Origin of the sequence: Pseudomonas sp. Leaf59 (assembly GCF_920984685.1) — a bacterium.
GTDB lineage: Bacteria > Pseudomonadota > Gammaproteobacteria > Pseudomonadales > Pseudomonadaceae > Aquipseudomonas.
The window spans coordinates 1-56,200 of sequence record NZ_CAKLBR010000009.1; the positions used below are offsets into that span (position 1 = coordinate 1).

At 61.4% G+C, this 56,200-nt stretch carries 51 protein-coding genes and 1 tRNA gene (1 of these 52 cut by a window edge); 21 read left to right on the forward strand and 31 right to left on the reverse strand.

The window, feature by feature from the left end:
- Nucleotides 1-118 precede the first annotated feature (118 nt).
- From LUB09_RS11780 to LUB09_RS11790, 3 genes are all read right to left on the reverse strand, one after another.
- Entirely contained in the window at nt 119-2,233 is a 2,115-nt protein-coding gene (locus LUB09_RS11780; RefSeq protein WP_231422641.1) for a type I restriction endonuclease subunit R, read from the reverse strand.
- A gap of 211 nt (nt 2,234-2,444) precedes the next feature.
- Entirely contained in the window at nt 2,445-2,762 is a 318-nt protein-coding gene (locus tag LUB09_RS11785; protein ID WP_231422642.1) for an HVO_A0114 family putative DNA-binding protein, read from the reverse strand.
- Nucleotides 2,763-2,864: 102 nt separating this feature from the next.
- Nucleotides 2,865-3,113 (reverse strand): helix-turn-helix domain-containing protein, encoded by a 249-nt coding sequence (locus tag LUB09_RS11790; protein ID WP_231422643.1) that lies wholly within the window; start codon nt 3,111-3,113, stop codon nt 2,865-2,867.
- Nucleotides 3,114-3,571: 458 nt separating this feature from the next.
- Between LUB09_RS11790 and LUB09_RS11795 the strand changes: the two genes are divergently transcribed.
- Nucleotides 3,572-3,796 (forward strand): hypothetical protein, encoded by a 225-nt coding sequence (locus LUB09_RS11795; protein ID WP_231422644.1) that lies wholly within the window; start codon nt 3,572-3,574, stop codon nt 3,794-3,796.
- Nucleotides 3,797-4,396: 600 nt separating this feature from the next.
- On the opposite strand, the gene LUB09_RS11800 is transcribed toward LUB09_RS11795, so the two are convergent.
- From LUB09_RS11800 to LUB09_RS11810, 3 genes are all read right to left on the reverse strand, one after another.
- Nucleotides 4,397-4,699: a hypothetical protein gene (locus LUB09_RS11800; protein ID WP_231422645.1), complete on the reverse strand. Its 303-nt coding sequence runs from the start codon at nt 4,697-4,699 to the stop codon at nt 4,397-4,399.
- Nucleotides 4,700-4,928: 229 nt separating this feature from the next.
- Nucleotides 4,929-6,011: a site-specific integrase gene (locus LUB09_RS11805; RefSeq protein WP_231422646.1), complete on the reverse strand. Its 1,083-nt coding sequence runs from the start codon at nt 6,009-6,011 to the stop codon at nt 4,929-4,931.
- Between the two features lie 105 nt (nt 6,012-6,116).
- Nucleotides 6,117-6,193 (reverse strand) — tRNA-Arg (locus tag LUB09_RS11810).
- 370 nt (nt 6,194-6,563) lie between these two features.
- On the opposite strand from LUB09_RS11810, the gene gabD reads away from it, so the two are divergent.
- Nucleotides 6,564-8,006: an NADP-dependent succinate-semialdehyde dehydrogenase gene (gabD, locus tag LUB09_RS11815; protein WP_231422647.1), complete on the forward strand. Its 1,443-nt coding sequence runs from the start codon at nt 6,564-6,566 to the stop codon at nt 8,004-8,006.
- A gap of 184 nt (nt 8,007-8,190) precedes the next feature.
- Complete coding sequence (gene gabT / locus LUB09_RS11820; protein ID WP_231422648.1) at nt 8,191-9,468, forward strand: 4-aminobutyrate--2-oxoglutarate transaminase; 1,278 nt, start codon at nt 8,191-8,193, stop codon at nt 9,466-9,468.
- Between the two features lie 137 nt (nt 9,469-9,605).
- Here gabT and LUB09_RS11825 read toward each other — a convergent pair whose 3' ends face one another.
- Nucleotides 9,606-10,607 carry a GGDEF domain-containing protein gene (locus tag LUB09_RS11825; RefSeq protein ID WP_231422649.1) on the reverse strand — a complete coding sequence of 334 codons (1,002 nt, stop codon included), beginning with the start codon at nt 10,605-10,607 and terminating at the stop codon, nt 9,606-9,608.
- A 188-nt stretch (nt 10,608-10,795) separates the two neighbouring features.
- Nucleotides 10,796-11,980 (reverse strand): delta-9 fatty acid desaturase DesA, encoded by a 1,185-nt coding sequence (gene desA / locus LUB09_RS11830; protein ID WP_209987164.1) that lies wholly within the window; start codon nt 11,978-11,980, stop codon nt 10,796-10,798.
- A gap of 166 nt (nt 11,981-12,146) precedes the next feature.
- Here desA and dibA point away from each other — a divergent pair, with 166 nt between their 5' ends.
- The 6 genes from dibA to LUB09_RS11860 all read left to right on the forward strand — a co-directional run bounded on the left by dibA (nt 12,147) and on the right by LUB09_RS11860 (nt 18,344).
- The gene (gene dibA / locus LUB09_RS11835) at nt 12,147-14,060 is read left to right on the forward strand and encodes a phosphodiesterase DibA (RefSeq protein ID WP_231422650.1); all 1,914 of its coding nucleotides are present in this window, start codon (nt 12,147-12,149) and stop codon (nt 14,058-14,060) included.
- A 247-nt stretch (nt 14,061-14,307) separates the two neighbouring features.
- Entirely contained in the window at nt 14,308-14,490 is a 183-nt protein-coding gene (oscA, locus tag LUB09_RS11840) for a sulfur starvation response protein OscA (protein WP_003170956.1), read from the forward strand.
- Between the two features lie 69 nt (nt 14,491-14,559).
- Nucleotides 14,560-15,570 (forward strand): sulfate ABC transporter substrate-binding protein, encoded by a 1,011-nt coding sequence (locus tag LUB09_RS11845; protein ID WP_231422651.1) that lies wholly within the window; start codon nt 14,560-14,562, stop codon nt 15,568-15,570.
- Nucleotides 15,571-15,655: 85 nt separating this feature from the next.
- Nucleotides 15,656-16,474, forward strand: a complete 819-nt coding sequence (cysT, locus tag LUB09_RS11850) for a sulfate ABC transporter permease subunit CysT (RefSeq protein ID WP_159953615.1) — start codon at nt 15,656-15,658, stop codon at nt 16,472-16,474.
- 13 nt (nt 16,475-16,487) lie between these two features.
- The gene (cysW, locus tag LUB09_RS11855; protein ID WP_209987174.1) at nt 16,488-17,360 is read left to right on the forward strand and encodes a sulfate ABC transporter permease subunit CysW; all 873 of its coding nucleotides are present in this window, start codon (nt 16,488-16,490) and stop codon (nt 17,358-17,360) included.
- A gap of 3 nt (nt 17,361-17,363) precedes the next feature.
- Nucleotides 17,364-18,344, forward strand: coding sequence for a sulfate/molybdate ABC transporter ATP-binding protein (locus tag LUB09_RS11860; RefSeq protein ID WP_209987177.1), 981 nt, complete (start codon nt 17,364-17,366; stop codon nt 18,342-18,344).
- Between the two features lie 125 nt (nt 18,345-18,469).
- Here LUB09_RS11860 and LUB09_RS11865 read toward each other — a convergent pair whose 3' ends face one another.
- Genes LUB09_RS11865 through LUB09_RS11875 form a run of 3 tightly spaced genes read right to left on the reverse strand, consistent with a single transcriptional unit; the run spans nt 18,470 to nt 19,942 of the window.
- Nucleotides 18,470-18,997 carry an Mpo1 family 2-hydroxy fatty acid dioxygenase gene (locus tag LUB09_RS11865; RefSeq protein ID WP_231422652.1) on the reverse strand — a complete coding sequence of 176 codons (528 nt, stop codon included), beginning with the start codon at nt 18,995-18,997 and terminating at the stop codon, nt 18,470-18,472.
- A 33-nt stretch (nt 18,998-19,030) separates the two neighbouring features.
- Nucleotides 19,031-19,441: a hydroxyisourate hydrolase gene (uraH, locus tag LUB09_RS11870; RefSeq protein ID WP_231422653.1), complete on the reverse strand. Its 411-nt coding sequence runs from the start codon at nt 19,439-19,441 to the stop codon at nt 19,031-19,033.
- Between the two features lie 27 nt (nt 19,442-19,468).
- Nucleotides 19,469-19,942 carry a GlcG/HbpS family heme-binding protein gene (locus LUB09_RS11875; RefSeq protein WP_209987186.1) on the reverse strand — a complete coding sequence of 158 codons (474 nt, stop codon included), beginning with the start codon at nt 19,940-19,942 and terminating at the stop codon, nt 19,469-19,471.
- Nucleotides 19,943-20,042: 100 nt separating this feature from the next.
- Here LUB09_RS11875 and LUB09_RS11880 point away from each other — a divergent pair, with 100 nt between their 5' ends.
- Nucleotides 20,043-20,408, forward strand: coding sequence for a response regulator (locus LUB09_RS11880; protein ID WP_209987189.1), 366 nt, complete (start codon nt 20,043-20,045; stop codon nt 20,406-20,408).
- A gap of 162 nt (nt 20,409-20,570) precedes the next feature.
- Here LUB09_RS11880 and LUB09_RS11885 read toward each other — a convergent pair whose 3' ends face one another.
- Nucleotides 20,571-21,575 carry an AraC family transcriptional regulator gene (locus LUB09_RS11885; RefSeq protein ID WP_209987191.1) on the reverse strand — a complete coding sequence of 335 codons (1,005 nt, stop codon included), beginning with the start codon at nt 21,573-21,575 and terminating at the stop codon, nt 20,571-20,573.
- 100 nt (nt 21,576-21,675) lie between these two features.
- On the opposite strand from LUB09_RS11885, the gene LUB09_RS11890 reads away from it, so the two are divergent.
- The gene (locus tag LUB09_RS11890; protein WP_209987194.1) at nt 21,676-22,719 is read left to right on the forward strand and encodes a fatty acid desaturase; all 1,044 of its coding nucleotides are present in this window, start codon (nt 21,676-21,678) and stop codon (nt 22,717-22,719) included.
- 205 nt (nt 22,720-22,924) lie between these two features.
- On the opposite strand, the gene LUB09_RS11895 is transcribed toward LUB09_RS11890, so the two are convergent.
- Nucleotides 22,925-24,112: a CynX/NimT family MFS transporter gene (locus LUB09_RS11895; RefSeq protein WP_209987197.1), complete on the reverse strand. Its 1,188-nt coding sequence runs from the start codon at nt 24,110-24,112 to the stop codon at nt 22,925-22,927.
- 182 nt (nt 24,113-24,294) lie between these two features.
- Between LUB09_RS11895 and LUB09_RS11900 the strand changes: the two genes are divergently transcribed.
- From LUB09_RS11900 to LUB09_RS11915, 4 genes are all read left to right on the forward strand, one after another.
- The gene (locus LUB09_RS11900; RefSeq protein ID WP_231422654.1) at nt 24,295-24,876 is read left to right on the forward strand and encodes an alpha/beta hydrolase; all 582 of its coding nucleotides are present in this window, start codon (nt 24,295-24,297) and stop codon (nt 24,874-24,876) included.
- A gap of 46 nt (nt 24,877-24,922) precedes the next feature.
- Nucleotides 24,923-25,849, forward strand: coding sequence for a sigma 54-interacting transcriptional regulator (locus LUB09_RS11905; RefSeq protein ID WP_231422655.1), 927 nt, complete (start codon nt 24,923-24,925; stop codon nt 25,847-25,849).
- 127 nt (nt 25,850-25,976) lie between these two features.
- Nucleotides 25,977-26,759, forward strand: a complete 783-nt coding sequence (locus LUB09_RS11910) for a MetQ/NlpA family ABC transporter substrate-binding protein (protein WP_209987204.1) — start codon at nt 25,977-25,979, stop codon at nt 26,757-26,759.
- A 147-nt stretch (nt 26,760-26,906) separates the two neighbouring features.
- The gene (locus LUB09_RS11915; RefSeq protein WP_231422723.1) at nt 26,907-27,437 is read left to right on the forward strand and encodes an ABC transporter permease subunit; all 531 of its coding nucleotides are present in this window, start codon (nt 26,907-26,909) and stop codon (nt 27,435-27,437) included.
- Nucleotides 27,438-27,571: 134 nt separating this feature from the next.
- Here the strand turns inward: LUB09_RS11915 and LUB09_RS11920 are convergent, their stop codons facing one another.
- Nucleotides 27,572-28,732 (reverse strand): AAA family ATPase, encoded by a 1,161-nt coding sequence (locus tag LUB09_RS11920; protein ID WP_231422656.1) that lies wholly within the window; start codon nt 28,730-28,732, stop codon nt 27,572-27,574.
- A gap of 121 nt (nt 28,733-28,853) precedes the next feature.
- On the opposite strand from LUB09_RS11920, the gene LUB09_RS11925 reads away from it, so the two are divergent.
- The 3 genes from LUB09_RS11925 to LUB09_RS11935 are packed head-to-tail and all read left to right on the forward strand — an operon-like array spanning nt 28,854 to nt 34,065.
- Nucleotides 28,854-29,936 (forward strand): efflux RND transporter periplasmic adaptor subunit, encoded by a 1,083-nt coding sequence (locus tag LUB09_RS11925; RefSeq protein ID WP_231422657.1) that lies wholly within the window; start codon nt 28,854-28,856, stop codon nt 29,934-29,936.
- Nucleotides 29,933-31,003 (forward strand): efflux RND transporter periplasmic adaptor subunit, encoded by a 1,071-nt coding sequence (locus LUB09_RS11930; protein ID WP_231422658.1) that lies wholly within the window; start codon nt 29,933-29,935, stop codon nt 31,001-31,003. The genes LUB09_RS11925 and LUB09_RS11930 overlap by 4 nt, the downstream gene beginning before the upstream one ends.
- Nucleotides 31,000-34,065 carry an efflux RND transporter permease subunit gene (locus tag LUB09_RS11935; protein ID WP_209987216.1) on the forward strand — a complete coding sequence of 1,022 codons (3,066 nt, stop codon included), beginning with the start codon at nt 31,000-31,002 and terminating at the stop codon, nt 34,063-34,065. Before LUB09_RS11930 ends, LUB09_RS11935 begins: the two co-directional genes overlap by 4 nt.
- A 201-nt stretch (nt 34,066-34,266) precedes the next feature.
- Here LUB09_RS11935 and LUB09_RS11940 read toward each other — a convergent pair whose 3' ends face one another.
- The 12 genes from LUB09_RS11940 to LUB09_RS11995 all read right to left on the reverse strand — a co-directional run bounded on the left by LUB09_RS11940 (nt 34,267) and on the right by LUB09_RS11995 (nt 46,325).
- Nucleotides 34,267-34,893, reverse strand: a complete 627-nt coding sequence (locus LUB09_RS11940) for a class I SAM-dependent methyltransferase (protein ID WP_231422659.1) — start codon at nt 34,891-34,893, stop codon at nt 34,267-34,269.
- A gap of 39 nt (nt 34,894-34,932) precedes the next feature.
- Nucleotides 34,933-35,577 carry a methionine ABC transporter permease gene (locus LUB09_RS11945; protein ID WP_209987223.1) on the reverse strand — a complete coding sequence of 215 codons (645 nt, stop codon included), beginning with the start codon at nt 35,575-35,577 and terminating at the stop codon, nt 34,933-34,935.
- Nucleotides 35,567-36,682 (reverse strand): methionine ABC transporter ATP-binding protein, encoded by a 1,116-nt coding sequence (locus tag LUB09_RS11950; RefSeq protein WP_209987226.1) that lies wholly within the window; start codon nt 36,680-36,682, stop codon nt 35,567-35,569. Before LUB09_RS11950 ends, LUB09_RS11945 begins: the two co-directional genes overlap by 11 nt.
- Nucleotides 36,679-37,494 (reverse strand): MetQ/NlpA family ABC transporter substrate-binding protein, encoded by an 816-nt coding sequence (locus LUB09_RS11955; RefSeq protein ID WP_231422660.1) that lies wholly within the window; start codon nt 37,492-37,494, stop codon nt 36,679-36,681. Before LUB09_RS11955 ends, LUB09_RS11950 begins: the two co-directional genes overlap by 4 nt.
- 145 nt (nt 37,495-37,639) lie before the next feature.
- Complete coding sequence (locus LUB09_RS11960) at nt 37,640-38,989, reverse strand: LLM class flavin-dependent oxidoreductase (protein WP_231422661.1); 1,350 nt, start codon at nt 38,987-38,989, stop codon at nt 37,640-37,642.
- The gene (locus LUB09_RS11965) at nt 38,989-40,182 is read right to left on the reverse strand and encodes an SfnB family sulfur acquisition oxidoreductase (protein ID WP_231422662.1); all 1,194 of its coding nucleotides are present in this window, start codon (nt 40,180-40,182) and stop codon (nt 38,989-38,991) included. Before LUB09_RS11965 ends, LUB09_RS11960 begins: the two co-directional genes overlap by 1 nt.
- Before the next feature lie 2 nt (nt 40,183-40,184).
- The gene (locus LUB09_RS11970; RefSeq protein WP_231422663.1) at nt 40,185-41,426 is read right to left on the reverse strand and encodes an SfnB family sulfur acquisition oxidoreductase; all 1,242 of its coding nucleotides are present in this window, start codon (nt 41,424-41,426) and stop codon (nt 40,185-40,187) included.
- Nucleotides 41,427-41,631: 205 nt separating this feature from the next.
- Nucleotides 41,632-42,390, reverse strand: a complete 759-nt coding sequence (locus LUB09_RS11975) for a hypothetical protein (RefSeq protein ID WP_209987241.1) — start codon at nt 42,388-42,390, stop codon at nt 41,632-41,634.
- A gap of 475 nt (nt 42,391-42,865) precedes the next feature.
- On the reverse strand, nt 42,866-43,612 hold the full coding sequence (gene tcyN, locus LUB09_RS11980) for an L-cystine ABC transporter ATP-binding protein TcyN (protein WP_209987243.1): 747 nt from the start codon (nt 43,610-43,612) through the stop codon (nt 42,866-42,868).
- Nucleotides 43,613-43,615: 3 nt separating this feature from the next.
- Nucleotides 43,616-44,281, reverse strand: coding sequence for a cystine ABC transporter permease (tcyL, locus tag LUB09_RS11985; protein WP_003236050.1), 666 nt, complete (start codon nt 44,279-44,281; stop codon nt 43,616-43,618).
- A complete protein-coding gene (gene tcyJ / locus LUB09_RS11990) occupies nt 44,281-45,075 on the reverse strand; it encodes a cystine ABC transporter substrate-binding protein (protein WP_209987246.1) in 795 nt (264 codons plus the stop codon). The genes tcyL and tcyJ overlap by 1 nt, the downstream gene beginning before the upstream one ends.
- Nucleotides 45,076-45,329: 254 nt before the next feature.
- Complete coding sequence (locus tag LUB09_RS11995) at nt 45,330-46,325, reverse strand: D-cysteine desulfhydrase (protein WP_231422664.1); 996 nt, start codon at nt 46,323-46,325, stop codon at nt 45,330-45,332.
- A 166-nt stretch (nt 46,326-46,491) separates the two neighbouring features.
- On the opposite strand from LUB09_RS11995, the gene epsC reads away from it, so the two are divergent.
- From epsC to mgrA, 3 genes are all read left to right on the forward strand, one after another.
- Nucleotides 46,492-47,418 (forward strand): serine O-acetyltransferase EpsC, encoded by a 927-nt coding sequence (epsC, locus tag LUB09_RS12000; protein WP_057009859.1) that lies wholly within the window; start codon nt 46,492-46,494, stop codon nt 47,416-47,418.
- 347 nt (nt 47,419-47,765) lie between these two features.
- On the forward strand, nt 47,766-49,727 hold the full coding sequence (gene betT / locus LUB09_RS12005) for a choline transporter BetT (RefSeq protein ID WP_209990611.1): 1,962 nt from the start codon (nt 47,766-47,768) through the stop codon (nt 49,725-49,727).
- 109 nt (nt 49,728-49,836) lie between these two features.
- Nucleotides 49,837-50,874 (forward strand): L-glyceraldehyde 3-phosphate reductase, encoded by a 1,038-nt coding sequence (mgrA, locus tag LUB09_RS12010; protein WP_231422665.1) that lies wholly within the window; start codon nt 49,837-49,839, stop codon nt 50,872-50,874.
- A gap of 250 nt (nt 50,875-51,124) precedes the next feature.
- Here the strand turns inward: mgrA and tauC are convergent, their stop codons facing one another.
- The 5 genes from tauC to LUB09_RS12035 all read right to left on the reverse strand — a co-directional run.
- On the reverse strand, nt 51,125-51,961 hold the full coding sequence (tauC, locus tag LUB09_RS12015) for a taurine ABC transporter permease TauC (RefSeq protein WP_231422666.1): 837 nt from the start codon (nt 51,959-51,961) through the stop codon (nt 51,125-51,127).
- The gene (gene tauB / locus LUB09_RS12020) at nt 51,958-52,737 is read right to left on the reverse strand and encodes a taurine ABC transporter ATP-binding subunit (protein ID WP_231422667.1); all 780 of its coding nucleotides are present in this window, start codon (nt 52,735-52,737) and stop codon (nt 51,958-51,960) included. Before tauB ends, tauC begins: the two co-directional genes overlap by 4 nt.
- 13 nt (nt 52,738-52,750) lie before the next feature.
- The gene (gene tauA / locus LUB09_RS12025; RefSeq protein ID WP_231422668.1) at nt 52,751-53,728 is read right to left on the reverse strand and encodes a taurine ABC transporter substrate-binding protein; all 978 of its coding nucleotides are present in this window, start codon (nt 53,726-53,728) and stop codon (nt 52,751-52,753) included.
- 245 nt (nt 53,729-53,973) lie between these two features.
- The gene (gshA, locus tag LUB09_RS12030; protein ID WP_231422669.1) at nt 53,974-55,557 is read right to left on the reverse strand and encodes a glutamate--cysteine ligase; all 1,584 of its coding nucleotides are present in this window, start codon (nt 55,555-55,557) and stop codon (nt 53,974-53,976) included.
- A gap of 291 nt (nt 55,558-55,848) precedes the next feature.
- Nucleotides 55,849-56,200: the final stretch of a Tex family protein gene (locus tag LUB09_RS12035; protein WP_209987276.1), read on the reverse strand. Its footprint extends 1,985 nt past the window's final position; 352 of the gene's 2,337 nt are visible here — the last part of the coding sequence; its start codon lies off the right edge, out of view — the gene reads right to left on this strand; its stop codon occupies nt 55,849-55,851.

The following is a 56,200-nucleotide window of genomic DNA, read 5'->3' on the forward strand; positions in this document are numbered from 1 at the left end:
AACTCGGGCTGGTCTCGATACTGGATACGATAAACCGACTCAACCGCATAGCCTGAACCGCCGTATACGGAACCGTACGTACGGTGGTGTGAGAGGACGGCGGGAGTAATCCCGCCTCCTACTCGATCCTCACAAAGCTAACCGAGAGCGGCAGTTCGCTGATCTGTTCGATGATTTTTTCTTTGACGGATTCGGCTTGCTCCTTGTTCTCATTTAGCACGGCTAGCGAGTACTCCAAAAGGTCGCGTTCGAAACGCATGGCCTTGAAGTCAGCCTCAGAGACTGTACGGAACAGCGGTTTTATTTCGGCGCGTAGGAATTCCAGCTGGTTGTGATTGAGACTGATCCAAAAGGTTTCTTCTTCCAGCTGCGCCAACGCAGCCGCTGCTTCTTTGATGACGACGGATTCCTTGGGTAACTCCGCAATCTGCAGACGAAGCTTGGTGATTTCTCGCGCAGCGATATCGATATAATCACAGTTGGTGGCTTTCTCTATCTTGTCGAGCCGCAGACCAACTAGCCGTATAGGGAGTGGCAGCTGGGGATTGAGTTCTTTGCCCTTGGGGTTGAGCTTGAAGTATTCGAAGTTGTCCCAGCAATCGAGAATTAGGAATGCTTCTTTCTCGGTGCACCAGGGCTTGGGTTTTCTGGTTTCCAATAGCCTCGTTCCACGGCCGACCATTTGCCAGAACTTAGTATAGGAATACACCGGTTTTGCGAAGACGAGGTTGACGACCTCGCGCACGTCGATGCCGGTATCGAGCATGTCGACGCTGATAGCAATACGCGGCATATCGTTGTTGGTGAATTGGTCGAGCAAGCCGCCTTTGCCATATACGCGGGGGTCGTCCGATATAAGCACCTTAGCCAGCTCGCCGTGGTATTGCGGATAGAGCCTGTCGAAAATTTCCTCGAGGCGCCGGGCATGGGCCTTTGTGGCGCAGAAGAAAATGGTCTTACCCGGGAGAACGCCGTTGGCATCCTTGATGGCTTCCTCCATAAACTCACGGACGATCAGGGTGTTGGTGCCCTTATTGATCACCTGCTTTTCGAGCTGTGAGCCCTCAAAGTTAATTTCTTCAATCTCTTTACCTTGCAGGATCAGCTTTTTTTGGTCTTCCAGCGAAATGGTACGCTTGCTGATGCCTTCCATCTGAAACTTGGTCTGAATCTTCATGACTTGGAAGTTGCAGAGATAAGGTGGCACGTTGTTAACGGCCTCCTCGAAGGTGTAGGCAAAGGTCGGCATGCCGTCTTCACAATGGAATAGCTGGAAGGTATTGTGGTCAATGACGTCAGTCGGTGTAGCCGTCAAACCCAGCGTGATGGTTTTGAAGTAGTCGAGCACTTCGCCGTAGGTGTTGTAGATCGAGCGGTGGCTCTCATCGACAACAATGAAGTCGAAGAAGTGCGGTGACAGGTGCTGTGCGCTATCCCGAATAATGTTGAGCATTGTCGGGTAGGTGGCCACATAGATACGGCGGTCTTTAGCGATGAGCTTTTCGCTCGCGTTGGGCCAACGTGGCTCGTTGGGAAGGTGCTCTTTGAAGGCAGCTAACGCTTGCTCGCGCAGTGCGATGCGATCGACTAGAAACAATACCCTCTCGACATGGCCTGCGCGCATCAGCGCATCGACCATGGCAATGCAGGTTCGGGTTTTGCCAGTGCCGGTGGCCATCACCAGTAGGAAGTCGCGGTTTTTCCGTTCGATGCCTTCGAGTACCGAGCGAATTGCACGGATTTGATAATCACGGCCGGCAATCGAGGTGTTGATGAACTCATGTGTCAACTGTTTACGGTTGCGGCGGATATAGGCGAATCGCTCAAGATCGTCCCTAGTGGGATAACCAACGACCTTACGCGGCGGCGCGTTCCCTAGGTCCCAAAAGTAGGTTTCGTAGCCATTGGTGTAGAAGCAAAACGGCAGCTCACAACCCAACTGTTGCTGGATGTTGTAGCAATACTGTTTGGCTTGTTCGCGGCCTATGGCCGCTTCCTTGCTAGTTTTTTTGGCTTCAATCACAGCCAGGGGTTTGCGGTTTTTACCCAGTAAGACGTAGTCACTGAATTGGTGGCCTTCGTATGGGGGGCGCGGTTTGGTCAATCCTTCAGGTAAGACGGTCAGAATGTCGAACTCTTCGAGCACCTGCGTGAGATCCTTGACGTTCCATCCCGACTGGGCGAGCTGCTGGTCGATCATGTCGGCCCGTGTCTGTGCTTCGGATTTCGACATACCTACCATCCCCATGAGAGGTAAAAGGACTTCTGCCCTGTAATGCTTGTGGCTAAATTTTGTTCATTTGCTTGGCGCAGACTTTCGAGTGTTACGGAACTCTTGAACAGCCCTCCCCACTCGGCCGTTTTGCACAGTTCGGAGTGCTCCAGTTTCTTATTTTGCATTTGCCCATCCTGGCTCACAAGTAGACTTCCCTCATCCGCGATCTTCAATCCAGCACGACCAAAAACTCGGTCGCCAAGGCTATCGGCTGGACATCCCGGACGTTGCGTTGCAACGAAACCAAACCGTAATCCGCCATTAAGCGAAGGGTGCGCGACAGATTCGGCACCTTTCGACCGCTGAGTTCAGCTAGCTCAGTGAGAGATTTCGGTTGCTTTTCATGGATCAGTCGCAGCAAGCGCCGGTTGTCGTCCGACAGTACGGCGGCCAAGGAGGCTAAAGAAGGGAACCAGATGCTCGGTGTCTCTTTTAGCTTTGGTAGCGAACCCTCGTGGCGTCTGATACCGACGATACAGCTCTCCATTGCCAATACTTCCTAATAACGACTAATCGTGAATTGTATCAGTGCCTGATAATGATCGTCGATCAGTGGCACTCCTTTGCCGTAGTCATCCGAATGGGGACATTACTCTTCTTTGAGGGCTAGTTCATAAGCCTTGGAAAAGCTTGTGAGATCTGTACCTAGGACAAGGCATAAGTCACGAAGCTGAACGGTATCGAGCCTCCTTACCCCCCGTTCCACATCACTCATGAATGACTGCGGCCTATCCAGAGCAGCAGAGCACTGAGCTTGAGTCAGTCCTGACTCGACACGTATGCGTTTCAGCACTTGAAGAAAAATGGCGTGCTCACGCCGATAAATAGCTTTGGTCATGGCCGTATCCGGGAAGGTGCGGCCTGCAAAGCTATATCTGCTTTTGGGATATCTGATTTTCAGTTATTTTGTGCTGAACGGATGACTAGGGGATAAGCGATGAGAGTGCTGTGGGAGTTTTTTCGAGTGTTGTGGGCCGTGGGGTGTCTGCCTGTTGGCGCCTTGTTGCTGATTGTGGTGATTCTGTGCGGTTTCAGCCTGCCGTTCTTCTTGGGATTCTCCAGTGGAGCTGACCCCGCTGTTCGGTGGCTATTCTGGGCGCTAGCTTTCTATTTCGTGGGAGGGGCATGGTTATTCTGGTAATCGGGCACTTGCTCGTAACGATGTTGCTGTTCTTACGGCGCTTGGATTCTGCCATCAGCACATTAGAGAGCTGAAGCAACAGGGCGGATTCCGGTCTTCCTCTATCGCGCAAAATACAAGAATGATCACACGCCTCCGTAAAGTGGAAGATACTCATGCTCAGTGACCGCGCGCCGCTAACAATTGCCGCCAACGTGTTGGCAAGCTCCTCCATTCAATCTGTTCTCTGCTCTTCGTCTTATCACGCCCGTGGCTGGCAAATACTTGATCGTTGGGCGTTTAGCTGTCCAGAGCAGCTTCGTAAGCTGGAGGCGGACGGAGAGGTCATCTTGTTGGGAAGATTGTTGGAACAACAGGAAATCGAGCATCAAGTGCTGTGAGTCGCCAGGGACTGGCGGTATCACAAACCCTACCTTGTCCTAGTCTTTCCTTTCCGTATTTAGATAAGTTTTGCACTATTCGGTTACAGCTGGGATGAAAGAGGCATTGGCATTGAGGGGGCGCCATGGGTACGAAAAAAGTACGAATTCAAAACGATTACATAAGCAAAAAGAACGTCATCCGTCAGCAGCTGAGGATACGGCGATTGGATGGCGAGAAAGACGGTAGAGCGACAGCTAGGATTTACCGAATTGCCCCTAGCCTTGAGTGACTTTCTGACACAGAGCTAGGAGGTAAGCAGCATGCGTGCACGCTTGACGTTGATACCTGGCTAGGCCTTCATCCTGGAGGCGGTGGATGACCTGCAGCCACTGATCCGCCGTCCATCCAATTTCTGCTCCGGCAATGCGTGGAACTAGTGGGTATACGCCCGTAATGTTGCTGTCAGGAGCTGTTAGCAGGTGCAGCAAAGCAACTTTGTCCTCTGTGGTGCAATTCAGTAAACGTGGGGAGCGCCAAAAATTCTGGTCCCGAATGGTTCGTTGTCTACTCATGCTCACTGCTCCCGGTGCAAAGGAGATGAATCCAGCCAGGACAGGTCATTGTCGCGCTTCCACCTGTGATTTCTTTGTGGGTCTCCCTGTGCGTTTCGGATGTAAAAAAGGTGCGATGACGGTGGCTGAATCTCGACTCTCGGTGTTGCCGGTGCGCATCCAAGTTCTCAGATCACCCAGTCTCCATCTCAATCTTGACAGTCCCGGTACAGGCTCAAGCCCCGGCAGTTTGCGCTGACGGACCGTAAGCACGCTGAAGCCTGTCATCGCCGCAACTTCAACCACGCCAATCAGAACGTCGTCGCCAAGCTTCTGTATTTTCTGGATGGTTTCATAATCTACTGTCATCGCTTTATCGCTCGATTGATCTGGTGAGGCCAGCTTTTGCCAATCAGACGCTCAATCACTAGGACAGCTTTTTAACAGATGAAAGGTTTTCTGAACGACGGGGCCGCAATAAGAGGCGATTGCTGACCCGGCAACAGTGCCTCGTAGACCTATGCTGGGTTCGCGCGGGCGTGTTGCAAGATCAGTGGTCAGCTCCAAGCTGACCACTGAGAATTAGCCATAGGTCTGATCAAGCCAGCTTTGCCGCGAGCTCTTCTGCGGTGATGTTGTAGTAACGCTTCAGCATGTTCACCTCCCGATGGCCCGTCACGCTGGCGAGCTCGATCAAATTCGGCAGCTTGGTCGCAAGCCTACATGTCGCTTCATGCCGCAGATCGTGAAAGCGTAAATTGATCAGGAAGTCTTCCTGAGGCGTTACCTGCGCCGCCCCGCAATCCCCCAGGTATTTCAGCCTCGCTCGCTCCATGCCTCGCACGAAGGCCTTCTTGAGAGCGTCGGTGGTGGTGGGGAAGACTCGACCGCACAGCGAGCGCGGCAAGTCCTTCAGCAGCTGAATAGCCTTTGGTGAAAGCGGGACGGTTCTGGGCAGTCCGTTCTTAGTCGCTGGAAGGTGCGCGGTTCTGCGATCCAGGTTCACATGCTTCCAGCGCAGCTCGAAAATCTCGCCACGGCGCATGGCTGTCTCAATCGCCAGTTGGACCATGGGCCGTATCCAGGGATTGTGTGAGGCATCGGCGTAGGTCCCATCAGCGCGTCGCTCACGGAGCTCTAACGCGCCGAGCATGTATTGCTCTTCAATGGGGTCCAGTCGTCGCGAGCGTTCGTCGTTGTAGCTTGGACGGCTAACCATCCTGACCGGGTTCTCGGCAAGGTGAATTCCCCACTCGCGGCGAGCGACCTCAATCACACACTGAAACAACGCAAGCTCACGCTTCACCGTGTTGCCTTTGCGAATCTTCAGGCGCTCGTCACGGTAGCGAGCAAAATCTGAAGAGGTGAGGGTAGCGACGATACGCGTCGCCAGCGGATGACGCTTGAGCGCTTCCAGGCGTTTGATTTCCGAATAGGCGCCTTTGTGCTTCGGAGCGATCTCGGATATGTAGCGATCAATGAGTTGATGAAAGGCGGTGCGCTCAGCCTCGACGCGAGAGACAAAAATACCCCGGTCGATTTCGCTTTCGATCATGCGTGCCCAGGCTTGGGCGTCTGATTTGGTTTCGAAGGTTTTGCGCTTGGCCGGGTAGCCCTTACGGCGGATTTGCGCTTCCCACTGATACTCGCCGCGATTCCTGATTGTTGCCATTTCGACCATTCCCGCCACTTTTGAGTGTGGCAAATTTGTGGAAAAAACGACTTTCAGGACTAGGACAGGTTTCTGTCAGGAGCGCTATCCCCTTGTAATACAAGGGAAAGAAGATGGTGCACCCGGCGGGATTCGAACCCACGACCCCTGCCTTCGGAGGGCAGTACTCTATCCAGCTGAGCTACGGATGCTTGTGCGGGCGCCATCATACCCATGTCGACCTTGGGCGTCCATGCTGGGTTTGGCCGCTGGATCGTAGGAAACCCTTCCGCCAGGGCTCTGCAGCGGGGGCCGGTGGTCGATGGGGTGGAACGCTGTTCTCACACGCTGATCAGACTCACCGAAAACGCGGGCGCTTTTCGTTCTTTTTTTCGAACAGACTATTGCCCTGTACCCCCATTGCTCCTAGGATTCGTTTGAGATTTCAAACGCTCTGTCTCCCGTGCGCCGTTTCACTCACGTTGCGCGCTGGGGCTGATTTCCCTGACGGCAGCCCACAAGGCGCCTTTCTACAACTCTAATTCGCTCCGCGTGCGCGCGGTGCTGTTAAGGAAAGCCGACATGCAGCTCAAAGATACCCAGTTGTTCCGCCAGCAAGCCTTTATCGATGGGGCTTGGGTCGACGCGGACAACGGTCAAACCATCAAGGTCAATAACCCGGCCACGGGCGAGATTCTCGGCACCGTGCCGAAGATGGGCGCCGCGGAAACCCGCCGTGCCATCGAGGCCGCCGACAAGGCGCTGCCGGCCTGGCGTGCCCTTACCGCCAAGGAGCGCGCGAACAAGCTGCGCCGCTGGTTCGAGCTGCTGATCGAAAATCAGGACGACCTCGCTCGCCTGATGACCTTCGAGCAGGGCAAGCCGCTGGCCGAGGCCAAGGGCGAGATCGTCTACGCCGCGTCCTTTATCGAGTGGTTTGCCGAAGAGGCCAAGCGTATCTATGGCGATGTGATTCCCGGCCACCAGCCCGACAAGCGCCTGATCGTGATCAAGCAGCCTATCGGCGTGACCGCTGCCATTACCCCGTGGAACTTCCCGGCCGCGATGATCACCCGTAAAGCCGGCCCGGCCCTGGCCGCCGGTTGCACCATGGTGATCAAGCCGGCGTCGCAAACGCCGTTCTCGGCCCTGGCTCTGGTTGAGCTGGCGCACCGTGCCGGTATCCCGAACGGTGTGCTGAGTGTGGTCACCGGCAGCGCCGGCGACATCGGCGGTGAGCTGACCAGCAACCCGATCGTGCGTAAATTGTCGTTCACCGGCTCCACCGAAATCGGTCGCCAGCTGATGGCTGAATGCGCCAAGGACATCAAGAAAGTGTCCCTGGAGCTGGGCGGCAACGCACCGTTTATCGTGTTCGATGACGCTGACCTGGATAAGGCCGTCGAAGGCGCGATCATCTCCAAGTACCGCAACAATGGGCAGACCTGTGTCTGCGCCAACCGCCTGTACATTCAGGATTCGGTGTACGACGCGTTCGCCGAAAAACTTAAAGTGGCCGTGGCCAAATTGAAGATCGGCAACGGCCTGCAAGACGGCACCACCACCGGCCCGCTGATCGACGAAAAAGCCGTGGCCAAGGTCAAGGAGCACATCGCTGATGCCCTGAGCAAAGGCGCGAAGCTGTTGGCCGGTGGCAAGGCGATGGAAGGCAATTTCTTCGAGCCAACCATTTTGGTCGATGTGCCGAAGAATGCCGCCGTGGCGAAGGAAGAAACCTTCGGCCCGCTGGCGCCGCTGTTCCGCTTCAAAGACGAAGCCGAAGTGATCGCGATGTCCAACGACACCGAGTTCGGCCTGGCGTCCTACTTCTATGCCCGCGACCTGGGCCGTGTGTTCCGCGTGGCTGAAGCGTTGGAATACGGCATGGTCGGCGTCAACACCGGGTTGATCTCCAACGAAGTGGCGCCGTTCGGCGGCATCAAGGCGTCGGGCCTGGGCCGTGAAGGCTCCAAGTACGGGATCGAGGATTACCTGGAAATCAAATACCTCTGCCTGGGCATCTAAGCCCCGGTTTGGCATTGCAGTAAACGCAAAGGGCACGAGAGCGCTGACCCTTTGCGTGTTTCACACCGTTATTCGCAGTGGCCGGGAACGCTGTGGCAGTCGATCATCGCATGCTGCCGCAGTGGCTTCCCCGCCACGTATTTCCTTGCACAGCGCCACCCGATGAGTGGCGAATGAGGACTTTATGAGCAAGACCAACGCTTCCCTGATGAAACGCCGCGAAGCCGCTGTACCGCGCGGTGTTGGCCAGATTCACCCGATCTTCGCCGAGTCCGCGAAGAATGCCACCGTGACCGACGTTGAAGGTCGCGAGTTCATCGACTTCGCCGGCGGTATCGCCGTGCTGAACACCGGCCACGTGCACCCGAAAATCATCGCCGCCGTGACCGAGCAACTGAACAAGCTGACGCACACCTGCTTCCAGGTATTGGCGTACGAGCCGTACGTGGAGCTGTGTGAAAAAATCAACGCCAAGGTGCCGGGGGATTTCGCCAAGAAAACCCTGTTGGTCACTACCGGTTCCGAAGCCGTTGAGAACGCCGTGAAGATCGCCCGCGCCGCCACCGGCCGTGCCGGCGTGATCGCCTTCACCGGCGCTTACCACGGCCGCACCATGATGACCCTGGGCCTCACCGGCAAAGTCGTGCCGTACTCGGCCGGTATGGGCCTGATGCCCGGCGGCGTGTTCCGCGCGTTGTTCCCGAACGAACTGCACGGTGTGAGCGACGACGACGCCATCGCCAGCATCGAGCGCATCTTCAAGAACGATGCCGAGCCGCGTGATATCGCCGCCATCATCATCGAGCCGGTGCAGGGCGAGGGCGGTTTCTATGTTGCGCCCAAGTCCTTCATGAGGCGCCTGCGCGAACTGTGCGACAAGCACGGCATCCTGCTGATCGCCGACGAAGTGCAAACCGGCGCTGGCCGTACCGGCACCTTCTTCGCCATGGAACAGATGGGCGTTGCCGCCGACCTGACCACCTTCGCCAAGTCCATCGCCGGCGGTTTCCCGCTGGCCGGTGTGTGCGGCAAGGCTGAATACATGGACGCCATCGCTCCGGGCGGCCTGGGCGGCACCTACGCCGGCAGCCCGATTGCCTGCGCGGCTGCGCTGGCGGTAATGGACGTGTTCGAGGAAGAGCACCTGCTGGACCGTTGCAAAGCGGTGGGTGAGCGTTTGGTGACCGGCCTCAAGGCGATTCAGGCCAAGTACCCGGTGATCGGTGAAGTGCGCGCCCTGGGCGCGATGATCGCGCTGGAACTGTTCGAAGACGGCGACAGCCACAAGCCGAACGCTGCAGCGGTCGCCGCCGTGGTGGCCAAGGCGCGGGACAAGGGCTTGATCCTGCTGTCCTGCGGCACCTACGGCAACGTGTTGCGCGTGCTGGTACCGCTGACCTCGCCGGACGAGCAACTGGACAAGGGCCTTGCGATCATCGAAGAGTGTTTCTCCGAGCTCTAAGCATCTGATTACACAGATGAACCCTTGTGGGAGGGGGCTTGCTCCCGATAGCGGTCTATCAGCCAACAAATAGAGGGCTGACACACCGCTATCGGGAGCAGGCCCCCTCCCACATTTATTTTGTGCCTGGCATCACATTAGTCGGCGATCACGCGGTTTTTGCCCAGGCGCTTGGCCTCGTACATGGCGGCGTCGGCGCGGGCGAACAGGCTGTCGAGGGTCGAGTCGCTTGCGCGCAGGCTCGCCAGGCCCTGGCTGACCGTCACGTTGAAAGCGCGGCCGTCATAACTGAAGCTCAGCGCCTGGATCTCTCTGCCCAGGCGCTGCGCCACCTGCAGCGCCATCTCCGGTGCGCAACCGGGCAGCACTGCGGCGAACTCTTCGCCTCCAATGCGTCCGAACAGGTCGCCACGGCGCAATACTCCTCGGCCGCTTTCGGCGATACGCCGCAGCACCTGATCGCCCTCCAGGTGGCCGTACGTGTCGTTGATGTCCTTGAAGTCATCGATGTCCAGCAACAGGAACGCCAGCGGCGCGCCCTGGGCACAAGCGACGTCGAAGGCCTGGTTGGCGCATTCGAAAAAGTGCCGGCGGTTGCTGCTCTGGGTCAGTACGTCGGTAGTGGCCAGGCGGTGCAACTCCAGCTCCAACTGCTTCTTTTCGGTGATGTCCTCGGCGATGCCCACCACGATCAGCGGTTTATCGGGATCGGCCTGCTGATTGATGTAGCACTTGTCGCAGAGCCAGCGAATTTGCCCGTCGGCGGTGATGATGCGGTATTCACGGTCTTCCACGGCGCCAGTGGTCAGCACGCGGGACAGGCTCTGTTCGGCGTAGTCGAGGTCTTCGGGGTGAATGCTGTTGCGCCATTCGCGGTGGTCGGCGAGCAGCAGGCTTGCCGCTCTTCCAAAAACACGCTCGTAGGCCGGGCTCACATAGAGCACGCGACGTGTTTCCCAGTCGACAGCCCACAGCACCGCATTCACGCTCACCAGCAGTGAGCTCAGCAACTTCTCGCGCTCACTCAGACGCTCGACTTCACCCTGCGCATGCATCAGCGCAAGCAGGGTGGCAGCCGCCGCCGGGCGGGGCGGTTCAGCGGTTGGAAGGTCAGGCGAAAGGGGCTTTTCGTGAACCATCGGCACAACTCTCTCTGGGCGCGCCGCAAGGTGGAACAGCGGTCACAACAAGGGGCCACCATGATGGCGAAGTGTTCTTTGAGAGAGGGTAAATGCGTCGAAGTTCCATGAACGGCACGGATTGTCGGTGCCCGGAAAATGACGTCAGAAACAGGATAAGTGGGAGGGCGGACCCTCCCACGGTACCGTCAGACCGTCGCGGGACGCAGCGAGTAGGTTTTCAATTGGTGGGCAAAATCGCGCAGCGACTGGATACCGCTGGCCTCGGCCTCGTGCACCCATTCCTTGATCGCCGCCAGCATGTCATGACCGTTCGAGCTGGTCTTGAGCCAGATCTGTTGCAGCGCCAGACGCTTCTCGTAGATCACTTTCAGGGCCTGGCTGTGTTCCAGCAGGCTCTGGATGCGCAGGTGATGGCGATCGTCCAGCAGGCTGGTTTCACGGGACAGCAGGCGCTTGGCGCGATGGAATTGGTGGCGCACCGAATGGTCGACCCTCGCCAGCTCCTGCTTGACCAGCGGGCCGATCACCAGCTTGCGGTACTGGGCCATGATCTGGAAGCGGTTGTTGAGGATCGCCATGGCGGTGTCCATGTCCAGATGGCCCTTGCCTTCGACGCGATGGGCAATCGGCGCAACCCGCTGCACCTTGGCCAGACGCAGGAAGCTGAACACCTTGATCCAGGCCCAGCCCATGTCGAACTCCCACTTTTTCACCGACAGCTTGGCGGAGTTGGGGTAGGTGTGATGGTTGTTATGCAGCTCTTCGCCGCCAACGATGATGCCCCATGGCACAAGGTTGGTGGCGGCGTCGCGGCATTCGAAGTTGCGATAGCCCACGGCGTGACCCAGACCGTTGATGACGCCGGCGGCCCAGAACGGAATCCACATCATCTGGATCGCCCAGATGGTGATGCCGATGGTGCCGAACAGCAGCAGGTCGATCACGCCCATGATCGCCACGCCCAGCAGCGGGTAGGGCGTGTAGAGCTTGCGTTCGATCCAGTCGTCCGGGCAGTTCTTGCCGTAGATGCGCAGGGTTTCCGGGTTTTCCGCTTCGGCGCGGTACAGCTCGGCGCCCTTGCGCATGACGGTGGACAGGCCCTTGATCACCGGGCTGTGCGGGTCATCGACGGTTTCGCACTTGGCGTGGTGCTTGCGGTGGATGGCGGTCCACTCGCGGGTGTTCTGCGCCGTGGTCAGCCACAGCCAGAGACGGAAGAAGTGTTTCAGGCCGGCATTGAGCTCCAGGGAGCGATGGGCTGAATAGCGATGCAGATAAACCGTGACCCCGACAATGGTCACGTGGGTCATCAACAGGGTGACTGCCACCAGTTGCCAGGCTGACAGATCGAGAAAACCGTTGTACCACATAGGCTGTATGGCCCTCAGATAAAGAAAAGAACAGCTCACGCATTATCACTAAGCCTACACAGAAAACCAGACACCCTTTCAGATAGGAGTGACTGGATGTTTCTTATTCTATAATCCGTAACCTTTGTAGGGCGATGCTGTTTTTTGGGTAAGGATTACTGGGCATATGCTGTTTTCGTACCGAGGTGCCCTGCTGACGGGGCTGGTCTACCTGTTGGTTTCCATCGCGTGGCTGCTGTTCAGCCCCCTTTTATTGATCAACTTTCTCGATGAACCACCGGCATTGCAGTACGGTTTTCCGGTGAGCGGCTCTATATGGGTGGCGCTGAGTGCGCTGCTGATCTGCCTGATCTGCGCCCGCGCTGCCCGTACCAACCGTCTGCTGCGCCCCTTGAAGGAAAACCGCGAGCGTCTGCGCCAGGCTGCCGCTGTGTTCGATTGCACCCGTGAAGGCGTGTTGGTCACCGATAGCGCGGGCCAGATCGTGCATGTCAATCGCGCCTTTATCACCATCACCGGCTACCGCCGCGAGGAGGTGCTGGGGCGGCAACCGAGCCTGTTCAAGTCCGGGCACCATTCGTCGAATTTTTACCGGCAGATGTTCCAGACCCTCGAACTAGAGGGTGAATGGAGCGGCGAAATCTGGAACCGGCGCAAAAGCGGCGAGATTTATCCACAGTGGCAAACCATCCGGGTCATCCATGACGACGACGGCCATGTCAGCCATTACGTCGCGGTGTTTTCCGATATCAGTGCCATCAAGGACTCCGAGCACGAACTGGCGCACCTGGCCCATCACGACCCGCTGACCGACCTGCCCAACCGCCTGCTGTTCAGCGACCGCGCCGAACAGGCGCTGGCGTCGGCGCAGGTGCACAAACGTGGCTGTGCGTTACTGCTGCTGGACCTGGACCACTTCAAGATCATCAACGACAGCCTTGGCCACAACGTCGGTGACCAGTTGCTCAAGCACGTGGGCGAGCGCCTGGCGGGCCTGTTCGGCCCCGGCGTGACCCTGGCGCGCCTGGGCGGGGATGAGTTCGCCGTGCTGGCGGAAAACTGTCCACAGGTGACCCAGGCGGCAGCCCTGGCGCACCGCATGCTCGCGGCGATGAAGGATCCGTTCGTGTTCGATGGCAACCAGCTGTTTATCAGCGCGAGCATTGGCATCAGCCTGTTCCCCGGCGATGCCCTGAGCGCCGAACAACTGCTGCGCAACGCCGATTCGGCGCTGTTCAAGGCCAAGAGCGCGGGTCGCGAAGGCTTCGCGCTGTACACCGAAGAGCTCACCGCCCACGCGCAAAGCCGGGTGGAAATCGCCGGCGAGTTGCGGCGCGCCCTCGACCGCGACGAACTGCGCGTCTACTACCAGCCGGTGCACAACCTGCAGGACGGCCGCCTGATCGGTGTCGAAGCGCTGGTGCGCTGGCAACACCCGGAGCGCGGCCTGGTGCCGCCCGGCGAATTCATCCCCATCGCCGAGCGTACCGGGCTGATTGCCGATATCGACGGGTGGGTGATGCTCCAGGCCTGTCGGCAGATGTGCCGATGGCTGGCCGAGGGCAGGCCGCTGGGGTTCATGGCGGTCAACGTCTCCAGCCGGCTGTTCGCCCGGCGCGAGCTGTACGAACACGTGGCGCGGGTGCTGCACGACACCGGCCTGAACCCGGCTTTCCTGGAGTTAGAGGTCACCGAAAGCGCGGTGATGGACGACCCGGACATGGCCCTGGAACAGCTGCACCGCCTGCGCGAACTGGGCCTGCGCCTGGCCATCGATGACTTCGGAACCGGATATTCTTCCCTGCTGCGCCTCAAGCGCCTGCCGGTGCACAAACTCAAGATCGACAAGGGTTTCGTCGCCGGGTTGCCGGAGGATGACTATGACGTTGCCATCGTACGCGTGGTGATCGCCCTGGCCAAAAGCATGGGCATGCAGGTGCACGCCGAAGGCATCGAGCAGGCGGAGCAGGCCCGCTTCCTGCTGGACCAGGAATGCGACATGGGGCAGGGGTACTGGTTTGGCAAGCCCAAGCCGGCCACAGATATCGAATGGTCAAACTCCCTCGCGATTCGAACTTGAAACCCAGTCGACTGTGGGAGGGGGCTTGCTCCCGATTGCGGTTTACCAGTTGGCACATTGATCAGCTGATCCGCCGCCATCGGGAGCAAGCCCCCTCCCACGATTGCATCTTCGTTCGAATTGAATTTTTAGTTATATAAACATTCTTAAATAGTATTTTTAAGAATATCCGCGCTTATCTACTATCGCTCCCACGCCGCAAGCAGTTCCGCCACTGCCAGGCACTATTCATTTCAGGAGCGAGACCATGAGCGCATCTCTTCGTAGCGTCGACGGCCAGGACGAAGCAGCCATTTTGCGTGAGATCCAGAGCGCGCTGCGCGACCTGCGGTTCGGCGCGGTGGAAATCACTGTGCACAACGCACAGGTGGTACAGATCGAACGTAAAGAGAAATTCCGTTTGCAGAACCCGGGTAACAAACCGAGCTAGGCAGCCACGGCGATTCGCAACACCCGCAACCATAAGAAAAAGCCAACACCCAGAATTCTAGGAGCTTCCATGTCGTCGATTCGCCGTTATGCCCTGGCCGCGCTGGCCAGTGCCGTGTTTGCCGGTTCCGCCGTTGCCAAGGACTACGAGTTGCTCAACGTCTCGTACGACCCTACCCGTGAGCTGTATCAGGACTACAACGCGGAGTTCACCAACTTCTGGAAGCAGTCCCACCCCGGCGACACCGTCAAGATCCAGCAATCCCACGGCGGTTCGGGCAAGCAGGGCCGTGCTGTGATCGACGGCCTGCGCGCCGACGTGGTGACCCTGGCCCTGGCCGGCGACATCGACGAAATTGCAAAATTGGGCAAAACCCTGCCGGAAAACTGGCAGACCCGCCTGCCGGACGCGAGCACGCCGTACACCTCGACCATCGTGTTCCTGGTGCGCAAGGGCAATCCCAAGGGCATCAAGGACTGGGGCGACCTGATCAAGAAAGACGTGTCGGTGATCACGCCGAACCCGAAAACCTCCGGCGGTGCGCGCTGGAACTTCCTCGCCGCCTGGGCCTATGGCCTCAAGGCCGGTGGCAGCGAAGCCAAGGCCCAGGAATACGTGAAGGAACTGTTCAAACACGTGCCGATCCTCGACACCGGGGCGCGTGGCTCGACCATCACCTTCGTCAACAACGGTCAGGGTGACGTGTTGCTGGCCTGGGAAAACGAAGCGTTCCTGGCGCTGAAAGAAGACGGCGGCGCCGACAAGTTCGACATCGTCGTGCCGTCCCTGTCGATCCTCGCCGAACCACCGGTGGCCGTGGTCGACAAGAACGCCGAGAAAAAGGGCAACACCGAGATCGCCACCGAATACCTCAAGCACCTGTACAGCCCGGCTGGTCAGGAGATTGCGGCGAAGAACTTCTACCGCCCACGCGATGAAAAAGTCGCCGCCCAATACGCCAAGCAGTTCCCCAAACTGGACCTGGTGACTATCGACAAAGACTTCGGCGGCTGGAAAACTGCCCAACCGAAATTCTTCAACGACGGTGGCGTGTTCGACCAGATCTACACGGCGCAATAAACATACCGGCCTCCCTGTGGAATGCGGCCTGCTCCCACAAAAACTCATTCCTGCAGTGGTATCTACCCTTTAACCAAGGACTCTCATGTCGCGTCGTATCTCCCCCGTCATACCCGGCTTCGGGCTGACGCTGGGCTACACCGTGGTGTACCTCAGCCTGATTGTGCTCATCCCCCTGGCGGCGATGTTCGTCCACGCCGCTCAACTCACCTGGGATCAGTTCTGGGCCATCATCTCCGCTCCGCGCGTGCTGGCGGCGTTGAAACTGAGCTTCAGCACCGCGCTCTACGCCGCGCTGATCAACGGTGTGATCGGCACGCTGCTGGCTTGGGTGCTGGTGCGTTACACCTTCCCCGGTCGCAAGATCATCGATGCGATGATCGACTTGCCGTTCGCCCTGCCCACCGCCGTGGCCGGTATCGCGCTCACCGCGCTGTACACGCCGACCGGCCTGGTCGGGCAGTTCGCTGCCGACCTGGGCTTCAAGATCGCCTACACGCCCCTGGGCATCACCCTGGCGCTGACCTTCGTCACCCTGCCCTTCGTGGTGCGCACGGTGCAGCCGGTACTCGCCGACATCCCCCGGGAGATCGAAGAAGCCGCCGCCTGCCTGGGCGCCAAGCCGCTGCAGGTGTTCCGCTACATCCTCGTGCCCGCGCTGCTGCCGGCCTGGCTTACCGGCTTTGCGCTGGCGTTTGCCCGAGGCGTGGGTGAGTACGGTTCGGTGATCTTCATCGCCGGCAACATGCCGATGAAGACCGAAATCCTGCCGCTGCTGATCATGGTCAAGCTCGACCAGTACGACTACCGCGGTGCCACCTCCATCGGTGTGCTGATGCTGGTGGTTTCCTTTGTGTTGCTGCTGCTGATCAACTTGCTGCAGCGGCGCATCGAACGTCCATAAGGAGGCGCGGAACATGTCCCAATCGTCTATTTCCGCCGCGTCCTCGGCCAATGCGGCCCGGCGTGGCAGCGCGGTGTCGCGGCGTATCCTGATCGGCCTTGGCTGGCTGGTGTTTGCGCTGTTTTTGCTGTTGCCGCTGTTTATCGTGGTGTCCCAGGGCCTGAAGAACGGCCTCGGCGCGTTCTTCGCGGCCATCCTCGAACCCGACGCGCTGTCGGCGCTGAAACTCACGGTGATCGCCGTGGCGATTTCGGTGCCGCTCAACGTGGTGTTCGGCGTCAGCGCGGCCTGGTGCGTGAGCAAGTACTCGTTCCGTGGCAAGAGCATCCTGGTGACGCTGATCGACTTGCCGTTCTCGGTATCGCCGGTGATCGCGGGCCTCGTCTACGTGCTGATGTTCGGCGCCCAGGGCTTCTTCGGGCCGTGGTTGCAGGAGCACGATATTCAGATCGTGTTCGCGTTGCCCGGCATCGTGCTGGCGACCATTTTTGTCACGGTGCCGTTCGTGGCCCGTGAGCTGATCCCGCTGATGCAGGAGCAGGGCACCCAGGAAGAGGAGGCCGCGCGCCTGCTCGGCGCCAATGGCTGGCAGATGTTCTGGCACGTGACCGTGCCGAACATCAAATGGGGCCTGATCTACGGCGTGGTGCTGTGTACTGCGCGGGCCATGGGCGAATTCGGCGCGGTGTCGGTGGTGTCCGGGCACATTCGCGGCGTCACCAACACCCTGCCGCTGCACGTCGAGATTCTCTACAACGAATACAACCACGTTGCCGCGTTTGCGGTGGCCAGCCTGTTGCTGATCCTGGCGCTCTTCATCCTGCTGCTCAAGCAGTGGAGCGAGAACCGTATCAACCGCCTGCGCAACAGCGCCGGTGAGGAATAAGTCATGTCGATCGAAGTCCGTAATGTCAGCAAGAACTTCAACGCTTTCAAGGCCCTGAACAGCATCAATCTGGACATCCAGAGTGGCGAGCTGGTGGCGTTGCTGGGCCCGTCCGGCTGCGGCAAGACCACCTTGCTGCGCATCATTGCCGGGCTGGAAACCCCGGATGACGGCAGCATCGTGTTCCACGGCGAAGACGTCTCCGGCCACGATGTGCGCGATCGCAACGTCGGCTTTGTGTTCCAGCACTACGCGCTGTTCCGCCACATGACCGTGTTCGACAACGTCGCCTTCGGCCTGCGCATGAAACCGAAAAACCAGCGCCCGAATGAAAGCCAGATCGCCGCCAAGGTTCACGAGCTGCTGAACATGGTGCAGCTCGATTGGCTGTCGGATCGCTACCCGGAACAACTCTCCGGCGGCCAGCGCCAGCGCATCGCCCTGGCGCGCGCGTTGGCGGTCGAGCCCAAGGTGCTGCTGCTGGATGAGCCGTTCGGCGCCCTCGACGCCAAGGTACGTAAAGAGCTGCGCCGCTGGCTGGCGCGCCTGCACGAAGACATCAACCTGACCTCGGTGTTCGTGACCCACGACCAGGAAGAGGCGATGGAAGTCGCCGACCGCATCGTGGTGATGAACAAGGGCGTGATCGAGCAGATCGGCTCACCGGGTGAAGTCTACGAAAATCCGGCCAGCGATTTTGTGTATCACTTCCTTGGTGACTCCAACCGCCTGCACCTGGGCGAAGACCAGCACGTGCTGTTCCGCCCGCATGAGGTGTCGCTGTCACGCCATGAGCTGGAGGATCACCACGCGGCCGAGGTGCGCGATATTCGCCCGCTGGGCGCGACTACGCGGGTGACGTTGAAGGTCGAAGGCCAGAGCGAGCTGATCGAAGCCGAAGTGGTGAAAGACCACGACAGCCTCACCGGCCTGGCCCGTGGCGAGACGTTATTCTTCAAACCCAAGGTCTGGCAAAAAGCCTGACAACCCCGCCATACCCAATGTGAAAATCGGGCCAATGTGGGAGGGGGCTTGCTCCCGATAGCGGTGTATCAGCCACCTGTTCAGCAGCTGACCCACTGCCATCGGGAGCAAGCCCGCTCCCACATTCAGATTTCGCTCGGTTTTAGATCACGGCGTGCCATTGGCCCGGAGCGCGCTTCGATCTGCTGTTTCAGCTCGCGTCGCAACCCCAGCAAAAACGCCGCCTCCGCCACCACGAACAACGGCCCCACAATCAGCCCCGACACATCATCCACAAACGCGGGCTTGCGGCCTTCGTAGTAGTGCCCGACAAACTGAATCACCCAGCCCACCACGAACAGACCGATGCCGCTGCTCAGCCACACCAGCGTGCTCTGCGCGGCCAGCGCGTGCCCGGCCCACACCGACAAGCCCATCAGCACCGTCATCAGCACGCCCAGGGCCAGTTCCAGGCGCAGGTAAAACCACGCCGAAAACAACGCCACGATCACCGCGGGTGAAATCCACAGACCGCCGACTGTCCATTCGGGGCGCGACAGCAGTACGGCCACCGCCACCACAATCAACGGAATACCGATGAAGTGGCTGGCGATATTGCGTGGGTCGCGGTGATAGGCGGCGTATTGGCTGAGGTGGTCGACGAGGCTTTTCATTGTTGTTCCTCCTGTTGGAGGCTTGAGCATAACCTACGAGCCGCGATAGGTAGAGAACCCGTAAGGGCTCAGCAACAGCGGGATGTGGTAATGCTGGTCGGCCTGCTTGACCTGGAAAATCACCGGGACTTCCGGGAAAAACGTCTCGCGGCTGGCCTTTTTGTAATAGTCGCCAGTCTTGAATACCACGCGGTATTCACCCGGCGTCATGCTGCGGTTGGCGGGGAACAGTTCGGCGATGCGCCCTTGCGGGTTGGTGACGCCCGCAGACAGCGATTGCCATTGATCGCCCACGTGCTGCTCCAGGGTGACGTTCACGCCGGCACTCGGCAGGCCGTTTTCCAGGTTGAGCACATGTACGCTCAACGGGTTGCCGTCGGCCTGGGCCAGGGTGCACAGGCCGCTGAGGCTGAGGGCGGCGAGGGTCATGCTGAGGGTTTTCATCGAGAAGTCCTTTTGAGGGAGTTGGAATCAGAGGGAAGTTTTCAGGCCCAGTTGCTCGGCGGCCTGTAGTGCGCAGGACTCGTCCTGGGCTGCGCCGCCGGCACCGGCAACGCCCAGCGCGCCGACCAGCTCAGCGTCGGCGAACAACGGCACGCCGCCACCGAGCAACAGCAACTCGGGCAAGCTGTTAAGGTTGGCGGCTTCGGGGTTGTTGCGCGCCCGTTCGGCAAACAGCCGGGTCGGCGTTTTGGTCGACAGCGCGGTGTACGCCTTGCGCTGGCTGGCGAGGCTGTTATGCGGCCCGACGCCGTCCGCCCGCAGACCCAGCAGCAGGTTGCCGCCACGGTCGAGTACGGTCAGCGCGGCGCTGCAATGGGTGAGGCTCGCATCGGCCAGTTGGCGCGCGGTGTGCAAATCCAGCGTGGCGTAGCGGGGCAGTTGCGGCGTCGCCAGGGCTGCGGTGCAGACGGCGAGGCTGAGGAACAGGGCAGTGCGATGCATGGTGATGGCTCCAGAAAGCAGGCCGTCACGGTAGCCAGTGAACGTGGTCAGAAGCCGCACAATTTGATGACAGGTTTGTAATCAAACCCAGAGGTAAGGCATGCAGGTGTTGTTAGTGGAAGACCAGCCCGAGCTGGCGCAGCGTATGGCCCAGGGCTTGAGCGAAGCGGGCTTCGGCGTGGAAGTCGCGGCCAACGGCATGGCGGCGCAGCGGTTTGTGGAAAGCACCGTGTACGACCTGGTGATCCTGGATGTGATGCTGCCCGGGCTGAACGCCTGGAAGCTGCAGCAGGCCATTCGGCAGCGCGGCGACACGCCGGTACTGTTCCTGACCACGCCGGGCGGGATCGAAGATCGCCTGCGCGGGTTGGAGTTGCATGAGGATGACTACCTGCTCAAACCGTTCGAGGCCAGGACGTTGGTGGCGCGGGTGAGGAAGCTGTTGCGGCGTGATCGCGGGCGGTGAATGCCTGGGCCATGGCTATCGGGAGCAAGCCCCCTCCCACATTTGACTGTATTCACAAAGCTGAACAGGGGAAAACTTGCTCCCCACTTGAATGTGTTCACAGATCACACTGTGGGAGGGGGCTTGCTCCCGATGGGGCCCCCAAAAACACCCCACATCCCCCTACCGCAACCCATCCCTGAACTGCCCCGGCGTGATCCCCGTCCAGCGCTTGAACGCCCGGCTGAAACTGCTGGTGTCGGCAAACCCCAGCAGATGACTGATCTCAGCCAATGAGCACTGCGGATCGCGCAAATGCTGCAGCGCCAGATTCTCCCGGCATTCATTGAGCAGCGCATCAAAGCGACACCCCTCATCCGCCAGATGCCGCTGCAGGCTGCGCAGGCTCAAGTGCAGCGCCTGGGCAATGCGCTCGGCGCCCGGCTCGCCGTCGGGCAACTGCGCCTCGATGGCGGCGCGTACCTTGCGCTCCCAGGTCAGCGGTTGCAGTTGCGCCAGGGTGCGCTTGAGCACGGTTTCGTTGTGTTCGGCCAGCTCCGGGTTGGCGTCGTCCAGGTGGCTGTCGAAATCGTGGGCGGCGAACTCCAGACGGTCCTCCTCAGCGCCAAAAAACACGGGTGCGCGGAACACCGTGTGCCACGGGCCGGCATCGGCCGGTTCGGCACGGCGCAGGTACACGGCCAACGGCGCATAGTCGCGGCCCAGACGGTTGCGGCAGGTGCGCACATAGATCGCCGCAAACGCATCGATGGCTTCCGGTGCCGGTGCCGGGCTGCCTTCGGGTTGCAGCAGACGAAAGCTGTAGTGATCGCCGTGACGGGTCAACTCCAGGCTCAGCGCATCGCTGACCACCTGGTGATAACGCACGATGCGCTCGAACACCTCACGCAGACTGCCGCTGGCCACCAGTGCGTAACCCAGCGCGTGAAACGTGGTGGGACTGACAAACCGCGACACCCGCAAACCAATCGCCGGGTCACCGCTGGCCTGCACCGCCAGCGCCCACAGGCGCGTGGTGGCCGACAGCGGATAACGCGCATTGGGGTCGTCCATCTGCTGCGGGTCGAGCCCGGCCTGCACGCACAGCGCGGCGCTGTCGAGGCCCAGGGCATCGAGCTGCTTGCGCAGGGCGCGGGTCCAACTGGCGAGGGACGTGGGTTCGGTCATGGCGATTGGCGCTTGCGGTCAACAGGTTGGCGTGTGGGGCTGATGCCCTGACGTACCGCGTGAGTCAGGATACATCCATCAATAAACAGAGGATGGGAGCATGGACGGTACTTCTGCAAGCCCCCGGCAGATGAACGCGCAACAGCGTGCCGCGCATATCCGTGAAGTGGTGCTGGCCGAAGGCGTGCGTCTGCGCCGGCAGCACCCCTGGCTGTCGCATCAGGACGCCCTCGGCGCGGGCATCCTGGCCTTCGCTTTGCTGGGCATGATCGGTTCGGCGGCGCTGTATATCACCGGGTATATGGCCTGGTGGGCGTGCCTGCTGCTCAATGCGTTTCTGGCCTCGTTGACCCACGAGCTGGAACACGACCTGATCCACAGCATGTACTTTCGCAAGCAGCGTGTGCCCCACAACCTGATGATGGGCCTGGTGTGGCTGGCGCGCCCGAGCACCATCAACCCGTGGATACGCCGGCACCTGCACCTCAACCATCACAAGTTCTCCGGCACCGAAGCCGATATGGAAGAGCGCGCCATCACCAATGGCGAGCCTTGGGGCTTTGCGCGTTTGCTGATGGTGGGCGATAACCTGATGTCGGCGTTGATCCGCCTGCTGCGCGCCAACACCTGGGGCCACAAGTTCAAGATCCTCAAGCGCGTTGTGTGGGTCTACGCGCCGCTGGCGCTGCTGCATTGGGGCGCGTGGTATGTCTTCCTCGGCTTCCATGCCGCCAATGGCATCGCCAGCCTGTTGGGCGCGCCGATCGACTGGTCGGCCGGCACCTTGCAGATGATGCAGGTGATCGACATTGCTGCTGTGGTGATCATCGGTCCCAACGTGCTTCGCACGTTCTGCCTGCACTTTGTCAGCTCCAACATGCACTACTACGGCGATGTGGAGCTGGGCAATGTGCTCCAGCAGACCCAGGTGCTCAACCCCTGGTGGCTATGGCCGATGCAGGCGTTCTGCTTCAATTTCGGCAGCACCCACGGGATTCACCATTTTGTAGTGAAGGAGCCGTTTTACATCCGCCAGATGACCGCCAAGGTGGGGCATAAGGTGATGGCCGAGATGGGTGTGCGCTTCAATGATTTCGGCACGTTTGCGCGGGCCAATCGGCTGGAGCCGACTGCGCACGCTTGAAAGAATTATTGCCGAAATGCAGGTGTGGCGAGCCCTAATGCCGTTCAGTTAAGCGCAGATTCCCTGTGGCGAGCAGGCTTGTCCTGCGTTGGGCTGCGCAGCAGCCCCAAAACCAGACGCTGAGCCGTATCAGGTACACCGCGTTTTGCTTGATTGGGGGCGCTTCGCACCCCAACGCGGGGCGAGCCCGCTCGCCACTGGAAGATCAGTTGGACGTTAAAGGTCCATCCGCACAGCTCGCCGGGCTGAACAGCCGCGTCACCAGCAGCATCGCCAGCACCGTCACGGTCAGCACGATCCAGGCGCTGACAAAATGGCCGGTGAGTTCGCGCAGCCAACCGGTCAGCCACGGCGAAATCGCATTGATCAAAAAGCCCACACCCTGCACGAACGCGGCCAGTTGCCCAGCCTGGCGCGGGTCGCGGTGGTGGTCGAGGGTCAGCAGCAGGCTCAGGGCAAAACACGCGCCCAGGCCGAAGCCGCACAGCGCTACCCACAGGTGCGGCAGGGTCTGCGGCGCGAGGATCAATCCCAGATAACCGATGGCCTGCGCCGACAGGCTGATGCCGAGCAGCGGGCGACGGTCGCTGCCACGTTGCGCGAGCACCGGCATCAGCAGCGCGGCGAGCACCTGGAAGATCGTCATGTACGCCAGCAGCGAACCGCTGGGCAGCACGTCCCAGCCCAGTTGCTGATAGTACGCGGGCAGCCAGGCCACCAGACTCATATAGCCACAATTGACCAAACCGAAATACAGCGCCAGCAGCCACGCGCGACGATTACGCAGCCCTTTGAACACCGGTGCCACTTGCGCATTTCTCGCCGCGCCCAGGGGCAACCATGCCCACAACAGCAACGCCCCCAGCGCGGGCAGCAGCCATACGCCAAGCCCCGCCTGCCACTGCTGGAAATGCGTGGCCACCACCGGGCTGAGCAACGCTGCCAGCCCGCCGCCGGCCATCAGCGAGGCCGAGTACACGCCCATCGCCACCGGCACGCGCTGGTGAAATTCACGTTTGATCATTGCCGGCACCAGCGTCTGGATCAGCGCCACCCCCGCGCCGCCCAGCAGCGCCGTCACCAGCAGCGCCGATGCCTGGCCCAGCAGCCAGCGCGCCAGGCATGCCAGCAGAATCATCATCAGGCCCAGGGCGATGCCACGGCGCTCACCCAAGCGCGCCTCCACACGCACCCCCACCAGTGCCACCAGGCCCATGCACACCACCGGCAAACTGGTGAGCAGGGCGCTGCTCTGAAAACTCAGGCCCGTCGCCTGGCGAATCTCGCCGAGCAATGGGCTGATGGAACTGAGGATCGGCCGCAGGTTAAGACCCAGCACCACCAGCAGGCCCCAGCCAGCAAGTCGGCCCGCGAGTGAAGAATTAAGCGCCATGCAGATCCGTCCCTGAACATCAAAAACACCCAGTATGAAGAGCCCGACCCCAACTTGCAGCTTGCAGCTAAAAACTTGATGCTGTCTTTTAGTTATTAATAAATAGCTTCTTATTCCTTAACGGATATAAACCCCGTCCCTATACTGTCCAGCAACGCTAAACGCTGCAGGAGGGCACACCCATGCACAGCGAGTCGATTCGTTACCTGATCGTGCCGGGCTGGCAAGGATCGCCAGAAGATCATTGGCAAAGTCACTGGCAGAACAGCCTGCCCAACAGCGCGCGCGTGGAGCAGGCCGACTGGCTGAACCCGCGCCGCGAAGACTGGGTGGCCGCGCTGGCCGAGGCTATCGCGGCCGACAGCACGCCGGTGATCCTGATCGCCCACAGCCTGGGCTGCATCACCGTCGCTCACTGGGCGGCCACCGCGCCCGTGCACTTTTTGCGGCAGGTGCGCGGTGCCCTGCTGGTGGCGCCGGCCGATGTAGAGCGCCCGGCTTGCGCCCCGGCCCTGCGCAACTTCGCGCCGATTCCGACCGACTTGCTGCCGTTTCCCAGCCAGGTGGTCAGTTCCGACAACGACAGTGCCGTCAGCGCCCCGCGTGCCCTGGAACTGGCCCGCAACTGGGGTGCCGAAGCGGGCATCTTGTCCGGTGCCGGGCATATCAATGTGAAGTCTGGTCACCGGCGCTGGGAGCAGGGCTTCGCCTACCTCTATCGCCTGCAAAGTCGCCTCGAGCACCACGCCCGGCGTAGCGCATAAATTTTTCAACGCCCCGTCCCTGAGTGGATTGGGGCGGGAGCCTGCCATGAGTCTGCATGAAACCTTCGGCCAGCCACTGCTGACCTTCCCCGACGCCGAAAAGAGCCCGCTGAGCATCCGCGCCAAGGCACTGGTGTTTGTCGACCCACGTTCACGGCAATTGCGCGAAGACCTCGAAAGCCTGGCCCCACGCGCCTTGCCCGTGTTGATTCGCGGCGAGACCGGCAGCGGCAAGGAGCTGCTGGCGCGGCATATCCACCGAGGCAGTGATCGCAGCGGGCTGTTTGTGTCGGTCAACTGCGGCGCGATCAGCCCCACCTACGCCGATGCCGAATTGTTCGGCTATGCCGCCGGCAGCCACAGCGGCGCAGTGAGCAGCCGCGCTGGCTGGTTTGGCTCGGCCAATGGCGGCACCTTGTACCTGGATGAGATCGGCGACCTGCCGCTGCCGATCCAGGTCAAGTTGCTTGCGGCCCTGGAAAACCATGAAGTCACCCGCGTCGGTGCCCAGCAGCCAAGCCCGGTGGACGTGCGCCTGGTGGCGGCAACCAGCATCGACCTGGCCCAGGCCGTGGCGGCCGGAAAATTCAATGAGCGGCTGTTTCATTACCTGAGCGAAGGCAAGCTGGAGTTGCCGGCGCTGCGCGAGCGGGTGGGCGACATCCTGTCCCTGGCCGAATATTTCCTCGGCATCTACAGTCAACGCCTGGAGTTGCCGGTGCCGCTGATCAGCGAAGCGGCCCAGCGCGTGCTGGAGCAGCACAGCTGGCCCGGCAATACCCGTGAGCTGGAAAACGTTATTCACTTCGCGTTACTGGTGAGCAGCGGCGATGAGATCCTGCCGGAGCATTTGAACCTGCCGGTGGCCGGTTCTGCACTGGAACAAGTACGACGGATTTACCAGAGCGCCGGCCCTGCCGAGCAGGAAACCCTGCTGAAATTCCTGCATGAGCAAAATGGAATATCAACGTGAATAAAAGATATTGTTCGGGAATAAAAAATATCGGTATTGTCCGCTTCACGCCGCGATAGCACATCGCTGGCACCTTACATAAAAACGGTCGTCAGAGACGCCCCGCACTTTCGATTAAGGACACTGCATGAAAAAGGTTTTGCTGTTTACCGCATTGGCGGCTGCCCTGACCGCCGGCTTCGCCCAGGCCAACGAGAAACTGGTGGTGGCCGCGACGCCGGTGCCGCATGCCGAGATCCTCGAGCTGGTCAAGCCGACCCTGGCCAAGGAGGGCGTGGACCTGCAGGTCAAGGTCTTCACCGACTACGTACAGCCCAACGTGCAAGTGGCCGAGAAGCGTCTGGACGCCAACTACTTCCAGACCCTGCCGTACCTGGAAAACTTCAACAAGGGCAAGGGCACCAATCTGGTCACCGTGATCGGCGTGCACGTTGAACCCTTCGGCGCTTACTCGAAAAAGATCCAGAAAATCGAAGACCTCAAGGACGGCGCCACCGTTGCCATCCCGAACGAGGGCTCCAACAGCGGCCGTGCCCTGCTGCTGCTGCAAAAGAACGGCGTGATCACCCTGAAAGACCCGACCAATGCGCTGTCCACGCCAAAAGATATCGCCAGCAACCCGAAACACCTGAAGTTCCGCGAGCTGGAATCGGCACTGCTGCCACGCATGCTCGACCAGGTTGACCTGGCGCTGATCAACACCAACTACGCTCTGGAAGCCGGCCTCAACCCGGCCAAGGACGCGCTGATCATCGAAGACGCCAAGTCGCCGTACGTGAACTTCCTGGTAGCCCGTCCGGACAACAAGGACAGCGACGCCATCCAGAAACTGGCCAAGGCGCTGACCAGCCCGGAAGTGAAAGCCTTCATCGAGAAAAAATACGGCGGCGCGGTCGTGCCGGCGTTCTGATGTAACGCAAAACCCCTTCAAGGTTTCAACGCCGACGGCTTCTACAGCGTCGGCGTTTTTTTGTTTAAGACCCAATCAAAACTGTGGGAGGGGGCTTGCTGCCGATAGCGGCGTTCCAGTCACTCAAGTAATAACCGAGACACCGTCATCGGGAGCGAGCCCCCTCCCGCTTTTATCCTCGGCACCCTGCCAACGTTTCTCAAAGTCGTGGGCGTGACGTTGCAAGTGGGCCTGATCGCCATTGCCACTTCCCTGCTGGTAGCGCTGATCAACGCCGCGCTGCTGGTGTTTCGCACGCCGTATCTGGCGCGCCTGGTTGCGTGGTATGTGGAGCTGGCGCGCAACACGCCGCTGCTGATCCAGCTGTTTTTTGTGTACTTCGCGCTGCCGGCCGGGCGTGGCGATGCGTATGCCCAGGACAACCTGGTGCTGTTCAGCTGGGCCAAGCAGAACCCGGGCTACCGCGTGCTGGACGAGAAACTCGGTGATGAAGCGCCGATTGCACCGGCGGTGAAGAAGGGCAATATCGAACTGCGTGACTGGGTGAATGTGGAGTTGGCCAAGCTGGGCGAGGAGAAGTTTTTGCTCAAGCTGTACGACCAATATGTGCGCAAGGAATTGAGCGATGACACCAAGCCTGAGAGTGTGATTGTCGAAGGCGGCAAGTGGCAGGGCTGATTATTCATTGATGGTCATGGCCCCATCGGGGGCAAGCCCCCTCCCACATTTGACGGTATTCACACATCAGAATCTGTGAACCCGATCCAGTGTGGGAGGGGGCTTGCCCCCGATAAGGCCGGTGCATGCCAAGACTAGTCCGGCCAATGCCACGCCGGTGCATCCAGCATCCCTTGCCCGACAATTTGCGTCTGCCCCATCACCTTCTCCAGCACAATCGAGTTACACCCCTCATCCTGCTCCAGTGCGGCAATCAACCGGCTGGCATGGGACACCACCCACACCTGGCACTGCTGCGATGCCTGAATGATCAGGCGCGCCAACGCCGGCAGCAAATCCGGGTGCAGGCTGGTTTCCGGCTCGTTCAGCACCATCATGCTCGGCGGCCTGGGTGTCAGCAGCGCGGCGATCAGCAGCAGATAGCGCAAGGTGCCGTCGGACAACTCAGCCGCCGACAATGGCCGCAGCAACCCTTCCTGATAAAACTCGATGGCGAAGCGTCCACCCTGTAACGGCTCGATATTCAGCCGCGCACCGGGAAATGCATCACTGATCGCGTGCTGCAACGCCTCGGGGTCGCCGATCTCGCGAATGGTCTGCAACGCGGCCGCCAGATCGCGCCCGTCGTGATGCAGCACCGGTGTCCGCGTGCCCAGTTGCGGCTGGCGTACCGGCGCATCCACGTCACTGCGAAAGTGATCATAAAAACGCCAGCCGCGAATACTCTCGCGCAGCAGCAACACCTCCGGCGAGCCGCGCAAATTACCGACCTGGTCGAACAGGCTCTGGTAATTCGGCGTGTGCTGGGCCAGCACATCCCAGGCGCGGCCGTCACGGGCGCGCACCATTGGCCCGGAGCGCTGCACCAGCAGGCTGGCCGGGCGGTAAATATGCCCGGCCCAGATGCATTCCTTTTTCACTTGCGGGTCCAGCGAGAAATACGACGCGCTGGGTTCAGGCAGCCCTAACGAGATGGCATAGCTGAAGTCTTCGGCGGCAAAGCCCAGGCGCAGGCGTTTGACGCCCTGGCGTACGGTGGGCTCGACCGCCACCTCGCCATTGCGCATGCGCCGGCTGATAGTCTGCGGCCCGGCCCAGAATGTGGAATCCAGCCCACCCTCGCGGGCCAGTGCATTGATCACCCCGCCCTGGGCGGTTTCGGCCAGCAGGCGCAACGCTCGATAGAGGTTGGATTTGCCGCTGCCATTGGCCCCGGTGATCAGGTTCAAGCGATCAAGCGGCACCACCAATTTATTGATCGAGCGGTAATTGGCCACCGCGAGGGTCTTGAGCATGGGGATTCATTCGGCTTGGGAACCATCGGAGTATGTAAGCCTCCATGCAGATAAGGAACCCTGAACTACGCTCACAGTCGCATACTCACTGGCAAGTCGGCATCACGCAAAAGGAGCCTGCATGGGCGGTCGTATTTCCACCTGTATTTTCGGATTTGGCCTACTGGCGCTACTGAGCGGCTGTAGTGAAGAAAACGCCGAGCCCAAGCAGCATTCCCGGGTCTTTGTGCAAACCGTTGCGCCGGCGGATTTCGCTGCAGCGGTGACCCTGACCGGTGATATCCAGGCCCGTGTACAGACCGACCTGTCCTTTCGCGTGGGCGGCAAGATCATCCAGCGCATGGTCGATGTGGGCGATCGCGTCACGGCCAAACAAGTGCTGGCCAGGCTCGATCCCAAGGATCTGCAGACCAACGTCGATTCGGCCCAGGCCCAGGTGGTCGCCGAGCAGGCGCGGGTCAAGCAGACCGCCGCCGCCTTCGTGCGCCAGGAAAAACTGCTGCCCAAGGGCTACACCAGCCGCAGTGAATACGATTCGGCCCAGGCCGCCTTGCGCAGCAGCCAAAGCGCATTGGCCGCCGCCCAGGCGCAGTTGGCCAACGCCCGCGAACAACTGGGCTACACCGCGCTGATAGCTGACGCCCCCGGTGTGATTACCGCGCGACAGGCTGAGGTGGGCCAGGTGGTGCAGGCCACGATGCCGATTTTCAGCCTGGCCACCGATGGCGAGCGCGATGCCGTGTTCAACGTCTATGAGTCGCTGCTGGGGCAGCCTGCGCCACAGACGCCGATCACCGTGAGCCTGCTCGACAACCCGAGCATTCAGGCCGTGGGCAAAGTGCGTGAAGTCACCCCCGCCGTGGCTGCCAACACTGGCACCGTGCAGGTCAAGATTGCCCTGCAAAGCCTGCCCAAGGGCATGCAACTGGGTTCGGTGGTGAGCGCGACCGCCAAGGGCAAGGCCGCGCCCAGTGTCGAGCTGCCCTGGTCGGCCCTGACCAAAGACATCAACGACCCCGCCGTATGGCTGGTCGACGGCGACGGCAAGGCGCAGTTGCACAAGGTCAGCGTGGCGCGCTACCTCACCGGCAAAGTGATCATCGGTGACGGCCTCAAGGGCGGCGAAAAAGTCGTGGTGGCGGGTGGGCAGTTGCTGCATCCCGGCATGCTTGTCGAGATTGCCCAGCCAGGAGCGCAGCCATGAAGCGCCTGACCGCTCTGCTGGCCGCCAGCCTGTTGCTGACGGCCTGTTCCAAGGAAGAAGCGCCGCCCGAGCCGGTGCGCCCGGTGCTGTCGATGCAAGTGAAGGCTGAAGACCAGGAAACCTTAGGCCGCTTCGCCGGCACCATCCAGGCCCGCTATGAAAGCAACCTCGGCTTTCGCGTGCCCGGCCGCATTGCGCGGCGCGCCGTGGACGTGGGCGCCGAAGTGGAGAAGGGCGCCCTGCTCGCCGTGCTCGACCCCACCGATCAGCAAAACCAGCTGCGCGCCGCCCAGGGCGACCTCGCCCGCGTGCAGGCGCAATACATCAACGCCCAGGCCAACGCCCGTCGGCAGCAGGAACTGTTCAACCGCGGCGTCGGCGCCCAGGCCCAGTTGGACGTGGCGCAGACCGACCTGAAAACCACCCGCGCCACCCTTGAGCAAGCCCAGGCCTCGGTCAACCAGGCCAGGGACCAGCTCAACTACGCCGAACTGCGCACCGACCACGCCGGTATCGTCACGGCCTGGAACGCCGAGGCTGGCCAGGTGGTGACGGCCGGCCAGCAAGTGGTGACCCTGGCCCGCCCGGACATCAAGGAAGCGGTGATCGACCTGCCGGCGGGCCTCGCCGAGCGTCTGCCGGCAGACGTGGTGTTTCTGGTGGCCGGGCAGCTCGACCCCGGCGTCAATACCACCGCCGTCGTGCGCGAGATCGAACCCCAGGCCCAAAGCGCCACGCGCACCCGTCGCGCGCGCCTGACCCTGGCCGAGACACCGCCCGCCTTTCGCCTGGGCACGGCGATCAGCGTCACATTGAGCAGCGCCATTGCGCCGCGTATCGAGCTGCCCCTGAGCGCCTTGCAGGAGGTCGACGGCACCACCCGCATCTGGCTGCTCGACACCCAGAGCCAGACGGTGCAGCCGCGCGATGTCACGGTGCTCAGCCGTGACAGCGACAGCGTCTTGCTCAAGGGCGGGGTCAAGCCCGGCGAGCGCGTCGTCACCGCCGGCGTGAACAGCCTGAAACCTGGGCAGAAAGTCAAAATCGACAAGGACAGCCCGCGATGAAACGCAGCTTCAACTTATCCGACTGGGCCCTCAAGCATCAGTCCTTCGTCTGGTACCTGATGTTCGTCGCGCTGCTGATGGGCGTGTTCTCGTACATGAACCTGGGGCGTGAGGAAGACCCTTCGTTCACCATCAAGACCATGGTGATCCAGACCCGCTGGCCGGGCGCGACCCAGGAAGAAACCCTCAAGCAGGTCACCGACCGCATCGAGAAAAAACTCGAAGAACTCGATGCCCTCGACTACGTGAAAAGCTACACGCGACCGGGCGAGTCCACGGTGTTCGTGTTCCTCAAGGACACCACCAGCGCCAGGGACATCCCGGACACCTGGTACCAGGTGCGCAAGAAGATCGACGACATTCGCGGCAGCTTCCCTCAGGGCTTGCAGGGGCCTTCGTTCAACGACGAGTTCGGTGACGTGTTCGGTTCGGTGTATGCCTTTACCGGCGACGGCCTGTCGATGCGCCAGCTGCGCGACTATGTGGAGCAGGTGCGTGCCGAGATTCGTTCGGTGCCGGGACTGGGCAAGGTCGAGATGATCGGCCAGCAGGACGAAGTGATCTACCTCAATTTTTCCACGCGCAAACTGGCCGCCCTCGGGGTTGATCAGCGCCAGGTTGTGCAAAGCCTGCAATCGCAGAACGCGGTGACCCCCGCCGGTGTGATCGAGGCCGGGCCGGAGCGGATTTCCGTGCGCACCTCCGGGCAGTTCGCCTCGGAAAAGGACTTGGCCAACGTCAACCTGCGCCTCAATGACCGCTTCTACCGTTTGGCCGATATCGCCGAGATCAGCCGCGGATACGTCGACCCCGCGCGGCCGATGTTCCGCTTCAACGGTAAACCGGCAATCGGCCTGGCGATTGCCATGCAGAAGGGCGGCAATATCCAGTCGTTCGGCAAGGCGCTGCACACGCGCATGGACGAGCTGACCGCCGACCTGCCGGTGGGCGTGGGCGTACACAAGGTGTCCGACCAGGCTGAGGTAGTGGAAGAGGCCGTCGGCGGTTTCACCAGCGCGTTGTTCGAAGCGGTGATCATCGTGCTGGTGGTAAGCTTCATCAGCCTGGGCATGCGCGCGGGCCTGGTGGTGGCGTGTTCGATTCCGCTGGTGCTGGCGCTGGTGTTCGTGTTCATGGAATACAGCGGCATCACCATGCAGCGCGTGTCGCTGGGCGCGCTGATCATCGCCCTCGGCCTGCTGGTGGACGACGCGATGATCACCGTGGAAATGATGATCACGCGGCTGGAAAAAGGCGAAACCAAGGAGCAGGCGGCGACCTACGCCTACACCTCCACCGCCTTCCCGATGCTCACCGGTACGCTGGTGACCGTGGCCGGCTTTGTGCCTATCGGCCTCAACGCCAGTTCGGCAGGGGAATACACCTTCACGCTGTTCGCGGTGATTGCCGTGGCCATGCTGGTGTCGTGGGTGGTGGCGGTGCTGTTTGCGCCGGTGATCGGCGTGCATATCCTCAGCGCCAATGTGAAACCGCACAACGGTGAGCCGGGACGCATTGGCCGTGCCTTCAACGGCGGCATGCTGTGGGCGATGCGTAATCGCTGGTGGGCCATCGGCATCACTGTGGGGCTGTTCGTGGCGTCGGTGTTTTCCATGCAGTTCGTGCAGAACCAGTTTTTCCCGTCGTCGGACCGCCCGGAAGTGCTCGTCGACCTGAACCTGCCGCAAAACGCCTCGATCAACGAAACCCGCAAGACCGTCGACCGCCTCGAAGCGATCATCAAGGACGACCCGGATATCGCGCGCTGGAGCACCTACATCGGGCAGGGCGCGATCCGTTTCTACCTGCCCCTCGACCAGCAACTGGAAAATCCGTACTACGCGCAGTTGGTGATTGTCAGCAAAGGCCTGGAAGAACGTGGCGCGTTGATCGCGCGTCTGCAAAAGCGCCTGCGCGATGACTTTGTCGGCATCGGCAGCTATGTGCAGCCGCTGGAAATGGGCCCGCCGGTAGGGCGGCCGGTGCAGTATCGCGTGTCGGGCAATGACACCGACCAGGTGCGCAAGCACGCCATCGAACTGGCGACCCTGCTTGACCAGAACGATCACCTGGGCGAGATCATCTACGACTGGAACGAGCCGGGCAAAGTGCTGCGTGTCGACATTGCTCAGGACAAGGCGCGGCAACTGGGGTTGTCGTCGGAAGACGTGGCGCAGTTGATGAACAGCGTGGTCAGCGGTGCCTCGGTGACCCAGGTGCACGACGACATCTACCTGATCAACGTGGTCGGCCGCGCCGAAGACGCCGAACGCGGCACGCCGGAAACCCTGCAGAACCTGCAGATTGTCACGCCCAACGGCACCTCGATTCCGCTGCTGGCGTTCGCCACCGTGCGCTACGAGCTGGAGCAGCCGCTGGTGTGGCGCCGCGACCGCAAGCCGACCATCACGGTCAAGGCCTCGGTACGCGATGAGATACAGCCCACCGACCTGGTCAAGCAGCTCAAACCCGAGATCGACACGTTCAGCGCCGGCCTGCCGGTGGGCTACAAGGTCGCCACCGGCGGCACCGTGGAAGAAAGCGGCAAGGCCCAGGGCCCGATTGCCCGCGTGGTGCCGCTGATGCTGTTCCTGATGGCGACCTTCCTGATGATCCAGTTGCACAGCGTGCAGAAGATGTTCCTGGTGGCCAGCGTGGCCCCTCTGGGGCTGATCGGCGTGGTGCTGGCGTTGATTCCCACCGGCACGCCCATGGGCTTTGTGGCGATCCTCGGCATTCTGGCGCTGATCGGTATCATCATCCGCAACTCGGTGATTCTGGTGACGCAGATTCACGAATATGAAGTGGCCGGCTACACGCCATGGGATGCGGTGGTGGAAGCCACCGAGCACCGGCGCCGGCCGATCCTGCTCACCGCTGCGGCAGCCAGCCTGGGCATGATCCCGATTGCGCGGGAAGTGTTCTGGGGGCCGATGGCTTACGCGATGATTGGCGGGATTATCATTGCCACGCTGCTGACGCTGCTGTTTTTGCCGGCGCTGTATGTGGCCTGGTACAAGATCCGTGAGCCGAAGCAGGACCAGCAGGAAAAACGCGGTTAAAAATGTGGGAGGGGGCTTGCGCCCGATAGCAGTGGGTCAGCCACCCGATTATTTGGCTGACCCACTGCTATCGGGAGCAAGCCCCCTCCCACAGTTTCAATCGGCGGAGAGTTTGCAGCCAGTGTTCATCCTGGATTCCACGACCATGAAGCAACGCTGACCTCAAACCATATGGGCAACCCAATGTGGGAGGGGGTGGTCTTAAGGCTTGCGCCAGACACTCGCCAGCCACGGTTGCTGGTCGCGGGGTAGCCCGGCCGGGCGGTAGTAATGCTCCAGTTCCACAAACCCGGCGGTGGTCAGCAACGATTGCCACGCCTCCAGGTCGTGATAGGCACCATAGCGCGGCCCATTCCAGCCTTCACGGTTGTCCCCGCGTGGATTGGAGCTGAACAACACACCGCCCGGTTTCAACGCAGCCTGCAATTGCTTGAGTACGCGCGGTAATTCCTGCTTGGGAATATGAAACAGCACCGCGTTGGCGAAGATCCCGTCGAAGCGTGTGGCGGGCAGGTCGAGCTTGAGGAAATCCTGCTGGTAGACCTCGCAGCCACTGTCCTCGCGCGCCATCTGCGCAAAGCGCTCGGAGCCGTCCAGGCCTACGGCGACATGCCCCATGCGCGTAAACGTCTGCAGATCGCGCCCCGGCCCGCAGCCGAAATCCAGCACGGTAAACGGCGCCTCGCCCTGAATATGGCGCAGCAGCGCATCGATGTTCTGGCTCACATCGTGGTCGCGGGTGCCTTCGCGAAAGTCCTCGGCCACCTGGTTGTAGTGGCCCAGGGTGGTGGAGGTGATCTGGTTGAGGTCTTCGGGCTTGAGGGGCATGTGCGGCGGTACCGGGTGCTGAGAGGCCTCGACTATACCTCACCGCTTGTTGAGCACCCGCGCCAACCGGTCCCCACCCAACTGAATCACCGCCACCAGCACCACCAGCAGCACAATCACCGTGAGCATGATCTGCGTGTCAAAGCGCTGATACCCATAGCGGTAGGCAATGTCGCCCAGGCCACCGGCGCCAATCGCCCCGGCCATGGCCGATGAGTTGATCATCGTCACCAGGGTAATCGTGAACCCGCCGACGATACCCGGCAGCGCCTCCGGCAACAGCACATGGCGGATGATGTGCCAGCGCCGGCAACCCATGGCCTGTGCGGCTTCGATCAGCCCGTGATCGACCTCACGCAGACTCACTTCAGCAATGCGTGCAAAGAACGGCGTGGCGGCGATGGTCAGCGGCACCACGGCCGCCCAGACGCCGTAGGTGGTGCCCACGATCAGGCGGGTGAAGGGGATCAGCGCCACCATCAGGATCAGAAAAGGAATCGAACGGAACAGATTGACGAACGCCCCCAGCACGCGGTTCAACGCCGGGGCCTGATAGATGCCGCCCTTGTCGCTGGTCACCAGGAACACCGCCAGCGGAATGCCCACCAGCAAGGCGATCAGCGACGACACGCCAACCATCAACAAGGTGTCGATGGCGCCCTGCACCAAACGATCAAACCACATAGCCCAGCACCTCCACCTGTTGCGCCCAGTTCGCGGCGCGGTTGCGCAGTTCTTCGGCGCTATGGGCCGAGCCATTCACCGCCAGTAGCAATTGCCCCAGGGCATGACCCTGGATCCGTTCCACGCCGCCCTGCAGCAAGCGCACGCGCCCGCCGAGGGCGCTGAACAGCGCGGCCAAGTCGGGTTCGTCGGTGGCGCTGCCGGTGAACTGCAAGCGCAGCACCACAGCCGCGTCAGCCGCTACCCGCGTCGGCTGCAAGCGACTTTGCAGCTCTGGCGCCAAGTCATGCTGCAACGGCGCCAGCAGGGTCTGGCTCACCGCATGTTGCGGGTTGCCAAACACTTGCCACACCGGGCCTTGCTCGACGATTTTGCCGTGTTCGAGCACCACTACGCGGTCGCAGATGTCGCGGATTACCGCCATTTCGTGGGTGATCAGCACGATGGTCAGGCCCAGGCGCCGGTTGATCTCACGCAGCAGGGCGAGGATCGACTGGGTGGTTTCCGGGTCGAGGGCCGAGGTGGCCTCGTCGCACAACAGAATCTCGGGGTCGTGCACCAGCGAACGGGCGATGCCCACGCGCTGCTTTTGCCCGCCGGAGAGTTGCGCCGGGTAGGCCTTGTGCTTGTCCTGCAAACCCACCAGTTCGAGTAGCTCGCGCACCTTTTGCTCGCGCTGCGGCCTGGGGATGCCCGCCACTTTGAGTGGCAATTCGACGTTCTGCCACACGGTCTTGGCCGACATCAGGTTGAAGTGCTGGAAGATCATGCCGATGCGCCTGCGCAGAGCCACCAGGCGGTCTTCGTCGAAGTCGCCGATGTCCACCTGATCGATCAGCACGCGCCCGCTGCTGGGCTGTTCCAGACGATTGATGGTGCGGATCAGCGAGGATTTACCGGCACCGCTGCGACCGATGATGCCGAACACTTCACCGCGCTGGATCGCCAGGTCGATGCCGTGCAGGGCCTGCACCGTGCCGTCGTAGGTCTTGCCCAGGTTGATGAATCGCACATGGGCGCGGTTCAGTTCAGGGTGCAACTGGGTCTGTTCGGCGTCCCTGAGCGGTGTGCCCAGGTCGCGAAGTCGGGCATTGGCGGCGCTCATTTTTTACCTTCCCAGCCTACCTGGTAGAGCGTGCCGAGGGATTTATCCAGAGCAGCGCGCACCACCGGCGAGTGTTGGTAAATGTCGACGAACTTGATCACGCGCGGGTCGGTTTTGCTCTTGGGCTGGATCACGAACTGGATCACGTATTCCGGATGGTCCAAGCCGTCGAACAGCAACGCCGACTCGGCATCGAAGGTCTTCGAGAGGCGGATATATGCCGGGTAGCCCTGCACCAGGTCGGCGTCGTCATAGGCGCGCACCAGTTGCACTGCTTCCACTTGCAGGATCTTCAGCTTTTTCGGATTGCTGACGATGTCTTCTTCGGTGGCCTTGTAGCCTACGCCCGGCTTGAGGGTGATCAGCCCGGCCTTGGCCAGCAGTTGCAGGCCACGTCCGCTGTTGATCGGGTCGTTGGCAATCGCCACGCTGGCGCCCTCGGGCAGGTCCGCAATGGCTTTGTATTTTTTCGAATACAGCCCGACGTTGTTGATGATGCCCGGCGCGTACGGCACCAGGTCAAAACCGGCGGCGGCCTTGGCGTTTTCCAGGAAGGGGATGTGCTGGAAGTAGTTCACGTCGATATCGCCGGCGGCCAGGCTGACGTTGGGCGCGATCCAGTCGGTGAATTCCACCAGCTCGACGTTCAGGCCCTGCTTGCCGGCTTCGGCGACGGCGGCTTCCAGAGGAATGGCGAAGGCGGCGGTGGTGCCGACTTTCAGTGGCGCATCGGCGGCGAACACCGACGAGCTGAACACACCGAGGGCAAGGGCCAGTGCTTTGACTGGGTGGGAGAGCAGTGTTTTTTTCATGGTCGATTTCCAGTCATAAGGTGCAGGTGCAAACAATGAAGATCCACTGTGGGAGGGGACTTGCTCCCGATGACGGTGGGTCAGTCACAGGATGGGTTCACTGACACTCCGCTATCGGGAGTAAGCCCCCTCCCACATTTCTAATTCAATGGCGGTAGGTGGAGCCGGTGTGTTGCGCTGGCAGCAGCGCGGTGCCGAACACTTTTTCGCGCAGCGTGCCGGTCTCGTATTCGGTCTTGTACGAACCGCGCTTTTGCAGTTCTGGTATCACCAGGTCGATAAAGTCCACGTAGCTCTCCGGCGTCACAATGCGCGTCAGGTTGAAACCATCCAGCCCGGTTTCGCCGATCCACGATTCCAGTTCATCGGCGACCTGTTCGGGCGAGCCCACCAGGGTGATATAGCGACCGCCCAAGGCGTGCTGCTCCAGTAACTTGCGCCGGGTCCAATCGTTGTTCTGCAGGTTTTTGGTGGCCGACTGGATGGCGTTGCTCTTCACGTACTGGATCGGTTCGTCCAATGCGTATGCGGCAAAATCAATCGCGGTGGACGCGGCGAAATGCGCCACGCCGGCCTCCGCGCTGGCGTAGCTCAGGTACTCGGCGTGCTTGGCCCAGGCCAGTTCCTCGGTGGCGCCGACGATCACATTGAGGCCCATGAACACCTTGATGTCGTGCGCATTGCGCCCGGCCTCCACGGCACTGGCGCGCACCTTGTCCACCTGCACTTTGGTTGCGGCCCTGGTCTGGCCGCTGATGAACACACACTCGGCGTGACGCCCGGCGAACAGCAGGCCACGGTCCGAACTGCCGGCCTGGAACAACACCGGCGTGCGCTGCGGCGACGGCTCGCACAGGTGATAGCCCTCCACCTGATAGAACTCGCCGTGGTGCTCGACCTTGTGCACCTTGCCCGGCTGCGCGTAGATCCGTTGCGCCGGATCGTTGAGCACGGCGTCGTCTTCCCAACTGCCTTCCCACAGTTTGTAGAGCACCTGCAGGTACTCGTCGGCCTGGTCGTAGCGCCGGTCATGCTCGACCTGCTCAGTCAGGCCCATGGCCTTGGCCGCGCTGTCGAGGTAGCCGGTCACGATGTTCCAGCCCACGCGGCCACGGCTCAGGTGATCCAGCGTCGACATGCGCCGGGCGAACAGGTACGGCGGCTCGTAGGTGAGGTTGGCGGTGAGGCCGAAGCCGAGGTTTCGGGTGACCGCCGCCATCGCGGACACCAGCAGCAACGGGTCGTTGACCGGCAACTGGATCGACTCCTTGAGCGGCACGTCGACGGAATTCTGGTAGACGTCGTACACGCCGACGATATCGGCGATGAACAAGCCGTCGAACAGACCGCGTTCCAGGGTTTTTGCCAGGTCGGTCCAGTATTCAATGGTTTTGTACTGGGTGGAGGTGTCCCGTGGGTGGGTCCACAGGCCGTGGTTGATATGCCCGATGCAGTTCATGTTGAAGGCATTGAGCAGGATCTTTTTCTTCGCCATCAGAGGGTCCCCCGCAGCGGCGGGTTTTCGTCGTTGAGGTAGTAATTGCCTACTGCGTGATACTTCCAGCGCACCGGGTCATGCAGGGTGTGCACCCGTGCGTTGCGCCAGTGACGGTCCAGTCCATGCTCGGCCAGGGTGGCCTGGCTGCCGGCGAGTTCGAACAGGGTGCTGCCGGCGGCCAGGGAAATCTCCGTGCTCAGGGCGCGCGCTTCGGCCACCGCAATCGAGGCGGCGGCAACCGTCTCGGCATTGCTGTCGGCCTGGGCGCGGTCGAGGAATTCGCCGGCCCGTTCAAGCAGTGCCTCGGCCGCGTGCAGGCGGATGCTCAGGTGGCCGAAGCTCTTCAAGGTCAGTGGGTCTTCGCTGGCTTTGTCGTTGCCGGCGTCGATCCACGGGCGGGTCCTGGTGCGCACAAAGTGCAGCGCATCTTCAAAGGCGGCGCGGGCGATGCCGGTGTCGATGGCGGCGTGAAGGATCTGCGCCAGCGGGCCGACGGTGGTCGGGCGTTCGAAGGCGCTCTGGAAAGGGATGACGTCACGGGCGGCGACCCAGACGTTATCGAACACCACCGAGCCGCTGCCGGTGGTGCGCTGGCCGAAGCCGCTCCAGTCATCGATCACGCTGAGACCCTGGCTGTCACGCGGCACAAAGGCCAATTGCTGCACGCCGTGTTCATCCACCACCGAGGTGGGGATGCGCTGGGCGTAAAGTGCGCCGGTTGAGTAAAACTTACGGCCGGTAATACGGAATCCGTCGCCGTCGCGGTTGAGCCGGGTGACGCGATCATGGGCGGTTTTGGTGCCCAGTTCGGCCAGCGCATTGCCGAAGCGCTGGCCGGCCAGCACCTCGGCGTACAGGCGTTGTTGCTGCTCGGGGTTGCCATTCACGCGCAGCACTTGCAGCGCATAGAAGTGGTTTTGCGGAATCTGGCCCAGGGAGGCATCGGCCTGGGCGATCAGTGCAATGACCTTGGCCAGGGTGACGTTGGACACGCCTGCGCCGCCGTATTCGCGGGGCACGCTGATGCCCCACAGGCCCGAGCGCGAAAAAGCATCCAGCTCGGGCAGCGGCAGGCGGCGTTCGCGGTCGCGCAGGGCGCTGTCGCGGCGAAAGTCTTCGGCCAGGTCGCTGGCGATAATCAGGGCGTGCTCGTCGCTGGTGATGACCGCGACGTGATGAGAAAGGGTCATGGTCAAATCCAGGAATGGCGAGCCGGCAGGGTGCCGTTCAAGCGGTAGGCGCCGACGGCGTGGTACTTCCAGCGCACCGGGTCGTGCAGGGTGTGCACCCGGGCGTTGCGCCAGTGGCGGTCGAGGTTGAATTCGGCCAGCGTCGCGCGGCTGCCGGCCAGTTCGAAGAGCTTTTCGCTGACCAGCAACGCCACTTCGGTGGTGAGCACCTTGGCCTCGGCCACCGCGATGGACGCGCGTGCCGCGGACTGCGCGGTGATCGGTGCCGCGCTGACGTCATCCAGCACCCGGCCAGCCTTGCGCAGCAGGGCTTCGGCGGCGTGCAGCTCGATCTTCAGCTTGCCGATATCGGCGATCACGTACAGGTCGTCACTGGCGCGTTCGACCTTGGCGTCGATCCACGGCCGCGAGCGTTCGCGCACGAAGGCGAGGGTGTCGTCGAGCGCCCCCCGGGCGATGCCTGCATCGATGGCGGCCTGGATCAGTTGCGAGACCGCGCCCTGGATATTCGGGCTTTCGCCGATGCGCCAGTTGTCGATGATCAGCTCGGCGTCGACTGCCACCTCGTCCAGCAGCACGGTGCCGCTGGCGGTGGTGCGCTGGCCAAAGCCGGACCAGTCATCGACGATGCGCAGCCCTTCGCTGCCACGGCGCACGAACGCCAGGACCTGTTTGCCGTCATCGTTGAGCGCCTTGATCGCGACCCAGTGCGCAAACAGCGCGCCGGTGGAGTAGAACTTCTGCCCGCTGAGCACGTAGCCGTCGCCCTTGGCGGTGATGCGTGCCTTGAGTTCAAGGGTGTTTTTGGTGCCGCGTTCCGGGCCGCCATTACCGATGCGCCAGCCGTCGAGGACGCTCTGGAACAGCTGCTTCTTCTGGCGTTCGGTGGCGGTGCCCTGCACCAGGTGCAGGATGCCGAAATGGTTCTGCGGGATCTGCCCGAGGGCCGGGTCCGCCGCGCTGATGATGGCGAACACCTCGGCCAGGGTCACGAAGGACACCTGGGGCCCTCCGTATTCGCGGGGAATGGAAATACTGCCCAGACCGCTGCGGGTGAACTGCTCGAGCTGCGCCCACGGTAACTTGCGCTGCTGGTCACGCTTGGCGGCGTGCAGCCGCGCCGCCTGAGCCAGCGTGTGGGCGGCGCTCAGCGCCTCTGCATCGTTGCGCAACACGGCGGCCGGCAACAGCAGGGGGGCTTCGTCCAGATCACTTTGGGGGGGTGTTGCAGCCACGTTAGGCATCAGCGCCGCTCCTTGGCTGCACGTAATGCCCTGGCGTTATGCACCGGGGTAATTTTGATCATACCGACCTCGCATTCAATGAAATAAAAAAAGAAAAATCAGGAATGTCCGGTGGTCCGGTGCATATACCCTAAGCGTGTTAAATATTTAAATAAACTAACTTTTGGGAATATGCATAGAAGGGCGATCACCCAGGTTTGCAGGGTTAGCCGAGCGGACGGGGTTGGTAGACCGGCGTGGTTGTCGCCGGACGGGTGGGTAGCAGCGCTGCAATGCGCACGGTGCGGGTGGGCGCCCAGCGCGAATTGTTGCCGACGCGGTCCAGCACGCAGTAGGTCACGTCCAGCCGGCAGTCATCGCCGCCTTCGACAATCACGCTCGACGGCACCCACACCTGCACGGCCAGGCCGACGCCGCTGGCGGTGATTTTTGGCAGGTCCATGCGCACGTCACCCCAGCGCAGGGTGATCGCATCGCCGCTGCTCATGTTCGGGTAGGGCTCGATGGTCAAGGGAATGCCACGTTGCACCTGGCGGCTGTTGACACCCTGGCGACGGATCGTCTCGGGCAGGCCAACCGGGGCAAGGTTCTGGTTTTCGTCGCTGTACAGGTTGGGCGGCTGTCCGCCCGGGCAGTCGGTTTTGACGCGTACCTGGGTGGTGGCCGAGCGTGCCGGGCCGTGGCCGATCTGCATGACCTGGTAATGCACGCGCGCGGGGCCATCGAGCACGAAACTTTGCGGGATGCGCAGGTGGGTCGGCTGGCCGATGCGGCACGCGGTTATCCGTCGTGAGGCAGCGAAGCAGTTGTTCCAGAACAGTTCGATCAGGTCACCTTCCTCCATGCCGGGGTAGGGGGCGATATCGACCTGCAAGTGGGCGGCGGCGTGGGCATTGATGCCGTTTCCAAGGGCCTGGGGCAGGGTTGGGGCGGTCAACATGGCCGGGGTTGCAGTGCGCGTCATAAGTCATCTCCTTGATGCAGCCAGCAGCGCTCGTTCCGAGCCATTGGCGCGGGTGCGCAAGCGGTCCGAAAGGAACGATTCAGTAAATAGCCGGGATAGGATCCAATCCTCTGGACGTTAGATAAGAGGGTTGGCCAGGGTCAGTCAATGGCGGCAAAAGGCTAAACGGTGTGGCGGTGCAGATTCAGAAGGGTCTGACCGGGAGGGGGATTTTTGCGTGGGCGCGGCGGGGTGTTTTACCGAGAGGAATGTCGACGCGCTGTAGGGTGGGAGGCTGCGTCAATGTGGCGAGCGGGCTTGCCCCGCGTTGGGGTGCGAAGCGCCCCCATCAAGGAACATGCGGTGTACCTGACACTGCGCAGAGGATGGTTTTGGGGCTGCTGCGCAGCCCAACGCGGGGCAAGCCCGCTCGCCACAGCAAGCCTGCTTGCCACAACAAGCCCGCTCGCCAGAGGGATGGGATTGATTGAGCCTGTCAGTGGGCGAGGAATTTGCTCAGGAACTGGCGGGTGCGTTCTTCCCTTGGGTTGGCAAACAGCGCCTTGGCTTCGCCCTGTTCGACGATGACGCCCTTGTCGAAAAAGATCACCCGGTTGGCCACATCGCGGGCAAAGCTCATTTCGTGGGTGACGATGACCAGGGTGCGGTTTTCTTCGGCGAGGCTGCGAATGGTCGCCAACACTTCACCCACCAGTTCGGGGTCGAGGGCCGAGGTAGGTTCGTCGAACAGAATCACCTCCGGTTCCATGGCCAGCGCCCGTGCAATCGCCACACGCTGTTGCTGACCACCGGACAGGCGCCGTGGGTAGGCGTCTTCCTTGCCCGCCAGGCCGACTTTGGCCAGCAGCTTGCGACCCAGCTCGGTGGCGGCTTCGCGTGGCATCTTCTTGACCACGATGGGGCCTTCGATGACGTTTTCCAGTGCCGTGCGGTGGGGGAACAGGTTGAAGTTCTGGAACACGAAGCCCACGTGCTGGCGCAGACGTCGCACCAGGCCCTGTTGCTGGTTGAGCGGTTTGCTGCCGTCGATCTCGACGTCGCCCACCTTGATACGGCCGCTGGTGGGTTCTTCGAGGAAATTCAGGCAGCGCAGGAAGGTGGTCTTGCCCGAACCGCTGGGGCCGATGATCGCGACGACTTCGCCGGCCTTGACCTCAAGGTCGATGCCGTTGAGCACCACCTGACCGTTGAATTGTTTGGTCAGCTTTTCAACCACGATCATGCTTCAAGACTCCAGGTCATGCCGGTTGACCCGGTCTTCCAGGCGATTCTGAAAATGCGCCAGGATGCTGGCCAGTATCCAGTAGATCAGCGCAGCGGACAGGTACATGGTGAAGATTTCGAAGGTGCGCGCCGACACCAACTGCGCCTGGCGAAACAGCTCGGGCACCTGGATGGTGGCGGCCAGCGCGGTGTCCTTGACCAGCGAAATAAAGCTGTTGCCCAACGGCGGCAAGGCGGTCCGCATCGCCTGCGGCAGAATGGCCCGGCGCAGGGTCTGCGCGCGGGTCATGCCGATGCTGGCAGCGGCTTCCCACTGGCCCCGCTCAATGGACGCAATGGCGGCCCGCAGGATTTCACAGGCGTAGGCGGCCATGTTCAGCGAAAAGCCGATCATGGCCGCCGGGATCGGATCCAGCTCGATGCCCACTTGCGGCAAGCCGTAGTAGATCAGAAACAGCTGCACCAGCAAGGGCGTGCCGCGAAAGAACGACACGTAGACGCGGGCGGTCCAACTCAGCAGCTTGAAGCGCGACAGGCGCATCAAGGCCAGGCCGAAGCCCAGCAGCAAACCGAAGAACATCCCGCCCAGGCTGAGAATGACCGTGTAGTACGCGCCCTTGAGCAGAAAGGGCGCGGAGTCCAGCGCGAGTTGGAAGCCTGCTTCCATTATTGAGTGACGTCAGCGTTGAAGTACTTCTCGGACAGCTTTTTCAAGGTGCCGTCGGCGCGCAGCTTGTCGAGGGCAGTGTTCACGGCGTCGAGCAGTTCAGGCTCGCCTTTGCGCAGGGCAATGCCCGACTCCTGGCGCGAGAACGCATTACCGGCAGCGGCGGTGTCCGGGGCTTTCTTGGCGTATTCCAGCGCAGCCAGACGGTCGATCAGGATTGCGTCGATGCGGCCGATGCGCAGGTCCTGGAACTTGGTCGGGTCATCGTTGTAAGTCTTGATGATGGCTTTGGGTTGGTTGTCCTTGAGCCACTGTTCGTAGTTGGTGCCCAGGCCCACACCGACTTTCTTGCCGGCCAGGTCGTCGGCGGTCTTGATCTCGCCGGCGTTCTTCTTCAGCACCAGCGCCTGGATACCGGAAATGGTGTAGGGCTTGGAGAAATCGTATTTTTTCCTGCGCTCTTCGGAGATGGTCACCTGGTTGACCACGGCGTCCAGGCGTTTGGATTCCAGGGCGGCGAGGATGCCATCCCAGGGTGTGGCCTGCAGCTTGACCTTCACGCCCAGCTCTTTGGCCAGGGCTTCGGACAGTTCCACCTCGAAACCGGTGAGCTTGCCGCTTTCATCGACAAAACTGAACGGCGGGTAGGTGCCTTCCAGGCCGATCTTGATCTCGCCCGCCTTCTTGATGTTGCTCAATTGCTCACCGGCAACGGCCTGGCCAAGCAGACCGGCGCCCAGCGCCAGGCCCAAGGTGCCAACCAGTAATGTGCGACGCAATGCAGAAATAGTCATGAAGAGCCCCTGTGTTTTTATGGTGAGCGAAGCAGGTGACGCAGTGGTCGTATCCTGCCTTAAAGCGCGCGACTATAAGGCCGGCTTTTAAGACTTGAAAATAATATAAATTCAGCCTGATATTCTATTTTTGAATATAGAAAGTTTCAAGGTGGGAGGGGGCTTGCTCCTGATCGTGAGGTGTCAGCCAGCTCATCTGTGACTGATACACCGCCATCGGGAGCAAGTCCCCTCTCACATGGGTCCGTACGGACTCAGTTAAATACGGAGTCATAGGCAAACAGCGCCGGTGCCCCGCCGGTATGCAGGAAGATAATCGGTCCGTCCTCAAACCGCTGGCGCCCGATGCCGTCCAGCAAGCCAGCCATGGCCTTGCCGGTGTACACCGGGTCCAGCAACAGACCTTCCTGGCTGGCCAAAAGTTTGATCGCCGACAAAGTGCCCGCATTCGGCTCGCCGTAGCGCGGGCCGAAATATTCGTCCCACAGGATCACCTTGAACGCGTCCGGCAGGGCCACGCCCAGCAACTCGGCGGTGCGTTCGGCCAGGCCCTGCACTTTCGGGCGTTGGGCCTCGTCGGTGCGCGACACGGTCACACCCACCACTGGCAGATGGGGCAAGGCTTCGCTCAAGGCCAACGCCAGGCCGCTGTGGGTGCCGGCGCTGCCGGAGGCCAGCACCACGGCAGCGAAGTCGATGCCGCTGGCGTCGATCTGCGCGGCCAGTTCCAGGCCGGCCCGGACATAGCCCAGCGCACCCAGCGCATTGGAGCCGCCGATGGGCACCAGGTACGGCTTCTTGCCATTGCTGCGCAGGCGGTCGGCGAGGGCATTGAGTTGGTCGTCGACGTTATCGAGGTTTTCCACCCGCTCCACTTTGGCGTCGAACAACTCGAGCAGCAGGCGGTTGCCGTTGCCGAGGTAGTTGGGGTCTTCGGTGCCGATGGGGTTTTCCAGCAGCGCGACGCAGCCCAGGCCGAGCCTGGCGGCCAGCGCAGCGGTCTGGCGCACGTGGTTGGACTGGATGGCGCCGGCGGTCACGAGGGTGTCGGCGCCCTGGGCGATGGCATCGGCGGCGAGGTATTCAAGCTTGCGCAGTTTGTTGCCGCCCATGGCCAGCGGCGTGGTGTCGTCGCGCTTGACGTAGACGTCGCGACCCAGCCATGTCGACAGCCGTTCGAGTTTTTCCAGGGCGGTGGCGCCGCCCAGCAGGTCCAGGCGGTTAAAGCGGTCGAGCTGTTGCTTGATCATGGTTGCGCACGGTTGCTGAGGAATGGGCCGACTATAGGCAGGCCCTTTTGCGCAGGCAACCGCCAATCGCTTATAGCCGATAGTGCTTGGCATCACACCATTGGTTCTTAAGGGCGGCCGGGGTGCATACCGTAAAGTGGCGGCCATTACGTCAGGAGTAAAGACCGTGAGTGAGCGTTCCAGTCATTGGCAATTACAGACCATCGTCAGCCAGCTGCGCAGCGCCCGCGATCAGTGGCGCACGCGCAATGGCCGTTTGAGCGGCGAGCATGGCGGGCGTGAACTGCCGTCGCGCGAGGCGGTGGCGCAGATCCTCGAAGCCTTGTGTGGTGCGCTGTTTCCGATGCGCCTGGGGCCGGTGGACCTGCGTGAGGAAAGTGAAGATTTCTACGTCGGCCACACTCTGGATGTCGCGCTGAACGCCTTGCTTGCCCAGGCGCGCCTGGAGCTTCGTTATGCCGCGCGCCAGGGCGGGCAGGACGACAGCCAGATCGATGCCCATGCCATCCGCCTGATCCAGGGTTTCGCCCTGGCCTTGCCATCCCTGCGCAGCCTCTTGGATACCGATGTGCTGGCCGCCTACCACGGCGACCCGGCCGCGCGCAGCGTCGACGAAGTGCTGCTGTGCTACCCCGGCATTCTGGCGGTGATTCACCATCGCCTGGCCCATCACCTGTACCGCGCGGGCTTGCCGTTGCTGGCACGGATCAGCGCAGAAATCGCCCACTCGGCGACCGGCATCGACATCCACCCCGGCGCGCAGATCGGCCCGAGCTTCTTTATCGATCACGGCACGGGTGTGGTGATTGGTGAAACCGCGATCATCGGTGAGCGCGTGCGTATCTACCAGGCGGTGACGCTGGGCGCCAAGCGCTTTCCGGCGGACGAAGACGGACAGTTGCAGAAGGGGCATCCACGGCATCCGATCGTGGAAGACGATGTGGTGATCTATGCCGGGGCGACCATTCTGGGGCGCATCACCATCGGCAAGGGCTCGACCATTGGCGGCAATGTGTGGCTGACGCGCAGCGTGCCGGCGGGGGTGAACATCACTCAGGCCAATCTGCAGCATGAGGATGGCGCGCAAAAATAGCCCCAGCGCCGAACACCTTTCAATTGTGGGAGCCGGCAAGCCAGCTCCCACAGTTTGATCCGTGTCTCACACATGAGCTGTTTATCGCTGAACGTTTTGTGATCCTTATCCGTCATACAAGACCTTGGCTTGACGTAGGAATTGTCTACCACTCGGCCCTGCGATTAGTCCCCGAACGCCTATTCATGTTTAAATTGAACGCTCGTTCAAGTTAAACCGGTGGTTCGCTGCCCGCTCACAACAGGAGGCTTACCTTTGCTGAGTCCGTTATTTACAGCCACATACCCAACCCTCGGGGTGCATCGTTCATGAGTGCATCGTCCACCCCTTCCAGCGGCCTGGTGCGCATGAATGCGCCCGTTTTCTACTTTGCCGCAACCTTCATTCTGCTGTTTGGCATCACCGTTATCGCGATCCCGCAACAAGCCGGTGCCTGGCTGCTGGCTGCGCAAAACTGGGCGGCCAATACGGTCGGCTGGTACTACATGCTGGCGATGACCCTGTATCTGGTCTTCGTGGTGGTCACCGCGCTATCGGGCTACGGCAAGATAAAGCTCGGTGCCGACCACGACGAGCCCGAATTCAGTTACCTGTCCTGGGCCGGCATGCTGTTCGCCGCCGGCATCAGCATCACGCTGTTCTTCTTTTGCGTGTCCGAGCCGCTGACGCACCTGGTGCAACCGCCCCAGGGCGCGCCGCTGAACGCCGATGCAGCGCGCCAGGCCATGCAGATTCTGTTTCTGCACTGGGGCCTGCATGGTTGGGGCGTGTTCGCCTTTGTCGGCATGGCCCTGGCGTACTTCGCCTACCGGCATAACCTGCCGCTGGCGTTGCGTTCGGCGCTGTACCCGCTGATCGGCAAGCGCATCAACGGCCCCATCGGCTACGCGGTGGACGGCTTCGGCATCATCGCCACGGTGTTCGGCCTGGGAGCCGACATGGGCTTTGGTGTGCTGCACCTCAACTCCGGGCTGGACTACCTGTTCGGCATTGCCCATACGCAGTGGATTCAGGTCGGCCTGATCACCCTGATGATGGGCGCGGCGATTCTTGTGGCCGTGGCCGGCGTCGACAAGGGTGTGCGGGTGATGTCCGACATCAACATGCTGCTGGCCTGTGCGCTGCTGCTGTTCGTGTTGTTCGCCGGTCCCACCCAGCATTTGCTCAACACCCTGATCCAGAACATCGGCGACTACCTCGGCGCCTTGCCGACCAAGAGTTTCGATGTGTACGCCTACGACAAGCCCAGCGACTGGCTGGGCGGTTGGACGGTGTTCTACTGGGCCTGGTGGATCGCGTGGTCGCCGTTCGTGGGCCTGTTCATCGCACGGATTTCCCGTGGCCGTACCATCCGCGAATTCGTGTTCGGTGTGCTGCTGATCCCGCTGGGCTTTACCTTGGCGTGGATGTCGATTTTCGGCAACAGTGCCATCGATCAGGTGCTCAACCACGGCATGACCGCGCTCGGTCAGTCGGCCATCGATGACCCGTCGATGAGCCTGTACCTGCTGCTGGAAACCTATCCGTGGAGCAAGACGGTGATCGCCGTCACGGTGTTTATCAGCTTCGTGTTCTTCGTCACCTCCGCCGACTCCGGCACCGTGGTGCTGTCGACGCTGTCGTCCAAGGGCGGCAACGCCGATGAAGACGGGCCGAAATGGCTGCGGGTGTTCTGGGGCGCGATGACCGCGCTGGTCACCAGTGCCTTGTTGTTTGCCGGCAGCATCGATTCGCTGAAATCGGCGGTGGTACTCACCTCGTTGCCGTTCTCGATGATTCTGCTGTTGATGATGTGGGGGCTGCACAAGGCGTTCCATCTGGAATCACAAAAGCAGATCGCGCAATTGCATTCGCTGGCGCCGGTGTCGGCTTCACGCAAGGGCAAAGGCGGCTGGCGCCAGCGCTTGAGCCAGGCGGTGCACTTCCCGTCGCGGGACGAGGTATACCGCTTCCTCGAGTCGACGGTGCGCCCGGCGATTGAAGAAGTGACGGCGGTGTTTGTCGAGAAGGGCCTTTCGGTGGTCACCCAGCCGGACCCGGCCAACGACAGCGTCAGCCTCGAGATCGGCCATGGCGAGGAACACCCGTTCATCTACCAGGTGCAGATGCGCGGTTACTTCACGCCATCGTTCGCCCGTGGCGGCATGGGCTCCAAACAGATCAACAACCGTCGCTACTATCGCGCGGAAGTGCACTTGAGCGAGGGCAGCCAGGACTACGATCTGGTGGGCTACACCAAGGAGCAGATCATCAACGACATCCTCGATCAGTACGAGCGGCATTTGCAGTTCCTGCATCTGGTGCGCTGAGCCCTGTGATCGTTCCCACGCTCGGCGTGGGAACGATCATCGGCGCGTCCACTCTGGGAGTAAATTGCTGTAAAAGGGAAACCACACCCAACAGCCCAGAGAGGATTCGATGACGTACATTGCTGCCGAAAACCGCTATGAATCTATCCCGTATCGCCGCACAGGCCGCAGTGGCCTGGTGCTGCCCGCCCTGTCCCTGGGGCTGTGGCACAACTTTGGCGACAGCACCCCGATCGACACTCAGCGCGCCCTGCTGCGCACCGCGTTCGACCTGGGGATCAACCACTTCGACCTGGCCAACAACTATGGACCGCCCTATGGCAGTGCCGAGATCAACTTCGGCCGTCTGCTGCGCGAAGACTTCAAGCACTACCGCGACGAACTGATCATCTCCAGCAAGGCCGGTTGGGACATGTGGCCCGGCCCATACGGCCAGGGCGGCGGCTCGCGCAAATACGTGCTGGCCAGCCTTGATCAGAGCCTGCAGCGCATGGGGCTCGACTACGTGGATATTTTCTACTCGCACCGTTTCGATGCCGACACGCCGCTGGAAGAAACCGCCAGCGCCCTGGCCACTGCCGTGCAGCAGGGCAAGGCGTTGTATATCGGTATTTCGTCGTACTCCGGGGTGAAAACCCGTGAAATGGCAGCGCTGCTCAAAGAATGGAAAGTGCCATTGCTGATTCACCAGCCGGCCTACAACCTGCTCAATCGCTGGGTGGAGAAAGACCTGCTCGACGCCACCGAAGAACTCGGCGTCGGCGTGATCGCGTTCACACCACTGGCCCAGGGTCTGCTCACCGACAAGTACCTCAACGGCGTGCCGGCCGACGCACGTGTCAACCGCCCGGGCGGTGGTTCGCTGCAGGCGGGGCACCTGTCCGAAGCCAACCTCGCCCACGTGCGCGCCCTCAACGAAATCGCCCAGCGACGCGGCCAAAGCCTGGCCCAACTGGCATTGGCCTGGACGTTGCGTGACCCACGGGTGACCAGTGCACTGATCGGTGCAAGCCGGCCGGAGCAGATCATTGAGAACGTTGGGGCGTTGAAAAATCTGAGCTTCAGCGCAGAGGAACTGGCGCAGATTGATCGATTTGCGCAGGAAGGCGGGATCAACCTGTGGGAAAAGCCCTCCAGCGCTGAATAAGTAGCGAGTGCGCTTATTGTGGCAAGCGGCCTTACTGTGGCGAGCGGGCTTGCCCCGCGTTGGGGCGCGAAGCGCCCCCAATCAAGCAAAACGCGGTGTACCTGATACGGCTCAGCGTCTGGTTTTGGGGCTGCTGCGCAGCCCAACGCAGGACAAGCCTGCTCGCCACAGGGAATCTGCGCTTAACTGAACGGCATTAGGGCAAGCCCGCTCGCCACAGGGATGTGGTTGCCTGAAATGGCGCGTGCATTCAGCGTGCCTGCCCATGCCACGGCACCCATTTACGCTGCAGGGCGCGCAGGCCCATTTCCATGGCGAAGGCGATCAGCGCGATGACCAGAATCCCCAGCACCACCACGTCGGTGACCAGGAACTGCGCCGCCGACTGCACCATGAAACCCAGGCCACTGGTGGCCGCGATCAGCTCGGCCGCAACCAACGTCGACCAGCCAACCCCCAGGCCGATGCGCACGCCGGTGAGGATGTCGGGCAGGGCGCTCGGCAGGATCACATGGCGAATCAGCTGGGCACGCGTCGCCCCCAACGACTGCGCGGCCCGCAGCTTGGCCGGGTCAACGGTGCGCACGCCGGTCGCCGTGGCGATGGCGATCGGCGCAAAGATCGCTAGGTAAATCAGCAGCACTTTGGACAGCTCGCCGATGCCGCACCAGATCACGATCAATGGCAGGTAGGCCAGCGGCGGGATTGGACGGTAAAACTCGATCAGCGGGTCGAGGATGCCACGCGCAATGCGGTTCGAACCGATGGCAATCCCCACCGGAACGGCGGTCAGCACGGCAAAGCCCAGGCCCAGGCCGATACGACTGAGGCTCGCGCTTAGGTGCTGCCACAAGGTGGAATCCATATAGCCCGTGGTCGCCAGCAGCCAGCCTTTTTGCAGCACGGCGGAGGGTGGCGGCAGGAACAGCGGTTCGATCATGCCGGTGGCGGTCACGGCCCACCAGATCGCCAGCAAGGCGACCAGCGTGAGCAGGCTGATCCAGCGCGTGCTCAAGCTGCGGCGCACCGGGATAACCGCGTGTGCCACCGGCTTGGCGGCGCTGGCGGGAAGTTCATAGCTGCTCATGCGCTCACCTGCCGTTGCGAAAAGACTTTGCCCAGCACGTGTTCGCGGGTTTCGATAAAGCGCGGGTCGGACTTGATCGCCCGCGCCGACTCACCGGCGGCGTAGCGTTGGCCGAAGTCCAGGTGCAGGCGTTCGACGATCTGGCCGGGGTTGGGCGCCAGCAGGATCAAGTCAGTGGCGAGAAATACCGCTTCTTCGATGTCGTGGGTAATCAGGAAGACCGGCTTGGCCGTGCGCCGCCAGACTTGCAGCAGCAGCTCCTGCATCTGTTCGCGGGTAAAGGCATCGAGGGCACCGAAGGGTTCGTCCATCAGTAACACGCGTGGGTCGGCGGCCAGGGCGCGGGCCAGGCCGACGCGTTGCTTCTGGCCGCCTGAAAGCTGCCAGATACGCCGGCTGTCGAACCCCGCCAGGTCGACCAGCGCGAGCATTTCCCGGGCGCGGATTTCACGTTGCGCCCTGGGCACACCAGCCAGCTCCAGGCCGAAGCCGACGTTGGCCAACACGTCCTGCCAAGGCAGCAGGGCGTCGTCCTGGAACACCACGCCACGCTCGGCACTCGGGCCTTGGACCGGCACGCCATCGAGGCTGATGCGCCCGGCAGACGGTTCGACAAAGCCGGCAATCAGGTTCAACAGCGAAGTTTTGCCACTGCCGGACGGGCCGAGGGCCACCAGCAATTGCTGGGGCCCAAGCTCGAGTGAAATATCCGCCAGCACCGGTTCCGCAGCACCCGGGTACTGTGCGCTGATGCGCTCCAGCTTGAGCAAGGTCATCGCACTTAACTCCTTATTGAGTGATGAACCTGGCGCTGACATAAGGCGCGTAGTCCGGCAGCACGGCGTCGACCTTGCCCTGTTCCTTGAGGAACGCAGCGGTGTCGGTCACGGCCTTGGTGGTCGGTGCGCCCAGCAAGGTTAACTGGTCGGCGGCCAGCGGGTAGACGTTGCCTTGCAGCAGCAGCGGGATGTCACTGGCTTTGGCGCCGGAGAGCTTTACCAGTTTGTCGACGTTGCCTTTGTCGGCTAGCCAGGCTTGTGGGTCTTTGCGGTACGCGGCGTAGGCATCCAGGGTGACCTTGGCGAAAGCCGTGACGATTTCCGGGTGCTTCTCGGCAAAATCCTTACGCACGATCCACGCATCGAAGGTCGGCGCGCCGAACTTGGCCAGCTCGCCGGAGGTAATCAGCACCTTGCCGTTTTCCTTGGCCACGCCCAGGGCCGGGTCCCACACGTAGGTGGCGTCGATATCGCCACGCTTCCAGGCCGCGATAATGGCCGGCGGTGCGAGGTTGAGGATGGTGACTTTCGACGGGTCGATGTTCCAGTGCTTCAACGCGGCCAGCAGGCTGTAGTGGCCGGTGGACACGAACGGCACGGCGACTTTCTTGCCGATCAGGTCCTGCGGGCGGTTGATCCCCGCACCGTTGCGCGCTACCAGGGCTTCGGCACCGCCGATCTGGGTGGCGACGAGGAAGGTTTCCACCGGAACCTTGCGCGTGATCGCAGCGGTCAGTGGGCTGGAACCGAGGTAGCCGATCTGCACGTCGCCGGAAGCGAGGGCGGCGATGATATCGGCGCCATTGTCGAATTTGCGCCAGTCGATTTTGGCGTTGGTGGCTTTTTCATAAGCGCCGTCGGCCTGGGCGACTTTGGCCGGGTCGACGGTGGTCTGGTAAGCGATGGTCACATCCGCCGCCTGGGCAAACAGGCTGGCACCGGCCAGGGACAATGCGGCCAGGAGGCGCAGAGGGGTCAGCAGTTTCAAGGGGGAAGCTCCTCAATCAGGCGGCCGGAGGTCGGCGTGTGAGGAGACTAAATGATCTAATAATCCGAAAATAAATAACGTTTTCGAATTAGCTTATTAGAAGAGAAGCGAACGCCAATCTTCAGTCTGGTGCAGGCAAATGTGGGAGGGGCTTGCCCCCGATGGCGGTGGATCAGTCAGCTTATCTGTAGCTGACCCACAGCTATCGGGGGCAAGCCCCCTCCCACAGTGGACAGAGTAGGTCCTTAATTACTGATGGCGAGGATGCTCGCCTGGTACGACCCGACAAACACATCGAAGTCGCCCACTTCGGTTTGCTCCAGCTCCGCCTGTTGCGCCAGCGACTTGCGCGCCAGTTCTTCAAAGCGCGCCTGTTCGTCAGCTGCCAGCGGCTCCTTGCGGAAATACTCGGCATGCAACTGGCTCTGGTGCAGGGAGAACTGCGCAAAGCTCTCTTTGCGCTCGGCCATCGCTGCCAGTACCTGGGCCGACGGGGTCAGCGACGGGTCCTGGATTTTCGCCAACTGGGCATCCAGTGCCTGGCTGTGTTCGCTGATGCCGTGGCTCTCGTCGAGCAGGGCGGCCAGCGGCGCGATCTGTTCCAGCAGCTCGGTGGCCCATTGCTTCATGTCCACCGCCGCGCCATCGCGCTGCAGCTCCAGGCCCGGACGACGACCCTCCTTGACCACGCTGAGGAAGTTGGAGGTGGCGTTGCCGCATTCGTTGTTGGCGAACAGCGGGCTGTCGTTGAGTGCGCAATACAGCAGGAACGCGTCGAGAAAGCGCGATTCCGGCAGGTCGATGCCCATTGGCAGGAACGGGTTGATGTCCAGGCAGCGTACTTCGATGTACTGGATGCCACGGGCCACCAGCGCCTGGATCGGCCGCTCGCCGGTGTAGGTCACGCGCTTGGGGCGGATGTTGGAGTAGTACTCGTTTTCGATCTGCAGGATGTTGGTGTTGAGCTGCACCCACTCACCGTCCTTGTGCGTGCCGACTTCGACGTACGGCGCGTAGGGCGTTGCCACCGCTTCGCGCAGGCTGTCGGTGTAGCTGCTCAAGTCGTTGTAGCACGGCGTGAGGCCGGCCTGGGCGTTGCTCTGGTAACCCAGGTCGCTCATGCGCAGGCTGGTGGCATAGGGCAGGTACAGCGTGTCGGCGTCCAGCACTTCGAGCTGGTGCGAGCGCCCGCGTAGAAACCCGGCGTCCAGGGCCGGCGAGGCACCGAACAGGTACATCAGCAGCCAGCTGTAACGGCGGAAGTTGCGGATCAGCGCGATGTAGGCCGTGGACTGATAGTCACGCTCGGTGCCGACAAAACCCTCGGTGTCCTTGAGCAGCGGCCACAGCTGTTCCGGCAGGGAAAAGTTGTAGTGGATACCGGCGATGCACTGCATGGTCTTGCCGTAACGCAGGGCCAGGCCCTTGCGGTACACGTACTTGAGCTGTCCGATGTTGGAGGTGCCGTAGTAGGCAATCGGAATATCTTCCTCGGCCGGCAACGGGCACGGCATCGATGGGCTCCACAGGTATTCACTGCCGAGCTTGGTGTAGGCAAAGCGGTGGATCCTGTCCAGGCTGCTCAAGGTATCGGCCGGGTTGGGCAGCGCCGGGGTGATGAACTCCAGCAGCGATTCCGAGTAGTCGGTGGTGATCAATTCGTTGGTCAGTGCAGCGCCCAGGGCTTCGGGGTGCGGCGTTTGCGCCAGGCGACCCTCACCGGTGACGCGCAGGCATTCCCGCTCGATGCCGTGCAAGCATTGCTCCAGCAGGGAGAGGTGTTCGCGCTTGCCGAGCAGGGCCAGGCGGCGGTTGAGAAGTTCGCTCAAGTTGGATTCCTTCACGCGTCAGTCGCCCCAATATGGGGGTGGGCAGGACGGTCTACAAGGGTGAAGTGGAAACTGGCGTTATCGCCTGGTTTTGAGTCGAGAAGACTCGCATTGAAAAAGCCTCCTTCACTCCATGAATTGGGCTACAGCGCATCAAGAAAATTCCGACGCTGTGATTGCAGCGCCGAAATTAACTCAAATCGAGGGTGGGGAGCTATAGGGCAGCGAAGGTGCCCTGCGCTTTTACGACATGTTTTGCATGCAGTTACCTACAAGACGTTGATTTGACCCTCAGCGCTTTTTCAACTGCTTGGCGTTGGCGAACAGCGACGCCATGGCGTTGTTGGCTGGCGCTGCCGTCGCGGTTTCCTTGCGCGGTTGGCTGTTTTCCGAGCGGTTCTGCGACTGACGCGGTGCCGAACCCGGGCGTGCGCCACGGGCACCGTCGACTTTCTCGCCGGGGGTATCGCTCATGCGCATCGACAGGCCCACGCGTTTGCGCGGGATATCGACTTCCATGACCTTGACCTTGACCACGTCACCGGCCTTGACCGCTTCGCGCGGGTCCTTGATGAATTTTTCCGACAGCGCGGAGATATGCACCAGGCCGTCCTGATGTACACCAATGTCGACGAACGCGCCG

What these genes read in the sequence shown, in the direction of transcription:
- LUB09_RS11900 (WP_231422654.1), top strand. Translation starts at nt 24,295, where the DNA reads ATGCACAGCGAGTCGATTCGTTACCTGATCGTGCCGGGCTGGCAAGGA.
- LUB09_RS11910 (WP_209987204.1), top strand. Translation starts at nt 25,977, where the DNA reads ATGAAAAAGGTTTTGCTGTTTACCGCATTGGCGGCTGCCCTGACCGCC.
- LUB09_RS11800 (WP_231422645.1), bottom strand. Translation starts at nt 4,699, where the DNA reads ATGACAGTAGATTATGAAACCATCCAGAAAATACAGAAGCTTGGCGAC.
- LUB09_RS11950 (WP_209987226.1), bottom strand. Translation starts at nt 36,682, where the DNA reads ATGAGCGCCGCCAATGCCCGACTTCGCGACCTGGGCACACCGCTCAGG.
- LUB09_RS11890 (WP_209987194.1), top strand. Translation starts at nt 21,676, where the DNA reads ATGGACGGTACTTCTGCAAGCCCCCGGCAGATGAACGCGCAACAGCGT.
- uraH (WP_231422653.1), bottom strand. Translation starts at nt 19,441, where the DNA reads ATGAAAACCCTCAGCATGACCCTCGCCGCCCTCAGCCTCAGCGGCCTG.
- gabT (WP_231422648.1), top strand. Translation starts at nt 8,191, where the DNA reads ATGAGCAAGACCAACGCTTCCCTGATGAAACGCCGCGAAGCCGCTGTA.
- LUB09_RS11995 (WP_231422664.1), bottom strand. Translation starts at nt 46,325, where the DNA reads ATGATCAAGCAACAGCTCGACCGCTTTAACCGCCTGGACCTGCTGGGC.
- LUB09_RS11785 (WP_231422642.1), bottom strand. Translation starts at nt 2,762, where the DNA reads ATGGAGAGCTGTATCGTCGGTATCAGACGCCACGAGGGTTCGCTACCA.
- LUB09_RS11965 (WP_231422662.1), bottom strand. Translation starts at nt 40,182, where the DNA reads ATGACCCTTTCTCATCACGTCGCGGTCATCACCAGCGACGAGCACGCC.
- LUB09_RS11780 (WP_231422641.1), bottom strand. Translation starts at nt 2,233, where the DNA reads ATGTCGAAATCCGAAGCACAGACACGGGCCGACATGATCGACCAGCAG.
- gabD (WP_231422647.1), top strand. Translation starts at nt 6,564, where the DNA reads ATGCAGCTCAAAGATACCCAGTTGTTCCGCCAGCAAGCCTTTATCGAT.
- oscA (WP_003170956.1), top strand. Translation starts at nt 14,308, where the DNA reads ATGAGCGCATCTCTTCGTAGCGTCGACGGCCAGGACGAAGCAGCCATT.
- LUB09_RS11805 (WP_231422646.1), bottom strand. Translation starts at nt 6,011, where the DNA reads ATGGTCGAAATGGCAACAATCAGGAATCGCGGCGAGTATCAGTGGGAA.
- dibA (WP_231422650.1), top strand. Translation starts at nt 12,147, where the DNA reads ATGCTGTTTTCGTACCGAGGTGCCCTGCTGACGGGGCTGGTCTACCTG.
- tcyL (WP_003236050.1), bottom strand. Translation starts at nt 44,281, where the DNA reads ATGGAAGCAGGCTTCCAACTCGCGCTGGACTCCGCGCCCTTTCTGCTC.
- LUB09_RS11825 (WP_231422649.1), bottom strand. Translation starts at nt 10,607, where the DNA reads ATGGTTCACGAAAAGCCCCTTTCGCCTGACCTTCCAACCGCTGAACCG.
- LUB09_RS11865 (WP_231422652.1), bottom strand. Translation starts at nt 18,997, where the DNA reads ATGAAAAGCCTCGTCGACCACCTCAGCCAATACGCCGCCTATCACCGC.
- LUB09_RS11935 (WP_209987216.1), top strand. Translation starts at nt 31,000, where the DNA reads ATGAAACGCAGCTTCAACTTATCCGACTGGGCCCTCAAGCATCAGTCC.
- LUB09_RS11975 (WP_209987241.1), bottom strand. Translation starts at nt 42,390, where the DNA reads ATGACGCGCACTGCAACCCCGGCCATGTTGACCGCCCCAACCCTGCCC.
- LUB09_RS11930 (WP_231422658.1), top strand. Translation starts at nt 29,933, where the DNA reads ATGAAGCGCCTGACCGCTCTGCTGGCCGCCAGCCTGTTGCTGACGGCC.
- LUB09_RS11790 (WP_231422643.1), bottom strand. Translation starts at nt 3,113, where the DNA reads ATGACCAAAGCTATTTATCGGCGTGAGCACGCCATTTTTCTTCAAGTG.
- LUB09_RS11920 (WP_231422656.1), bottom strand. Translation starts at nt 28,732, where the DNA reads ATGCTCAAGACCCTCGCGGTGGCCAATTACCGCTCGATCAATAAATTG.
- LUB09_RS11875 (WP_209987186.1), bottom strand. Translation starts at nt 19,942, where the DNA reads ATGCATCGCACTGCCCTGTTCCTCAGCCTCGCCGTCTGCACCGCAGCC.
- LUB09_RS11880 (WP_209987189.1), top strand. Translation starts at nt 20,043, where the DNA reads ATGCAGGTGTTGTTAGTGGAAGACCAGCCCGAGCTGGCGCAGCGTATG.
- tauB (WP_231422667.1), bottom strand. Translation starts at nt 52,737, where the DNA reads ATGACCTTGCTCAAGCTGGAGCGCATCAGCGCACAGTACCCGGGTGCT.
- mgrA (WP_231422665.1), top strand. Translation starts at nt 49,837, where the DNA reads ATGACGTACATTGCTGCCGAAAACCGCTATGAATCTATCCCGTATCGC.
- LUB09_RS11955 (WP_231422660.1), bottom strand. Translation starts at nt 37,494, where the DNA reads ATGAAAAAAACACTGCTCTCCCACCCAGTCAAAGCACTGGCCCTTGCC.
- LUB09_RS11945 (WP_209987223.1), bottom strand. Translation starts at nt 35,577, where the DNA reads ATGTGGTTTGATCGTTTGGTGCAGGGCGCCATCGACACCTTGTTGATG.
- LUB09_RS11905 (WP_231422655.1), top strand. Translation starts at nt 24,923, where the DNA reads ATGAGTCTGCATGAAACCTTCGGCCAGCCACTGCTGACCTTCCCCGAC.
- LUB09_RS11960 (WP_231422661.1), bottom strand. Translation starts at nt 38,989, where the DNA reads ATGGCGAAGAAAAAGATCCTGCTCAATGCCTTCAACATGAACTGCATC.
- LUB09_RS11885 (WP_209987191.1), bottom strand. Translation starts at nt 21,575, where the DNA reads ATGACCGAACCCACGTCCCTCGCCAGTTGGACCCGCGCCCTGCGCAAG.
- LUB09_RS11925 (WP_231422657.1), top strand. Translation starts at nt 28,854, where the DNA reads ATGGGCGGTCGTATTTCCACCTGTATTTTCGGATTTGGCCTACTGGCG.
- tcyJ (WP_209987246.1), bottom strand. Translation starts at nt 45,075, where the DNA reads ATGACTATTTCTGCATTGCGTCGCACATTACTGGTTGGCACCTTGGGC.
- betT (WP_209990611.1), top strand. Translation starts at nt 47,766, where the DNA reads ATGAATGCGCCCGTTTTCTACTTTGCCGCAACCTTCATTCTGCTGTTT.
- desA (WP_209987164.1), bottom strand. Translation starts at nt 11,980, where the DNA reads ATGTGGTACAACGGTTTTCTCGATCTGTCAGCCTGGCAACTGGTGGCA.
- LUB09_RS11940 (WP_231422659.1), bottom strand. Translation starts at nt 34,893, where the DNA reads ATGCCCCTCAAGCCCGAAGACCTCAACCAGATCACCTCCACCACCCTG.
- LUB09_RS11895 (WP_209987197.1), bottom strand. Translation starts at nt 24,112, where the DNA reads ATGGCGCTTAATTCTTCACTCGCGGGCCGACTTGCTGGCTGGGGCCTG.
- LUB09_RS11845 (WP_231422651.1), top strand. Translation starts at nt 14,560, where the DNA reads ATGTCGTCGATTCGCCGTTATGCCCTGGCCGCGCTGGCCAGTGCCGTG.
- cysT (WP_159953615.1), top strand. Translation starts at nt 15,656, where the DNA reads ATGTCGCGTCGTATCTCCCCCGTCATACCCGGCTTCGGGCTGACGCTG.
- tauC (WP_231422666.1), bottom strand. Translation starts at nt 51,961, where the DNA reads ATGAGCAGCTATGAACTTCCCGCCAGCGCCGCCAAGCCGGTGGCACAC.
- cysW (WP_209987174.1), top strand. Translation starts at nt 16,488, where the DNA reads ATGTCCCAATCGTCTATTTCCGCCGCGTCCTCGGCCAATGCGGCCCGG.
- LUB09_RS11970 (WP_231422663.1), bottom strand. Translation starts at nt 41,426, where the DNA reads ATGCCTAACGTGGCTGCAACACCCCCCCAAAGTGATCTGGACGAAGCC.
- tcyN (WP_209987243.1), bottom strand. Translation starts at nt 43,612, where the DNA reads ATGATCGTGGTTGAAAAGCTGACCAAACAATTCAACGGTCAGGTGGTG.
- LUB09_RS11860 (WP_209987177.1), top strand. Translation starts at nt 17,364, where the DNA reads ATGTCGATCGAAGTCCGTAATGTCAGCAAGAACTTCAACGCTTTCAAG.
- LUB09_RS11795 (WP_231422644.1), top strand. Translation starts at nt 3,572, where the DNA reads ATGCTCAGTGACCGCGCGCCGCTAACAATTGCCGCCAACGTGTTGGCA.